Genomic DNA, 55,363 nt, shown 5'->3' with positions numbered 1-55,363 from the left:
GTCGCCGTGATCATCCCGCCGATCACGCCCGTACCGATTGCGTGCTGGCTCGCCGAACCCGCGCCGTTGCTGATCGCGAGCGGCATCACACCGAGAATGAACGCGAGCGACGTCATCAGGATCGGACGCAGCCGCAGGCGCGCCGCTTCCAGCGCGGCCTCGATCGGCCCCATCTTCTCCGTCTGCTGCAGTTCGCGCGCGAACTCGACGATCAGGATCGCGTTCTTCGCGGACAAGCCCACGGTCGTCAGCAGACCGACCTGGAAGAACACGTCGTTTTCCAGACCGCGCATCGTCGCCGCAAGCAGTGCGCCGATCACGCCGAGCGGCACCACCATGATCACCGAGAACGGGATCGACCAGCTTTCATACAGTGCCGCCAGACACAGGAACACGACGAGGATCGAGATCGCGTACAGGATCGGTGCCTGCGAGCCGGACTGGATTTCCTGGAACGACAGGCCGGTCCACGAGTAGCCGATACCGACCGGCAGCTTCTTCGCGAGCCCTTCCATCGCGGCCATCGCCTGACCGGTCGACTTGCCCGGTGCGGCCTGGCCCTGGATTTCCATCGCCGACACGCCGTTGTAGCGCTCGAGCTTCGGCGAACCGTACGTCCAGTGACCGGTCGCGAACGAGCTGAACGGCACCATCCCGCCCGACCCGTTGCGCACGTACCAGATGTTCAGGTCTTCCGGCGTCATCCGGAACGGTGCATCCGACTGCACGTACACCTTCTTGATCCGGCCGTCGGTATCCAGGAAGTTGTTCACGTACTTCGATGCCCATGCGATCGAGAACGTCTGGTCGATCGCATCCGCCGTCACGCCGAGCGCGTTCGCCTTCTCGCGGTCGATGTCGACCTTGTACTGCGGCGTATCGTTCAGGCCGTTCGGGCGCACGCCCTGCAGCGTCGGATCCTTCGAGGCCATCCCGAGCAGCTGGTTACGCGCGGCCATCAGTGCATCGTGGCCGAGCCCCGCGTTGTCGGTCAGTTCGAAGTCGAAGCCCGCAGCCGTACCGAGTTCAGGAATCGACGGCGGGTTGAACGGGATCACCACTGCGTCCTTGTAACCCGAGTAGCGCCCGAACATCCGGCCGATCAGCGCCTGCACCTTCTGGTTCGCATGCTGACGCTGCGAGTAGTCCTTCAGGCGAACGAACACGAGACCGGAGTTCTGGCCACGGCCCGCGAAGCTGAAGCCGTTGACCGTGAACGCCGATTCGACGATTTCCTTCTCGTCCTTCAGCAGGTAGTCGGAAATGTTCGCGAGCGTCTTCGCGGTCGTTTCCTGCGTCGAACCCGACGGCGTCTGCACGATCACGAACATCAGGCCCTGGTCTTCATCGGGCAGGAACGACTTCGGCAGGCGCACGAACAGCAGGCCAACCGCGACGATCACGACCAGATAGATGATCAGCCAGCGGCCCGAGCGCTTGATCACGTGGTGCACGCCGACGTGGTACTTGTCGCGGCTGTTGTTGAACGTGCGGTTGAACCAGCCGAAGAAGCCCTTCTTCTCTTCGTGATGCCCTTGCGGGATCGGCTTGAGGATCGTCGCGCACAGTGCCGGCGTCAGAATCAACGCGACGAGCACCGACAGCACCATCGCCGACACGATCGTCAGCGAGAACTGGCGATAAATTGCGCCGACCGAACCGCCCGAGAACGCCACCGGCACAAACACCGCCGACAGCACCAGCGCCACGCCGACCAGTGCGCCGGTGATCTGGCCCATCGCCTTGCGGGTCGCCTCCTTCGGTGACAGGCCCTCCTCCGCCATCACGCGCTCGACGTTCTCCACCACCACGATCGCATCGTCGACCAGCAGGCCGATCGCGAGCACGAGGCCGAACATCGACAGCGTGTTGATCGAGAAGCCCACCATCGACATGATCGCGAACGTGCCGAGCAGCACGACCGGCACCGCGATCGTCGGGATGATCGTCGCCCGCAGGTTCTGCAGGAACAGATACATCACGAGGAACACGAGCACGATACCTTCGAGCAGCGTCTTGACCACTTCCTCGATCGACAGCTTCACGAACGGCGTCGTGTCGTACGGGTACTTCACGACGAGGCCGTGCGGGAAGAACGGTGCCAGTTCGTCGATCTTCGCGCGCACGGCCTTCGCGGTCGCGAGCGCGTTCGCGTTGGTCGCGAGCTGGATACCGAGTGCCGCGGTCGGCTGACCGTTGTACTTCGTGTCGAAGTTGTAGTTTTCGCCGCCGAGGCCGATCTGCGCGACGTCCTTCAGGCGAACCTGCGAGCCGTCCTGGTTGACCTTCAGCAGGATGTTGCCGAACTGCTCGGGCGTCTGCAGCAGTGTCGATTCGGTGATCGTCGCCTGCAGCATCGTGCCCGGCTTCGCCGGCGTGCCGCCGATCTGGCCGCCCGCGATCTGCACGTTCTGCGCGGTGATCGCGGAGCTGACGTCGACCGGCGTGAGGCCGTAGTTCGTCAGGCGGTTCGGGTCGAGCCAGATCCGCATCGCGTACTGCGAGCCGAACAGCGTGACGGTACCGACGCCGTTCAGCCGGCTGATCGGATCCTTCACGTGCGACGCCACGAAGTTCGCGAGGTCGTACTTGTTCATGCTGCCGTCTTCGGAGTTGAAGGCGAGCACCAGCAGGAAGCTGCTGCTCGACTTCGTCACCGAGAGGCCGAGCTGCTGCACGACCTGCGGCAGGATCGGCGTCGCGAGCGACAGCTTGTTCTGCACCTGGACCTGCGCGATGTCGGCGTTGGTACCCGGCGCGAAGGTCAGCGTGATCGTCGCGTTGCCCGAGTCGTCACTGGTCGACGACATGTACAGGAAGTTGTCGAGACCGCTCATCTGCTGTTCGATCACCTGCGTCACCGTGTCTTCCACCGTCTTCGCGGAAGCGCCCGGATAGTTCGCGGTGATCTGGATCGATGGCGGTGCGATCGTCGGATACTGCGAGATCGGCAGCGTGAAGATCGCCGCAACCCCGGCCAGCATCAGGATGATGGCGATCACCCACGCGAAGATCGGGCGATCGATAAAAAACTTTGCCATGAAACAGGCTCCCTGTTATTGCGCGCTCGAAGCAGCGGCAGCACTCGCCGGCGCAGCGCCCGATGCGGCAGCACCGGAAGCGGCAGCGGCGCCGGAACCGGCGGCAGCCGGCGCGGCGGACGCGGCAGCCGCACCCGACGCGGCATCGGCCGCCGGTGCGAGCTGCGCGGGGACCGTCTTCACGGTCGCACCCGGGCGCACCTTGTCGGCGCCCTGCACGATCACGTGATCACCCGCTTGCAGACCGCCTTCGACCACCCAGTTCGGGCCCTGCATGCCCGTCGTCTTCAGCGGACGCGGCTCGACCTTGTTGCTGGCGTTCACCACCATCGCGATCGCCTGGCCCTTCTGGTCGTGCGTGACGCCGATCTGCGGCACCAGGAACGCGTTCTCGTTCACGCCTTCCTCGATCCGTGCACGCACGAACATCCCCGGCAGCAGCACCTTGCCCGGGTTCGGGAAGACCGCGCGGATCGTCACCGAGCCGGTGGTCTGGTCGACCGTCACGTCCGAGAACTGCAGCTTGCCCGGCTCCGAATAGGTCTTGCCGTCTTCCAGGATCAGCGACACCTTCGCCGCGCCCGGGCCGGACGTCTTCAGGCGCCCGCTCTGCACGTCCTGGCGCAGCTTCAGCCCTTCGAGGCTCGACTGCGTGAGGTCCACGTACACCGGGTCGAGCTGCTGCACCGTCGACATCAGCGTCGCCTGGCTCGCCTGCACGTACGCGCCCGGCGTCACCTGCGAGATGCCGACGCGGCCGGTGATCGGCGAAACGACATCGGTATAGCCGAGGTTGATCTGCGCGGTATCGACCGCCGCCTTGCCGGCCGCGACGTCCGCCGCGGCCTGGCCTTGCGTGGCCACCGCGTTGTCGTAGTCCTGCTTGCTGACCGCGTTCGCGGCCACCAGCACCTTGTAGCGTGCGACCAGCGCGTTCTGCGTGACGAGGTTCGCCTGCGCCTTCGCGAGCGTTGCCTTTGCACTGTTCAGCGCCGCGATGTAAGGCGCCGGGTCGATCTTGTAGAGGCGCTGACCGGCCTTGACGTCGGTGCCTTCGGTGAATTCACGGCGCAGCACGATGCCGTCGACCCGCGCGCGGACCTGCGCGACGAGGAACGCGCTGGTGCGGCCCGGCAGGTCGGTGAAGACCGGTACGGCTTGCGGCTGGACGGTGACGACGCCGACTTCCGGCGTTTGCGGCGGCGGTGCCGATTCTTTTTTCCCGCACGCGGCCAGGAAAACGGCGGCCGTCGCGACAGTGATTAAGCGGTATGGAACCCGTTCGACGCGCATGGAGCGACCTCTGTGTATAACCAATGGAATAAGTGCCGCACCCGACCGGAGCGAGCGCAACACGGATGCGCCTCACGGCGCAGATCGAACACCTGAATTACTGGACTGCTAGATACAGCAAGCGGCACGAAACCTCCGTGCCGACAGGATGCCCCGCAACTGCGGACTGGTACTTTGGCGGGAATCAGCAGAGTGGGATATTAACTGATTGCCACTTGGGTCATTCGATCGTAGGGTGGTATTGTATATACATTCATGAATGTATGTAAAAAGCCCGTTTGTGCGCGACCGGCTGTCCAGTCTTACAGATTGTTACCAGCCGCGAGCATAGCCAGTCTATATGACCGCGCCGGGGGTTGCAGACCCTATATTCACCTACGATCGATCCAATCAGGCCTGCACATGGTCAGACGTACCAAGGAGGAGGCGCTCGAGACGCGCAATCGCATTCTCGACGCCGCCGAGCACGTGTTCTTCGAGAAAGGCGTGTCGCACACGTCGCTCGCGGACATCGCGCAACATGCCGGCGTGACGCGCGGCGCAATCTACTGGCATTTCGCGAACAAGAGCGAACTGTTCGACGCAATGTTCGACCGCGTGTTTCTGCCGATCGACGAGTTGAAGCGGATGCCGCTCGACGCGCCGGGCGGCAATCCGCTCGACAAGATCCGCCAGATCCTGATCTGGTGCCTGCTCGGCGTGCAGCGCGACGCGCAGTTACGCCGCGTGTTCAGCATCCTGTTCATGAAGTGCGAATACGTCGCGGACCTGGAGCCGCTGCTGCAACGCAACCGCGCGGGGATGAGCGAGGCACTGCACGCGATCGACGCCGATCTCGCGGGGGCCGTGCGGCTCAAGCTGCTGCCCGAGCGGCTCGATACGTGGCGCGCGACGCTGATGCTGCACACGCTCGTCAGCGGTTTCGTGCGCGACATGCTGATGCTGCCCGACGAGATCGACGCCGAGCAGCATGCGGAAAAGCTCGTCGACGGCTGTTTCGACATGCTGCGCTACAGCCCGGCGATGCTGAAGGACGGCGAATGACCGCGCGACGCGCGTTCGCCCGCGGTTCGGATCTTCGTTTCATCGCGCGGGCCGCCAATCTCGCCGACGGCCTGCCCGCCGCCCCTTCTCCCCGCCCGGTTCAGGCCGCCTTCGCGCGTTGCGCGCGGGCCCGCCGGTTCGACGCGGCGACCGAATCGCGCTTCGGCATCGGCGCACCTGCCAGCCCCGCGATCCACGCCTCGGTGGACATCACGGCCGCGAAATTCGACTGGAACACCACCGCGTACGCGCGGTGAATCTCCTCGGCGCTCGCCGCGCCTGCTTCGTTCTCGTAAGGCAGCGTGCCCGTCGCGTCGTTCAGGTATTCGACATTCAGCCCCGCATGCGCCGCGTGATAGACCGTCGACGCATTGCAGTTGTGCGTCATGTAGCCGGCCACCGCGAGCGTGTCGATCCCGTGCGCATCGAGCCACGCCGCAAGGTCGGTCCCGGCAAACGAGCTTGCGCGCGTCTTCTCGATCAGGTGTGCATACGGCCGGCCGGCGACGACCGCGTGCAGCGCGACGCCGTCGGTGCCGGGCGCGAAGATCGGCGCGCCGGCCGGCGCGACGTGCTGGACGACGATCACGGGCACGCCGGCCGCATGCGCGGCATCGATCGCGCGGCCGATGTTCGCGAGCGACACGTCGAGCGGCGGATATTCGATCGGCAGGTTGCCCGTCACGTACTCGTTCTGGACGTCGATCACGATCAGCGCGCGGCGGGAAGCGGAATGGGAAACGGAATGCGGGACGGCGTTCGACATGGCGGGCTCCTGGTCCAGGGGCGCGGCCCCGCCCCGGAACGGGGTGGTCAGCGGCGCGATGCGATGCATTGTCGGGGCGCGACGCTCACGTGGACAGTGGCCCGATAGCCATTCTTCGATAGAATCGGGCCATCACCAATCCGGAGCCCGCCATGACCGCCGCCTCGTCCACCCGGCCCGCCTCGGCCGCTCCGACCGTCGTTGCCGTGATCGCGTACGACGGCATCAGCCCGTTCCACCTGTCGGTGCCGTCCGTCGTGTTCGGCAAGGAACGCGACGCGGCCGCGTCGCCCGCGTTCGAGTTCCGCGTCTGCTCGGCCGAGCGCGGCCCCCTGTCGACGACGGGCGGTTTCACGATCACCGCGCCCTACGGCCTCGACGGGCTCGACGACGCGGACATCGTCATCGTGCCGGCGTGGCGCGACCCGGACGAAGCGCCGCCCGACGTGCTGCTCGACGCCGTCCGTGCGGTCGCCGCGCGCGGCGCGCAGCTCGTCGGGCTGTGCCTCGGCGCGTACGTGCTCGCCGCGGCCGGCTTGCTCGACGGCCGCCCGGCCACCACGCACTGGGCATGGGCCGACGACTTCGCACAACGCTTCCCGCGCGTGAAGCTCGATCCGGACGTGCTGTACGTGGACGACGGCAACCTGATGACGTCGGCCGGCACGGCCGCGGGGCTCGACTGCTGCCTGCACGTCGTGCGGCGGCGCTTCGGCTCGGACGCCGCGAACCAGATCGCGCGCCGCCTCGTGATCCCGCCGCACCGTCAGGGCGGGCAGGCGCAATACGTGCCGCAGCCGGTCGCCGCGCACCCGCGCGATGCGCGGCTCGCGGGCCTGCTCGACTGGGTGCGCGCGCACCTCGACGCCGCGCACAGCGTCGATTCGCTCGCCGAACGCGTGCTGATGAGCCGGCGCACGTTCACGCGCCACTTCCGCCAGGCGACCGGCACGACCGTCACCGCGTGGCTGCAGGCCGAGCGGCTGGCGCGCGCGCAGCATCTGCTGGAAACCACCGGGCAGTCGATCGATGCGATCGCGCAGGCGGCCGGCTACGGGTCGAGCGTGTCGCTGCGCCAGCATTTCGCGGGCGCGCTCGGCACGTCGCCGTCGGCGTATCGAAGGGAATTTCGCGGCGCCGGAGCCGGAGCCGATGCCGCCCGGTAGGCGCGCGGCGGACAAGCCTTGCAGCGGAAACGACCGGCCGCTCAGCCGCCGTTGATCCAGCGCGCCGCGTAGAGCAGCAGCGCGACGAAGACGATCATCGCGGCCCACGCCCACACGGGCACCGTGCCCGAGCCGCGATGCGGGAGTGCACTGGCGGCACGCCCGGTCAGCGCGCCGCCGAGGTGCGGCGGCAGCGCCCGCTTCGTCGCGGCCACCAGCGACGCCGGCCGCAGGAACACGTGCTGGCGCCGCGGCGCGGCCGAGCGCGCGCGATTCGGTGCGAGGCCGTGCTTCGCCTGCACGACCGCGCAGAATTCACGGAAGAAATCGTCGGTCCATTCGCGCAGCGTATTTTCGATCTGCCGCCCCGGCAGCTCGGTGAGCGGGCCGCTTGCCGTCGCCCAGACCACGTACTCGATACGCGTGGCGTTCGCGTCGTCATCCGGCATCAGCACGAGTTCGACCTGGCCGCGCAGCGCGCCGAGCCCGTCGGCCCGCGCCTTGAAATTGAGCACGCGGCGCGGCTGACCTTCCGCATCGCCCTGCTCGGCGGCCGAATGCGCACGCACGTCGTAGCGGGCGCGCAGCGGGCCGAGCGGCACCGTGATCGTCAGCGCGAACTCGCCGTCCGCAAGCTTCACGAACGATTCGCAATGATCGAAACTCGCGCGCAGCAGCGCGAGATCCTCGAATGCCTCCCGCACGACGGGCGGCGCGAGCGGTATGCGCAATGTGTCGTTCAGTTCCATGACGCCTCCCCGATGAACACGCGCCGCATCAGGATGTCTCGACGAGACTGTCGATCCGTGCGGCGTCGAAGGCGACGTAGAGCGCGAGCGCCGACGCCGCCCCCTTCGGTTCCTCGTAACTCCATGCGGCGTTCTCGATCACGCCGTCTTCCGTCTGCAAGTCGAAGTGCACGGCCTCGCCCCTGAACGGGCAGACCGACGTGACACCGGATTTCACGAGCCGGCGCATGTTGACGTCGCGGCGCGGCAGGTAATGGGTGTCCGGCAGGCCCGTTTCGCGCACGGTCAGCGCGCCGTGCGAATCGGCGTACGTGATGCCGCGATGGATCACGCGCACGCGATGACGGTTCGGCACGATTTCGAGACGAGGGTCGGCTGCGTCGGACATCGTTTCTCCTTGGGACGACCCGGCCAGGCCGGGCTCAGGAAACGAAAAAGCCACGGCACGGGTGCCGTGGCTTTCATTATGGGCGAAACCGCAGCCGAATGCGCGACCCGGGCCGGCGCCGCGCGCGGCAGGCTACTGCGCGCTCCACTGGAACGCCGTCTTCGCGCCGCCCTTCGCGCCGACCGTGACGGCACGGGATTCCTCGTTGCCCTGGTACGACGCATGCACCGTATAGCGGCCCGGCGGCACCTTCACGAGCATGTACGGCCCGCGCGCGTCGGTCTTCAGCACCTCGTCGCCCTTGCCGTCGACGATCCGCACATGAACGTCGGCCAGGAACTCGCCGCCCTTGCCGGTGAAGCGCAGCGCCAGCGGCCATTTCGGCTCGTTGCGCTGGAACGCCGTCGATTCGTCCTGCCCGACGCCGCCGGACACGAAGGTGACGTCGCCCTGCTGGCCCGCGGCGGGCAAGCCGTCCGACTGCGCGTACGCGCCGGTCGCTCCGGCCGCGAGGCCGGCGGCCAGCGCCGCGGCGACGGCAAATCGGGACACGTTGCGTAGATATTGCATGGCTCTCTCCTTGGGGTCGGAACACATACAGGGCGCTGCGTCACGCATTCGAGCGGCGGCGGCGCCCGCCGCGGCCGGCCTGGCCGGCCGTCGGCCGTGGCCGGTCAGCTCAGGTCGACCGGCACGAAGATCTGGGCATTATCGCGCTGGATCAGCAGAGCAAGACTGTTGCCCGCGCCCTTGACCGCGTCGCGCAACTGCTCGGGGCTCGTGACCGGGCGGCCGTTGACCGCGAGGATCACATCGCCGGGCTGGATGCCCGCGTTGGCGGCCGGCCCGCCGGCCTGCTGCACGATCAGGCCGTGCGACAGGTTGTCGGCGCTGCGCTCCTGCGGCGACAGCGGACGCACCGCAACGCCCAGGCGCCCCTGCTCGACGGGCCCGCCGTCGTTCGACGCGAGCTTCGCATCGGCCATCGCGCCGAGCGTCACGCTGATCGACTTCTTCGACTTGTCGCGCCAGATCTGCAGGTCGGCCTTCGAACCCGGCTTCAGGTTCGCGATCTGCGCGGGCAGCGACGTCGAATCGGCAACCGGCGAGCCGTTGACCGACAGGATCACGTCACCCGGCTGCAGGCCGGCCTTCGCGGCCGGGCCGTTCGGATCGACCGAGCTGACGAGCGCGCCGTCCGGCTTCTGCAGTCCGAACGAGCTCGCGAGCGTCTGGTTCAGCCCCTGCACGGCGACGCCGAGGCGGCCGCGGCTCACGTGGCCCGTCTTCACGAGTTCGTCCTTCACCTTGATCGCCTCGTTGATCGGGATCGCGAACGACAGGCCCTGGAAGCCGCCCGTCTGCGAATAGATCATCGAGTTGATGCCGATCACCTCACCCTGCAGGTTGAACAGCGGGCCGCCCGAGTTGCCGGGGTTCACCGGCACGTCGGTCTGGATGAACGGCGTGTAGTTCTCGTCCGGCAGCGCGCGCGACTTCGCGCTGATGATGCCCGACGTGACCGTGTTGTCGAAGCCGTACGGCGAGCCGATCGCGACGACCCACTGGCCGACCTTGCTCTGCGCCGGGTCGCCGATCTTCACGGTCGGCAGGCCGCTCGCATCGATCTTCAGCACCGCGACGTCCGACTGCTTGTCCGAGCCGACGACCTTCGCCTTGTATTCGCGCTTGTCGGTCAGCTTGACCGTGACGACGTTCGCGCCGTCGATCACGTGCGCATTGGTGAGGATGTACCCGTCGGAGCTGATGACGAACCCGGAACCGAGGCTCGCGCTCGGCTGGTCGTCCGGTTGCGCGTCGCCGCCCATGCCCGGCACCTGGCCGTAGAAGTGCTTGAAGAACTGGTAGAACGGATCGCTCGGATCGATCGGCAGTTGCGGCTGCGGCACGCGCCGCGACACCTGCTTCACGACGTGCTTCGCGCTGATGTTCACCACCGCCGGGCCGTAAGTCTCGACGAGCCCGGAGAAATCGGGAATGCCGGTCTTGGCGGCCGCTTCGGCCGGCATCAGCGCGGCAGCCTGCGCGGGCGTGATGATTTGGGGATCGGCGCGGCGGGTGCCGGCAACATAACCGGCGGACAGGGCGGCCGCCACGGCGACCGCGACGGCGCCGCGCGCAAGGAATCGGGTGTTCATCGTAGGACCTCCTCTTTGTTAGGACGCAGCGTAACGACCCTGACTTAAAGGAGGCTTAATCAGCCTTAAGCGGGGCTTAAGCGGCCGCCGGCGCCCGCCCGGCGGCACGCGTCACGCGGATTCGGAAGGCTGCGGCGCCTCGGCCGGCATCTCGGCGTCGCGGAACACGACGCTGACGAGCAGGCCGCCCGCGGCCGCGTCGCCGAGCGACACCGTCGCCCCCTGCTGCGCCGCCACGCGCTTGACGATCGCGAGCCCGAGCCCGCTGCCCGACACATCGGTGCGCGCCCGCGCGGAGCTGTCGCGGTAGAAACGGTCGAACACGCGCTCGCGCTCGTCGGCCGGGATGCCGGGCCCGCTGTCGCCGATCTGCACGCACGCGCGGCCGGCCGCGTCGCGGGTGAGCGACACGTCGATGCGGCCGCCGTCCGGCGTGTATTTCACCGCGTTGTCGAGCAGGTTGCCGAACATCACGCGCAGCGCGCCGACGTCCGCGACGACGCTCGCCGCGTGCGTCTCCTCGAAGCCGAGATCGATGTCGCGCCGCTGCGCGAGCGGCGCAAGCGCAGCCACGCATTCGGCGAGCAGTGCCTGCAGGTCGACGGGTTCGCGCATCGTCGCGCCGTCGGGTTCGGCGCGTGCCAGCGCGAGCAGTTGCTCCGTGAGACGCGTCGCGCGCGACACGCCATCCTGGAGATCCGCGACCGCCTCGCGACGCGATGCATCGTCCTTCGCGCGGGCGACGAGTTGCGCCTGGATCTGCACGGCCGCGAGCGGCGTGCGCAGTTCGTGCGCGGCGTCGGCCACGAACGCCTTCTGCGTGTCGAGCGCGGCCGACAGCCGCGCGAGCAGCCCGTTCAGCGCCCGCACGAGCGGCTGCACCTCGAGCGGCAGGCGCGCATCGGGCAGCGGATCGAGCGCTTCCGGCCGGCGCGCCTCGACGGCGCGCGTCACGCGGCCGAGCGGCGCGAGCCCGCGCCCGACGATCACCCACACGGCCGCGCCGAGGAACGGCAGCAGCACGATCAGCGGCCACAGCGTGCGCAGCGCGACGTTCGCCGCGAGCCGGTTGCGCACCGACAGCGGCTGCGCGAGCTGCACGACGTTGTCGCCGACGATCGCCCCGTACACGCGCCATTCGCCGCGATCGGTGCGCTCGGTCGAGAAACCGAGTTCCGCGCGCGGCGCGATCGGCGCACGCGGATGCGAGAAGTACATCAGCACGCCGTTGCGGTTCCAGATCTGGATCACGATGCCTTCGTCGCCGTTGGTACGCGAGCCGAATACCTGCGAGAACGGTTCCGACGGCAGCGCCGCGGCGATTTCCTGCAACTGGTAGTCGAACAGTTCGTTCGCCTCGGCGAGCGCCTGCCGGTAGATCAGCCAGCCCGCGATGCCCACGCCCGCGACGACGATCGCGAGCAGCCAGATCAGCAATTGATGACGAATCGACCTCACGCGTCAGCTTTCCTTGACGACCATGTAGCCAAGCCCGCGCACGTTGCGGATCAGGTCGGAGCCGAGCTTCTTGCGCAGCGCGTGGATGTAGACCTCGACCGTGTTGCTGCCGATCTCCTCGCCCCAGCCGTACATCTTCTCCTCGAGCTGGCTCTTCGACAGCACCGCGCCGGGCCGCGCGAGCAGCGCCTCGAGCAGCGCGAACTCGCGCGCGGACAGCGCGACGGGCGCGCCGTCGAGCGTCACCTGGTGCGAGGCGGGATCGAGCGTCAGCGCGCCGTGGCGGATCAGCGATTCGCTGCGCCCCGCCTGGCGGCGGATCAGCGCGCGCATTCGCGCGCCGAGCTCGTCGAGGTCGAACGGCTTGACGAGGTAGTCGTCGGCGCCCGCGTCGAGGCCCTTCACGCGATCGGCCACCGCATCGCGCGCGGTGACGATCAGCACCGGCAGCGCCAGCCCGCGCGCGCGCAGCGTGCGCAGCACGTCGATGCCGTCGCGCTTCGGCAGCCCGAGATCGAGCAGCAGCAGGTCGTACGTCTCGCCGCCGAGCGCCGTCAGTGCGGCGTCGCCGTCCTGCACCCAGTCGACTGCAAAGCCGTCCGAGCGCAGCGCCTTGCGCACGCCTTCGGCAATCATTCGATCATCTTCGACAAGCAGAATCCGCATCGGGACAGGCATCCATGGGGCGAGTCAAACACGCCGACCATTGTAGCGCCGCGAACCCGGCGCGCGGCACCGTGCAATGCAACAGAAAGGCGGATTGCAAGGGGGCTGTCCGGACTTGTCTCTACAATGTGCGCTTTGGCGCCGCGCGCGCCCTGCCCGAACGTCGTGCTTTCCCCGTATTCGCTCATGCCGATTTCCGATCTTTCCAACCGGTTCGCCCCCCGCGCCCGCGTCTGCCTGCGGGCGGCCGCCATCGTCGCCACCTGCACGGCCCTCGCCTTCGCGCCTGCCGCGCAGGCCCGCAAGAAATCCCACAAGGAAGCGCGCAAGACCACGGTCGTGTCGCCGGCCGCGCGCGCGGCCGGCCTGCCGGCATCCGTGCTCGTCGCGCTGCAGCGCGCGAAGGTGCCGGCGTCGGCGATGAGCGTCGTCGTCGAGCGCGTCGGCGATCCGGAACCGCTGATCGCGTGGAATGCGAGCCGGCCGATGCTGCCCGCCTCGACGATGAAGCTCGTGACGACCTTCTCGGGCCTGTCGATCCTCGGCCCCGACTACCGCTGGCGCACGACCGCGTACACGGACGGCACGGTCGACCCCGACGGCACGCTGCAGGGCAACCTGTACATCAAGGGCACCGGCGATCCGAAGCTCGTACCCGAAGAGCTGATCGACCTCGTCGACAAGCTCCGCAAGGCCGGCGTCAAGCGCGTGGCCGGCGGCCTCGTGCTCGACAAGAGCTACTTCGCGGCGTCGACGCGCGATCTCCCTTCGTTCGACGACGATGCGAGCGCGCCGTACAACGTCGGCCCCGATCCGCTGCTGTACGCGTTCAAGGCCGTGTCGTTCACCGTCACGCCGGGCGACGACGGCAAGGTGGCCGTCGACGTGCTGCCGCCGCTCGCGGACCTGTCGATCGACAACCAGCTGGTCGAAGGCTCGGGCTCGTGCAGCGCGGCCGCCGCGGCCGCGCGGCCGACGCTGACGGCCGGCAGCGGGATCATGACCGCTTCGTTCGCCGGCGACTACCCGCTGCGTTGCGGCGCGCACACGACCAACCTCGCGATCCTCGATCACACGACGTTCTTCGCCCGCGGTTTCCTCGCGCTGTGGCAGCAGGACGGCGGCACGATCGCGGGGCCCGTGAGCGAAGGCAAGGTGCCGACCACCGCGCGGCCGCTCGCCGTGCATCACAGCCCGGTGCTCGGCAGCATCGTCTACGACATCAACAAGTTCAGCAACAACGTGATGGCGCGCAACCTGTTCCTGACGATCGGCGCGGTCGGCGGCAGGCCGCCCGCGACGCCCGAGCAGTCGAGCCGCGTGATCCAGGCGTTCCTGCAGAAGAACGGCATCGCGATGCCCGACCTCGCGCTCGAAAACGGCTCGGGCCTGTCGCGCGAAGAGCATGTGAGCGCGCTGTCGCTCGCCGCGCTGCTGCAGGCCGCGAACGCGAGCCCCGTCGCGCAGGCCTTCATCGATTCGCTGCCGATCGCGGGCATCGACGGCACGATGAAGAACCGCCTCACCAACGCCGGCGTGCTCGGCAACGCGCACATCAAGACCGGCACGCTGCGCGACGTGCGCGCGATCGCCGGCTACGTTGCCGGCGCCGACGGCCAGAGCTACATCGTCGTCAGTTTCATCAACAACGATCACGCGGAAGCCGCACGCGCCGCGCACGACACGCTGCTCGAATGGATCTACGCCGGCGCGCAATGACGATCCGCGCGCCGCGGCTTGGCGCGGCGCCGCCGGCCGCCGGCCGCCGGCCCGCGCCGGCTTGCACCGGCCACGGGGCCGCACCGCGCAGCGGGTCGCCCCCGACGGACAATCGGGGCGGCCCGCAAACGCCCCCGCGCACGGAATCCCGCCCTCCCCGGTTTGAAACGGCAGCCGCCGCCCGCGCGCGACACACCGCGCACCGATCGCCCCCACAAAACAGGGCCACACCGCCCGGCCCCGTGCCGCGCGGCTTCCGTAGAAACCCTGTCCTCAGAGGGAACCCTCTACGCTGCCCCCTCGCCTAGCGCGTGGCGATTGCGTAGGCTGTTGGCCTGACCGATATCTACAACGGGCCATACGCCCGGCCTCAAGGCTTGCAGGGGAAAGAAGGAGACACGCCCATGCGATTCGACGTCGAATTGCTTCTGCTCGCGCTGGCGCCCGTCTTCCTGCTCTGCATCGCGTGGGAGGCCTGGCACCTCGCCCGCACCCGTGCGCAGGACTCTGTCTATGCGTGGCGCGACACGCTGTGCAACGCGGCGCTCGCGCTGATGCACCAGGGCGCCGACAAGATCGCATGGCTGTTCGTGATCCCCGTCTACGCGTATTGCTACCGGCACTACCGCCTGTTCACGTGGCACGACGGCTGGCTGTCGTTCGCGGTGCTGTTCGTCGCGCAGGATTTCCTCTACTACGTGTTCCATCGTGCGAGCCATCGCGTGCGCTGGCTGTGGGCCGCGCACGTCGTGCATCACTCGTCCGAGCGGATGAATTTCTCGACCGCGTTCCGCCAGAGCCTGATGTACCCCGTCGCGGGCATGTGGGTGTTCTGGCTGCCGCTCGCGTTCGCCGGCTTTCCGCCGCAGCAGGTCGTCGGCATCGTGCTGATCAACCTCGCGTTCCAGTTCTTCGTGCACACGCAGGCGATCGGCAAGCTCGGCTGGCTCGAATACGTGCTGAACACGCCGTCGATCCACCGTGCGCACCATGCGCGCAATCCGCGCTACATCGACCGCAATTACGCAGGCGTCCTTGTGATCTGGGATCGCCTGTTCGGGAGTTATGTCGAGGAAACGCCCGACGATCCGCCGCGGTACGGGATCGTCGAGCGGCTCGGCTCGAACAACCCGCTCGTCGCGACGTTCCACGAGTGGATATCGATGGCCGGCGACGCATTGCGCGTCGACGGCTGGCGCAACAAGCTGCGCGCGATTTTCGGCCCGCCCGAATGGGCGAGCGCTTATCATGCGCAGATTGCCGAGGCCGCGAACCCCGATCCGCGCACCGTGCCGCTTGCGGCTGCGCGCGACCAATAAACCGTTTCAGCCAACGGCCGCCGCGCGGCCCGGAACCGAGCAGGCACGCGGCAGATGAGAAACACATCAGGCCATATCTACGAGGAGATCGAACGATGCAGACACAACAACACGCACCTTCCCGCACCCGGCAGCGCATGCTGCGCACCGCGCAGGTCGCGATCGCCGGCGCCGCGCTCGCGCTGCTCGCCGCATGCGGCGGCGGCGGTGACGACAACAACAACAGCGCGTCGAACACGCCGCCGTCGGGCGTGAAGATGCAGGTCGTGTCGTTCGGCGACAGCCTGTCCGACGCGGGCACCTACTCGCAGATCAAGCTCGGCTTCGGCGGCGGCCGCTTCACGACCAACCCGGGCCAGGTATGGACGCAGAACGTCGCGCAGTACTACGGCGACACGCTGCAGCCCGCGAACCAGGGCGGGTTCGGCATTCCGCTGCAGGCCACCGGCGGTCTCGGCTACGCACAGGGCGGCTCGCGCGTGACGCTGCAGCCGGGCATCGGTCACGCGGACGCGAGCGTGCCGAACGCCGACTACGCGCAGGCCACCACGACGCCGATCGCCGACCAGGTCAAGCAATACCTGTCGCAGCACGGCAGCTTCAACGCCGGCCAGATCGTGCTGGTCAACGGCGGCGCGAACGACATCTTCTACCAGGCACAGGTCGCGCAGGCGCAAGGCAACACGCCGGCCGCGCAACTCGCGGCGGCGCAGGCGATCGGCCTGGCCGCGCAGCAGCTCGGCGGCATCGTCCAGCAGATCGTCGCGGCTGGCGCGACGCACGTGTACGTGTCGAACGTGCCGGACATCGGCGGCACGCCGCTCGCGCTGCAGGGCGGCGCGCCGACGCAGGCCGCGTTCACGCAACTGTCGGGGCTGTTCAACAAGACGCTCGCCGGCACGCTGGCCGCGCTGAAGGTCGACACGACGAAGGTCGCGCTGCTCGACACGTTCACGTGGCAGGACGGCATCGCGGCGAACTACAAGGCGAACGGCTTCAGCGTGTCGAACACCGACACCGCCTGCAACCTGAAGGCGATGGTCCAGGCCGCCACGCAGTACGGCGTCGCGAACGCGACCGCATTCGGCTCGTCGCTGTTCTGCTCGCCGCAGACCTACACGGTCGCGAACGCGGACCAGACCTACATGTTCGCCGATACGGTCCACCCGACGACGCACCTGCACGCGCTGTTCGCGCAGTTCGTCGAACAGCAGATCGCGAAGTCGGGCGTCGGCAAGTAAGCCGCCGGCCACGCGCCCAAACAAAAACGCCCGACCGGTTCGCCGGTCGGGCGTTTTTTTCATTCCTGAATCAACCGTCGAACGTGTCAGTCGCGCGCTTCGAACGCGGCCGCCGCACGGCCGAGGCGATCGTTGACCGCGATCCATTCGACGGTCTCGGGCAGTTTCTCGACGAGGATGCGTGCGACCTGCGCGCGGTCGAGCGCGCGCAGCATCCCGTACAGGTCGCGTGCATACGCCTGCGGATCTTCCGGCGCCGCGACGAAATGCACGCCGTCGGCCTGCGCCCAGCGTCCCGCGCGCGACGCACGGGCGACGAGCGCGACACGCTCGCCATCGGCTTGCGCGGCCGCGAGCAGCGGCTCGAGCGCATCGAACGGCAGCAGCGCGAGCGGCGTGCGCGGCGCGTAATGCGCCTTCAGCGTGCCCGACGCGCGCGGCGCGGTCGCGTCGCTGCCGTCCGGCAGCTTCGGCGCGCGGCCGAGCACGTCGGCGATCTGCTGCGGCGTCACGTGGCCCGGGCGCAGCAGCGCCGGGAAACCGCGCGACAGGTCGAGAATCGTCGATTCGATGCCGACTTCGGACGCGCCGCCGTCGAGCACGTGCACGGTGTCGCCGAATTCGTCGCGTACGTGTTGCGCGGTGGTCGGGCTCACATGGCCGAACCGGTTCGCGGACGGCGCGGCCACGCCGCCATGCCCGCCGCGCCGCGCGCTGAACGCGGCCAGCAGCGCCTGTGCGACCGGATGCGACGGGCAGCGCAGCCCGACCGAATCCTGGCCGCCGCTCACGGCGTCCGGAATGCGCGCATGACGCTTCAGGATCAACGTCAGCGGGCCCGGCCAGAATGCATCGATCAACGCCTGCGCATCGGCCGGCAGATCGTCGGCCCAGTAACCGGGATCGCCACCCGGCGGCAGGTGCACGATCACCGGATGATTCGCCGGCCGCCCTTTCGCCGCGTAGATGCGCGCGACGGCCTCGGGATTCGCCGCGTCGGCGCCGAGCCCGTAGACGGTTTCGGTCGGAAAGGCGACGAGCTGGCCCGCGTCGAGCAACGCGGCGGCCGCGTCGATCTGCGCGGCCGTCACGGTGTTCGGGAGATCGATGGACATCGGCCGGCGCCTCAGTCGAGCGGCACGCGCAGCAGCTGCGCGCACGCGGTGGCCGCGGCGACGGCTTCGTCGCGCGTTTCGGCCGTGAAGTTCACGTGGCCCATCTTGCGGCCGACGCGCGCGTCCTCCTTGCCGTACAGGTGCAGGTGCGCGGCCGGCATCGCGGCGACCGTGTCCCACGGCGGCGTGACGGCATCAGCCGTCGCACCTGCCGGGAACCACACGTCGCCGAGGATGTTCAGCATCGCGGCCGGCGAATGCTGGCGCGGGTTGCCGAGCGGCATGCGCGTCATCGCGCGCACCTGCTGCTCGAACTGGCTCGTTGCGCACGCATCGACCGTGTAGTGGCCGGAGTTGTGCGGGCGCGGCGCCATCTCGTTCGCGACGAACGAACCGTCTTCCAGCACGAAGAATTCAACGCACAGCACGCCGACGTAGCCGAGCGTATCGGCGATCCGCACGGCGGCCTGCTGCGCCTCTTCGACGCGCGCGGCATCGGCGGCCGGCGCGGGCACGACCGTCAGCGCGAGGATGCCGTTGTGATGCACGTTCTGCGCGAGCGGGAACGCGGCCGAGCGGCCGTCCGCGCCGCGCGCGATCAGCGCCGACACTTCGTATTTCAGCGGCAGGCGCTTCTCGAGCACGCACGGCACGCCGTTCAGCGCCGCATGCGCATCGCGCGCTTCCTGCGCGGTACTCACGCGCACCTGGCCCTTGCCGTCGTAGCCGAGGCGCGCCGTCTTCAGGATGCCCGGCAGCACCGCGTCGAGCGCGGCATCGTCGAGCGCGGCGAGTGCCGCCGACGATTCGATCACGACGTGCGGCGCGACGGGCACGCCCGACGCCTCGATGAAGCGCTTCTCCGCGATCCGGTCCTGTGCGACCGCGACGCAGCGGCCGGCCGGCGCGACGAACGTCGTGCGCGCGAGGAAATCGAGGCTTGCGGCCGGCACGTTCTCGAACTCCGTCGACACCGCGTCGCACAGGTCGGCCAGTTCGGCGAGCGCGGCTTCGTCGTCATATGCGGCGCGCAGGTGGCGGTCGGCGACCGCGCCGGCGGGGCTCGTCGGATCGGGATCGAGCACGGCGACGCGATAGCCCATCGACTGGGCGGCAAAGCAGAACATGCGGCCGAGCTGGCCACCGCCGACCATGCCCAGCCACGCGCCGGGCAGGATCGGGGAAACGGAATCAGGAGTTGCGGTCATGTCAGTGGTCGGTCGCGGCGGAACGCGAAAATGCCCGCCGCAGTGGGAAAATCCGGCGCCGGCCGCGTCGTGCGGCCGCGCGCCATGCCGTCATTCCAGCGGCGGCAGCACCATCGCGTGCGCGGCTTCGTTCTGGCGCACGCGGAACGCGGCGAGCCGGTTCGCGTAGTCGGTCGACGTGCCGGACAGGATCGACACCGCGAACAGCGCGGCATTCGCGGCGCCGGCCTCGCCGATCGCGAACGTCGCGACGGGCACGCCCTTCGGCATCTGCACGATCGAGTGCAGCGAATCGACACCCTTCAGGTACTTGCTCGCGACCGGCACGCCGAGCACCGGCACCGTGGTCTTCGCGGCCAGCATGCCGGGCAGGTGCGCTGCGCCGCCGGCGCCCGCGATGATCGCGCGCAGCCCGCGCTCGCGCGCCTTCTCCGCATAGTCGAACATCTCGTCGGGCATCCGGTGCGCGGACACGACCTTCGCTTCGTAGGGCACGCCGAATTCCTGCAGGATGGCGACCGCGTGCTTCATCACGTCCCAGTCGGAACTCGAACCCATCAGCACGCCGACGAGCGGCGCGCTGTGCGTGTGGGCAGTCTGGATTTCGCTCATGTCGTATGTACCTCGATCAGGCGAGCGCCTGGCCGGTGATGCGCTCGAGCGCTTCCTGGTACTTCGCGGCCGTCTTCTCGACGACGTCGGCCGGCAGCGCCGGCGCCGGCGCCGTCTTGCCCCACGGCTGCGCCTCGAGCCAGTCGCGCACGAACTGCTTGTCGAACGACGGCGGGTTGGTGCCGACCTCGTACTGGTCGGCCGGCCAGAAGCGCGACGAATCGGCGGTCAGCACTTCGTCCATCAGGTACAGCTTGCCGTGGTTGTCGAGGCCGAATTCGAACTTCGTGTCGGCGATGATGATGCCGCGCGTCGCCGCGTAGTCGGCCGCTTCCTTGTACAGCTTGATCGAGATGTCGCGAATGGTGGCGGCCAGCTCGGTGCCGATGCGGCGCTCGGTTTCCTCGAACGTGATGTTCTCGTCGTGCTCGCCCATCTCGGCCTTTGCGGCCGGCGTGAAGATCGGCTCGGGCAGCTTCTGCGCGTTCTGCAGGCCTTCCGGCAGCTGCACGCCGCACACGGCGCCCGACGCCTGGTATTCCTTCCAGCCGCTGCCGGCCAGGTAGCCGCGCACGACCGCTTCGATCATGATCGGCTCGAGGCGCTTGACGACCACGCCGCGGCCCTTCACCTGCTCGACCTCGTCGGCCGCGACGACCGCTTCCGGCGCGTCGCCCGTCAGGTGGTTCGGCACGATGTGCGCGAGCTTGTCGAACCAGAAGTTCGCCATCTGGTTCAGCACGCGGCCCTTGTTCGGAATCGGCTCGCCCATCACCACGTCGAATGCCGACAGGCGGTCGGTCGTGACGATCAGGAGCTTGTCGTTGCCGACCGCGTAGTTATCGCGGACCTTGCCGCGACCGAGGAGCGGCAGCGAGCGGAGCGTGGATTCGTAAAGGGTAGACATCGTCTTTTCGCAGATAAGGAGCCAAACAAAAAGGGAAACGCCGTTCCCCGCGGCAGGCGGGAACGGCGGTCTTGCAATACGTCGGCGAACCGGCGGGCGACGGCGCCCGGCGGTTGCCGGCCGGCCCTTGTTCGGCCGGACGGAGCGGCTACCGGGGCCGGATCGGATCCGGCAACCGGGCGGCCAGCCCTTGCCCGGCGGCAGTACCGGGCGGGGGCAATCGTACTACAGTCTCAGCGCACGACCTGCGCGAGCGCGCCGGACTTGTACTGCTCGGCGATCTTGTCGAGCGACAGCGGCTTGATCTTGCCGGCCTGGCCTTCGCAGCCGAACGCGAGGTAGCGGTCGACGCAAACCTGCTTCGCCGCTTCGCGCGCGGGCTTCAGGTAGTCGCGCGGATCGAACTTGCCCGGGTTCTCGAACAGGTAGCGGCGGATCGCGCCGGTGATCGCGAGACGCAGGTCGGTGTCGATGTTGATCTTGCGCACGCCGTGCTTGATGCCTTCCTGGATTTCCTCGACCGGCACGCCGTAGGTTTCCTTCATGTCGCCGCCGAATTCGCGGATCTCGGCCAGCAGTTCCTGCGGCACCGACGACGAACCGTGCATCACGAGGTGGGTGTTCGGAATGCGCGCGTGGATTTCCTTGATGCGCTGGATCGACAGGATGTCGCCCGTCGGCTTCTTCGAGAACTTGTACGCGCCGTGCGACGTGCCGATCGCGATCGCGAGCGCATCGCACTGCGTGAGCTTCACGAAATCGGCGGCCTGCTCCGGATCGGTCAGCAGCTGCTCGCGGGTCATCGTGCCTTCCGCGCCGTGGCCGTCTTCCTTGTCGCCCTTCATCGTCTCGAGCGAGCCGAGCACGCCGAGTTCGGCTTCGACCGTCACGCCGATCGAGTGCGCCATCTCGACGACCTTGCGCGACACGTCGACGTTGTACTCGTACGACGCGACCGTCTTGCCGTCGGCTTCCAGCGAACCGTCCATCATCACGCTGGTGAAGCCGCTGCGGATCGCGGCCGTGCAGACTGCCGGCGACTGGCCGTGATCCTGGTGCATCACGACCGGGATGTGCGGGTACGATTCGACCGCCGCTTCGATCAGGTGGCGCAGGAACGGCTCGCCCGCATACTTACGCGCGCCGGCCGATGCCTGCATGATCACGGGCGCGCCGACCTGGTCCGCCGCCGCCATGATCGCCTGGACCTGCTCCAGGTTGTTCACGTTGAAGGCCGGCAGGCCGTAACCGTGCTCTGCCGCGTGGTCCAGCAATTGACGCATTGATACGAGAGGCATTGTGGAACTCCTTGGAATGAAAACCGGTGCGCCCTGACGCCGGCGCGGCGCTCGCTCCCGTTCGAACCGGGGTGGCGCGGCGCGGCTGAGCGTCGAATAGCCGCATTTTATCGCGAAGCGCCTCCGATTCCGACCGCCCGGTGGCGCCGACTCGCAATTTGTTACGTTCGCACGGCACAATGCGGGCAAAAAAGAGAAAAAAAGCCGCGTGGGGCTTCGGACCCCACGCGGCTTTCGCGTATAAAACGGTGCCGGATCGATTTTTCAGCCGATCCGGCCGGCCGGCGCACTGGCCGGCGCGATGCTCAGTCGGTGCTCAATAGTGCTCGCCGACCCGCACGATCTTCAGCGTGTTGGTGCCGCCCGCCTGCCCCATCGGCTCGCCGACGGTCAGCACGACCATGTCGCCGTGCTGCACGTAGCCTTGCTTGACGACGATCTCGAGCGCCGCCTGCAGCGCCGAGTCGCGGTCGCTGTTGAAGTCGACGTGCAGCGGCGTCACGTTGCGGTACAGCGCCATCGTGCGCTCGCTGCCGACCCGCGGCGTCAGCGCGAAGATCGGCACGTGCGTGTAGTGACGCGACATCCACAGCGCGGTCGCGCCCGATTCGGTCAGCGCGATGATCGCCTTCGCGCCGAGGTGGTAAGCGGTGAACAGCGCGCCCATCGCGATCGACTGGTCGATCCGCGTGAACGTGCGGTCGAGGAAATCCTTGTCGAGCTCGACCTCTTCGGACTTCTCCGCCTCGACGCACACGGCCGCCATCGTCTCGATCGTGACGACCGGATACTTGCCGGCAGCCGTCTCGGCCGACAGCATCACCGCGTCGGTGCCGTCGAGCACCGCGTTCGCGACGTCCGACACTTCCGCGCGGGTCGGCACGGGCGCATGGATCATCGACTCCATCATCTGCGTCGCGGTGATCACGAGCTTGTTCGACTCGCGCGCCATCCGGATCATGCGCTTCTGCAGCGCCGGCACGGCCGCGTTGCCCACTTCCACCGCGAGGTCGCCGCGCGCGACCATGATGCCGTCGGACGCGTCGAGAATGCTCTGCAGCGCCGGAATCGCTTCCGCGCGCTCGATCTTCGCGATCATCTTCGGCTTGATGCCGTACGGCGCGCCCGCGATGTTCGCGAGCTGGCGCGCCATTTCCATGTCGGTCGCGTTCTTCGGGAACGACACCGCCACCAGGTCCGCGCCAAGCGACATCGCGGTGCGGATGTCTTCCATGTCCTTCGCGGTCAGCGCGGGAGCCGACAGGCCGCCGCCCTGGCGATTGATGCCCTTGTTGTTCGACAGCTCGCCGCCCACCTTGACGATCGTGTGGATCTCGTCGCCGAGCACGCGCTCGACGGTCAGCACGATCAGGCCGTCGTTCAGCAGCAGCAGGTCGCCCGGCTTCAGGTCGCGCGGCAGTTCCTTGTAGTCGAGCCCGACGCGCTCGTCGTTGCCGAGCTCGCAACCGGCATCGAGGATGAAGGGCTGCCCCGGCGTCAGCGTCGTCTTGCCGTTCTCGAACTTGCCGACGCGGATCTTCGGGCCCTGGAGGTCGGCCATGATCGCGATCTCGCGGCCGACCTTGCGGGCGGCCTCGCGCACCATCTCGGCGCGCTGGCGGTGATCGTCGGCCGTGCCGTGCGAAAAATTGAGCCGCACGACGTCGAGGCCCGCCTGCATCATCTGCAGCAGAATCTCCGGCGAACTGGAAGCCGGGCCGATCGTGGCGACTATCTTGGTGGCGCGCTGCATGAAACTCCTCATCTGGATCAAGGTGGATGCGCTGGGTGAAACGCTGCGAGAGCCGGAAGCGGCGGGCCCAGCGGCGGCCGTTCCGGGGGGCGTGCCGGTGCTTGCGCCCGGCATCGCTTTGTTCTGAATCTCGTGGTGCTGCTCGGCCGCGTCGCCAGCGGCCGCCGGTGCGCGCGGGGCGGTGTTCGCCCGCGCGGGCGCGCGTTTGCGCTTGCCCGCGCCGGCCGTCTGCTCCGCTTTCGCGGAGCGCGCGGCCTTCATCACCCCTGCGCGCGCCGCCACGCTCAGGCCGCCCGCGTTTCGAGCACTTCCACCGCCGGCAGCTTCTTCCCCTCGAGGAACTCGAGGAAGGCGCCGCCGCCCGTCGAGATGTAGCTGACCTGGTCGTGGATGCCGTACTTCGCGATGGCCGCGAGCGTGTCGCCGCCGCCCGCGATCGAGAACGCGGACGATTTGGCGATCGCTTCCGCGAGCGTCTTGGTGCCGTTGCCGAACTGGTCGAACTCGAACACGCCGACCGGGCCGTTCCACACGATCGTGCCGGCCTTCTCGAGCTGGCTCGCGAGCGCCTTCGCCGTATCGGGGCCGATGTCGAGGATCATGTCGTCCGCTTCGATGTCGGCGACCTGCTTCACCGTGGCCACGGCCGTCGGCGAGAATTCCTTGGCCGTCACGACGTCGGTCGGGATCGGCACCGACGCGCCGCGCTCGCGCGCTTCGTCGATGATCGCCTTCGCCTCGGCGACGAGGTCGGCTTCCGCGAGCGACTTGCCGATCGACAGGCCGGCCGCGAGCATGAACGTGTTCGCGATGCCGCCGCCGACGATCAGCTGGTCGACCTTGCCGGCCAGCGACTTCAGGATGGTGAGCTTGGTCGACACCTTCGAGCCGGCGACGATCGCCACCAGCGGGCGGGCCGGGTTGCCGAGCGCCTTGCCGAGCGCGTCGAGTTCGGCGGCCAGCAGCGGGCCCGCGCACGCGACCGGCGCGTACTTCGCGATCCCGTGGGTGGTCGCTTCCGCGCGGTGCGCAGTGCCGAACGCGTCGTTCACGTACACGTCGCAGAGCTTCGCCATCTTCTGCGCGAGCTCGTCCGAATTCTTCTTCTCGCCCTTGTTCACGCGGCAGTTCTCGAGCAGCACGACCTGCCCCGGCGCGACGTTCACGCCGTTCTCGACCCAGTTCGAGACGAGCGGCACGTCACGGCCGAGCAGCTCGGCGAGGCGCTTCGCGACCGGCGCGAGCGAATCTTCCGGCTTGAATTCGCCTTCGGTCGGGCGGCCCAGGTGCGACGTGACCATCACGGCCGCGCCGGCGTCGAGCGCGGCCTGGATGGCCGGTACGGATGCGCGCACGCGCGTGTCCTCGGTGATGTTGCCCTGGTCGTCCTGCGGGACGTTCAGGTCGGCGCGGATGAATACCCGCTTGCCGGCGAGCTGGCCGGCGGCGATCAGGTCGGTAAGACGCTTGACTTGGCTCATGTTGAACAGATTGAAGTAGTGGATGGGGAAAGGGGGTTCACGCTGGACGTGCGCGGGCTGCCGCGAAAGGGCGCCGGATGCGGCCGTGGCTGGCGGTTCGCATGACGCGCACGGGAAAAAATCTCGAACGGGCATTCTAGCCGATCCACCTGGCAGACTGACCCGTGCGGCGGCGAATTCCGCCTATTTGGGATCGCGCGCGGGAACGGACACGTTGCCGCAACGCAGCAATGCACCTGCGCGAGCGGCCGGTGCCCGGCGGGCCTGAACGGCGGCTCATCAGAAGATCAGGCGCAGCGCGGTGAACACGAGCATCCCGACGACGATCGTGCCGAGCATGCTGCGGCGCCACAAAAACCAGCCGAGGCCGGCGAGCGACGCGTAAAACGGATGGTTGGACAGCGCGAACGACAGCCCGGCCGGCGTTTCGAGCACGTCGGGCAGCACGACGGCGACGAGCGCGGCGGCCGGCGCGTAGCGCAGCGCCCGCTGCGCGCGTTCGGGCAGCACGGTGCGCTCGCCGCCGATCAGGAACAGCGCACGCGTGACCGCCGTGACGATCGTCATCCCGATGATGACGATCCAGATCTCCGTCGCGCTCATTCGATCTCCTTCTCGTGCACGGTTTCGGTGCGGATGCGCCGCCAGTCGGCCCGTTCGACGAAGAAGTCGGCCGTGCAGCCGGCCGCGAGCGCGGCGAGCACCGCGAGCGGCAGCGCGAGCCGGTACGGCAGGTCGAACGCGACCAGCGACACGATGCCCGCGACCGCGACGGCCGCGAGCGTCGACCGGTTTGCGACCGCCGACACCATGATCGGGATCAGCGCGAGCGTGCCGGCCAGCTCCAGCCCCCAGCTCGCGGGGAAGAAGCTCGCGAGCAGGATGCCGGCGAGCGACGACACCTGCCACGACAGCCAGCTCGCGAGCGCCATCCCCCAGAAATACGCTTCCTTGCCGGGCACGCGACCGTAGGCGAAGCCCTGTTTCTGGAACAGCAGGTAGATCACGTCGCCGTTGAAATAGCCGATCGCCAGGCGCCGCCACAGCGGCAGGTAGGAGAAATGGGGCGCAAGCCCGGCGCTGAAGATCACGAAGCGCGTGTTGACCATCGCGGCCGTGAGCAGGATGGTCCAGATCGGCAGCTTCGCCGCGAGGAGCGGCAGCACCGCGAGCTGCGACGAGCCCGCGTAGACCAGCAGCGACATCGCGCTCGCCTGCGCGAGTGTCATGACCGACTTGCTCATCGCGATGCCGGTGACGAGCCCCCACGAGAGAATCGCCATCAGCGTCGGGGAATAGTCGCGCGCGCCCTGGATCAGCGCGAAGCGGTCGGTGGCGGACAATCGAGCGAGCATGGGAAGCGGGCCGCGGCGGGCGGTTCGTCGGGCCGCCGGCGCCTCCTGCCGGTACGACCCGTCGTTATTGGAATCGGTACCGGGCGATTATAGCGCCGGCCCCGCGCCGACCGACCGGATCGCCGGCAAATGACGCTAAAATAAGCGTCTTTCCGGCTCAACGCTGCATACAACCCGCTGTACAACTGCTTCCCAGGAGAATCCTATGTCAATGGCCGACCGCGACGGCAAGATCTGGATGGACGGCAAGCTGATCGACTGGCGCGACGCCAAGATCCACGTCCTGACCCATACGCTGCACTACGGCATGGGTGTCTTCGAGGGCGTGCGCGCGTACAAGTCGGCTGACGGCAGCACCGCGATCTTCCGCCTGTACGAGCACACGAAACGTCTGCTGAATTCGGCGAAGATCTTCCAGATGGACGTGCCGTTCGACCGGGAAACGCTCGAAGCCGCGCAGCTGGAAGTCGTGCGCGAGAACAAGCTCGAGTCGTGCTACCTGCGCCCGATCATCTGGGTCGGCTCGGAAAAGCTCGGCGTGGCCGCGAAGGGCAACACGATCCACGTCGCGATCGCCGCATGGCCGTGGGGCGCGTACCTCGGCGAGGAAGGCCTCGCGAAGGGCATCCGCGTGAAGACGTCGTCGTTCACGCGCCACCACGTGAACGTGTCGATGGTCCGCGCGAAGGCCTCTGGCTGGTACGTGAACTCGATCCTGGCGAACCAGGAAGCAACGGCCGACGGCTACGACGAGGCGCTGCTGCTCGACGTCGACGGCTACGTGTCGGAAGGCTCCGGCGAAAACTTCTTCCTCGTGAACAACGGCAAGCTGTACACGCCCGACCTGTCGTCGTGCCTCGACGGCATCACGCGCGACACGGTCATCACGCTCGCGAAGGACGCCGGCATCGAGGTGATCGAGAAGCGCATCACGCGCGACGAGGTCTACACGGCCGACGAGGCGTTCTTCACCGGCACGGCCGCCGAAGTCACGCCGATCCGCGAGCTCGACAACCGCACGATCGGCAGCGGCGCGCGCGGCCCGGTCACGGAAAAGCTCCAGTCGGCGTTTTTCGATATCGTGTCGGGCAAGAACGCGAAGTACGCGCACTGGCTGACGAAGGTCTGAGCGCGCCGCGCCACCGACCGCCCCACAAAAGAGTGATAAGAGAAAGTCTCATGAGTGAAATCAAGGAAATGCCGCTGGTCGAGCTGACGGCCAAGGATCTTCCCGCGTACTGCCCGAACCCGGCCATGGCGCGCTGGAGCGCGCACCCGCGCGTCTTCATCGACGTCTCGCACGGCGAAGCACGCTGCCCGTACTGCGGCACGCGCTACAAGCTGCGCGACGGCGAGGTCGTCAAGGGCCACTGAGCCCCGGCGGCCGGGCCTGCAGGCTTGCAGGCCCGCCGACCCAAGGCGGCGCAGCCGGGCTTCCGGCGCGCCGCCGTTCTCCATTCTGGCAACCCGAACGCGGCGCCTGGGCGCCGCGCTTCATCAAGACATCGGAAGTCGACCTGATGCGTCGAGCGCTGGTTATCGCACCGAACTGGATCGGTGACGCATTGATGGCGCAGCCGCTTTTTGCGCTGCTGAAAAAGCTCCATCCCCGCATCGCGATCGATGCCGTCGCACCCTCGTGGGTCGCGCCCGTGCTCGAGCGGATGCCCGAGATCCACGATGTCTACGCGACCGATCTCGCGCACGGCAAGCTGCAGCTGCTGCGCCGCTGGCAGCTCGCGAGCGACCTGCGCGACGTCGGCTACGACGCGGCGTACGTACTGCCGAATTCGCTGAAATCCGCGGTGATCCCGTGGCTCGCGAACATCCCGCTGCGGATCGGCTACACGGGCGAGCACCGCTACGGGCTGCTGAACGTGCGGCACGCGAACCCGACCAAGTCGGGCGAGCGGCCGCCGATGACGACCCACTACGCGGCGCTCGCGTACGCGCCGGGCGCGAAGCTGCCCGAGTCGATGAAGACGCTGCCCGCGCCGCGCCTCGACGCGGACCTGAACGAGACGGCGCGCGTGTCCGCGCGCTTCAACCTCGACACCCGCAAGCCGCTCGTCGTGTTCTGCCCCGGCGCGGAATACGGCCCGGCCAAGCGCTGGCCGCCCGAGCACTTCGCGTCGCTCGCCACCATCGTCCACCAGTCGTTCCCGTACACGCAGATCGTCGCGCTCGGCTCGCAGAAGGACGCCGCGGCCGCGCAGGCGATCGCCGACCACGCGCCGAACGTGCGCAACCTGTGCGGGCAGACGTCGCTGTCGGAGGCATGCGCGCTGATCGCGCGCGCGAACGCGGTGGTCACCAACGATTCGGGGCTGATGCACGTCGCCGCCGCGCTGCGCCGGCCGCTCGTCGCGCTGTACGGCTCGACGGATCCGCGCCACACCCCTCCGCTGTCGGACCTGGCGAAGGTACAATGGCTCCATCTCGAATGCAGTCCCTGCTTCGAACGCGAGTGCCCGCTCGGCCACCTGAAGTGCCTGCGCGAACTCGGTCCCGAGCAGGTATTCGGCGATTTGCGCGGCATGCTCGTCGGGCAGCGCTGACCCTGGCCGGCAGCGTCGCACGACGCGCCGGGCAATCCGATTCACCGGTGTACGGCGGCTCCATCCGGGCCGCCGTGCTGAATACGGCGCGCGACGCGCGCGAGAGATAACCCCGATGCCACGTTTTGCCCGCCTCTTCGAAGCCGCCGCCGATACGCTGAACGCTTACTACCAAGCCGTCGCCGATGCCAATCTCGACGCGCTGCTGGGTTTGTGGATCGACGAGGATTTCGCCAGCTGCGTATGGGCGGACGGCGAGCATCTGCACGGCCTCGACCAGATCCGCAGCGGGCTCGCCAACCGGCTCGCCACGCGCCCCGTGACGATCGAGCCGCTCGACATCCGTGTGTACGACAGCCTCGGCACGGTCGTCTATACGATCGCCGAAGCGCATCAGCAGGCCGACCTGACGGCCGAACCCGACATGGTTTTCGCCACGTACGTGATGATTCACGAGCGCGGCGAGTGGCGCATCGCGCATATTCACGCGAGCCCGATTCCCGAACAGGCGGCCGGACAATTCGCCGCGAAGATCCGTCACGGGCAGGGTCCGCTGCACTGACGAAGAACGAAGCAACGCATTAGCGGGGCGATCATGAGTACGGCTTCTCCGCCCACCTCGCCGCTGACCGGGGCCCCGGCCCCCAACGACGATTCATTGCGCTATCGCGCACCGCGCTGGCTGCCGAACAGCCATGCCCAGACCATCGTGCCCGCGCTGTTCGCACGGCGCCCGGCCGTCGCTTACCGACGAGAGCGATGGGAAACCCCCGACCACGATTTCATCGATCTCGACTGGGTCGCGCATCTCGACAGCGCGGCGCCGCCGCCCGATGCGCCGCTGTTCGTGCTGTTCCACGGCCTCGAAGGCAGCTCGGGCTCGCACTACGCGCTCGCGATGATGGCCGCCGCGCGCGCGAAGCGCTGGCACGCGGTCGTCCCGCACTTTCGCAGTTGCAGCGGCGAGATCAACCGCCAGCCGCGCTTCTACCATCTCGCCGACAGCGCCGAAGTCGACTGGATCCTGCGCCGGCTCGCCACGCAGCATCGCGGGCCGCTGGTTGCGGCCGGCGTGTCGCTCGGCGGCAACGTGCTGCTGCGCTGGCTCGGCGAGCATCGCAGCGACACGTCGATCCTGCGGGCGGCCGCCGCGATCTCGACGCCGATCGACGTGCACGCGGGCGGGCGCGCGCTGTCGCAAGGCTTCGCGATGGTCTACACGCGCAGCTTCCTGAAGACGCTCAAGCGCAAGGCGCTCGCGAAGCTCGACCAGTATCCGGGGTTGTTCGACCGTGAAGCGATGCTGCAGGCCGTGACGATGCGCGACTTCGACGAGGTCGTGACCGCCCCGCTGCACGGTTTCGCGGACGCGGACGACTACTGGACGAAGGCGACGACCCGGCCGCTGCTGCCCGCGATCGACGTGCCGACGCTGATCCTCAACGCCCGCAACGACCCGTTCCTGCCCGAGTCCGCGCTGCCGGGCCCGGCCGACGTATCGCCGGCCGTCGAGCTCGACCAGCCCGCGGACGGCGGACACGCGGGGTTCATGACCGGGCCGTTCCCCGGCCGTCTCGACTGGCTGTCGGCGCGGGTGTTCGGCTATTGCTCCAAATTCGTCGACCATGGATGACATCGTCAGGCAGGCCCTCGCCAAATGGCCGAACGTGCCGCACTGTACCGGCTGGCTGCTGCTCGACCGGCGCGGCGAATGGCGGCTGCGCGACGACGCGGCCCAGGCGGCCGGCGAGCTCGGCTCGCCGATCCGGCATGCGGCGCTGAACGCGTTCATCGGCCGCAACTACGAATGCGACGCGCAGGGCCAGTGGTTCTTCCAGAACGGACCTCAGCGCGTGTACGTCGAGCTTGCCTATACGCCGTGGGTCGTCCGCCTGGCCGAACGCGACGGGCAACTCGCGCTCACCGACCAGACCGGTACGCCGTTCGAACCGGACGAAGCATGGCTCGACGACGCGGGCGGCGTACTGTTTCGCTCGGCCGGCACGGCGCCGCGCCTCGCGGCGCTGCACGATCACGATCTCGGGCTGTTCGCCGATCACGCGGATTTCGATGCCGCACCGCCGGTACTGCGCTGGCGCGACGGCCGCACGCTGCCGCTCGGCAGCATCGTCTGCGCGGACGTGCCTGCACGGTTCGGCTACGTCGCCAGCCCGGCACGACAGGCCCGCGACGCGGCCGGCGGCGACGCCTGACCCGCAGCGGCTTCGCGCGCGCCCGGCGCGCGCCGGACGCTACCCGCGGCCGTTCTTCTCGTCGTCGCGCTCTTCCTTGTAGCGCGCCTCGAATTCCAGCAGCCGTGCACCGATCATCGACTGCTCGTAGAACGAGACATCCTTCGCGTCGCGCGCTTCCTTCAACTGACGAATCGCCGACGGCCACGCGCCGTCGAGCGCAAGCTTCTCCGCGAGCGCGCGGCGCCGCGCCAGCACGTCGCCCTTGCCGTCGCTCGCCTTCGCGAGATAGTCCCACCAGTCCGGCTGCTCGGGGTCGGCCTTCGCCTGCGCGCGCGCCTGCGCCTGCGCGTCGGCGAAACGGCGCGCCGCGATCAGTACCTGAAGATGCTCGACGATCGCCGCGTGCGACGCCGGCCAGCGCCGCTGCGCGAGCGCCGCGAGCCGCACCGCTTCGTCGGCGCGCCCCGCACGGCGCGCGATGTCGGCGGCCAGCACGTCGAGGCTCGGCGAACTCGTCGCCGGATCGTCCTCGCGCCGCTCGCGCGCGTCGAACGCCGTGCGTGCCGACGCGAGCGCCTTGCCGGCCGCGTCGTACTCGCCGAGCTGCGCGTTCGCGAGCGCGATGCCGTACCAGTTCGCCGCGACGTTCGGCGCCGTGCGATCGTCGATCTCGGACTGCATCCGGCGCGCTTCGGCCGCGATGTCGGTCGGCGCGCGGTTCTGCAGGACCCGCAATCGCGCGCGCACGAACCCGTATTCGGGCGACTGGCGCGGCTGCCGGTACGGGGCGCGGCGCGCGCGATCCTCCATGTCGGCGATCCGCTCGCCGGTCAGCGGGTGCGTGCGCGCATACGCGGGCACGCCCGCATCGCCCATCGACGCGCGATCGAGCCGCTCGAAGAAACCCGGCATCCCGTACGGGTCGTAGCCCGCGCCCGCGAGCAACTGGAAGCCGACGCGATCGGCCTCCCGCTCGGCCGAACGCGAGAAGCGCAGCTGGTTGTCCACCGCGTATGCCTGCCCGCCCATCGCGATCGCGCTGCCGAGGTCGCCGCTTCTCGCGAGCACGCCCGCCAGCACGCCGAGCAGCATCGTCGCGAGCGCCGTGTAGCCGGTCTTCTCGTTCGCGCCGATCATCCGCGCGATGTGCCGCTGCAGCACGTGCCCCATCTCGTGGCCGACCACCGACGCGAGTTCCGACTCCGTCTGCGTCGTGACGACGAGCCCGCTGTTGATCCCGATGAAGCCGCCCGGCATCGAGAACGCGTTGATCTGCGGATCGCGCACCGGGAACAGGTCGAAGTCCGGCGTGTAGCCGCCGATGAAGCGCGCGGCCGCCGCGGCCGCGAGCCGCGCCGCCATCGCATTCAGGTAGTCGCGCACGAGCCAGTCGTCGAGATAGTCGGGATCGCGCCGCACTTCGCGCATCACCCGCTCGCCGAGCCGGCGCTCGGCCTGCGGCGTCAGCGAACCGCCGGAGCCGTCGCCCAGGTCGGGCAGCTCGAGCGCGCGAAGCGGCGCGCGCAGGCTCGCGGCCGGTGCCGATGCGCCGCCCGCGTCGGAGAACCGGCTCTCCGCGCCGCCGTACGTACCGAATACGCCGGCCGCGATGCCGGACGGCACGGTGGAAATCGACCGGGCGCCGTCGGCCGCCGCTTCGAGCGGCGGTGCGGACGCACGCTGCGCATGGCCGCTCGGCGGCAACGCGAGCGCCACCGACAGCGACACGGCAAGCAACTGTTTGACACGCATGGCAGGATGAAAACGACGCCGTCCCGCGCGCCGGGCGCGCATCGCGGCGTTTGGTCTGAATATTCGGGTCATTGTACCGGCGCCGCGATGACTGTCCCGTGCCGCGGCGGTGCCATCTGCGCTCCGGCGACGCGAACGCCGCTGCTATGATAAGCGCCCGTTGAAGCGTTGCATCGGGTCGCGGAGCCGGTTTCGGATGCCGCGCGCTGCCCGATCGCGAAGCAGGATCGACGGACGTGCTCGTGCGAGCACGCCGTTCCACTGGAGCACGACATGTCAGGACTCACCCATTTCGACGCCGCCGGCCATGCGCACATGGTCGACGTCGGCGGCAAGCAGGAAACCCAACGCATCGCGATCGCGCGCGGCACGATCCGGATGCTGCCGGCCACGTTCGCACTGATCCGCGACGGCAAGGCCAAGAAGGGCGACGTGCTCGGTGTCGCGCGCATCGCGGCCATCCAGGGCGCCAAGCGCACGGCCGACCTCATCCCGCTGTGCCACCCGCTCGCGCTGACGCGCGTGGCCGTCGATTTCGAGCTCGACGACGCGCTGCCGGGCGTCCACTGCGTCGCGCAGGTCGAGACGTTCGGCCGGACCGGCGTCGAGATGGAAGCGCTGACCGCCGTGCAGGTCGGGTTGCTGACCGTCTACGACATGTGCAAGGCCGTCGATCGCGGGATGGTGATCACCGACGTGAGCGTGCGCGAGAAACGCGGCGGGAAGTCGGGGGACTGGAAGGCGGAAGACGTCGCGGGTTGACCGCCAGCGGTAACAGCCGCCATTCACGGGGCAGCGCCGGCCGTAGCGATGCTCCGTTCGAACGATAAAAACCAGAAGAACACCTTACTCATGAAGAATCCCACGCTGAAATGCGCCGCGCCGCTGCTGTGCGCGCTCTTCCTGCTGCCGGCCGTCGCATCGGCCGCCGGCGCCTGCCCCGCCGCCGACACCGCCGCGCGCGCGGCCATCGACGCGCAGCACCGCGTACAGCAGATCCGCAATCCGCCGAGCGACGGGCCCGGCGTCGAGATTTCGCCGCCGCTGCGCGACGCGCTGCGTGCGTACAAGCAGGCGCTCGCCGGCGCGATCGATGCGCGGCTCGCCTGCAGTGACGAACAGGTCGACCCGGCCGCGCTGAAACGCACGCTCGCAGCCGCGCTCGGCGTGCCGGCCCGGCCCGTCCAGCCGAAAGACGGCGAATCGGCGTTCGGCCGCAATCCGGACGTCGACGTCGAACGCGGCGGCACGTCCCGCCCGTTGCTCTTCGTGCGCGCCGGCTTCGACATCGCATGCGGCGACGACAACCTGCTGACCGCCTACGCATGGGAAAACGGCGGCTGGCAGCGCGTGCTGCGCTGGCAGGCCGACGACTACAAGGACATCGGCGGCGCGTACGGCGGCGGCTTCTGGTTCTCGGCGCTGCCCGGCGGGCAGGTTGCGGTCGTCCACGGGACGCCGTGGTGCGCGTCGCGCTGGAGCCGGTTCGCCGCGGACGTGGTCGCACCGGCCGACGGCCCGACCGCGCAACGCGTGCTGTTCCATGCCGAGAACAGCTACGTGCTCGACGAAAACCCGATCCGGTTCAAGGTGCGCCCCGACGGCTTCGAGGTGCGCGCGACGGTCGGCTCGATGGACAGCGAAGTGTTGACGCGGCCAGGTGTCTTCCGCTATCGCGTCGACGGCGGCACCGTGCAGCGCGTACAACCCGTCGCGCTCAACGGCCGCGATTTCGTCGACGAATGGCTGAACGTGAACGATGCGCAGGCGCGCGAATGGAGCGAACCCGCCGCCGCGGCTGCCGCGCTGAAGGGCCGGCAGGCGTTCGACAAGGCCCGCAAGGCGCCCGGTACCGGGTTCGAGTACGGCCCGGTGCGTGGCTGCTCGGACAGCAAGGACCGCTTTCAGGTCGAACTCGATCTGACGGGCAACACCGGGGAGACGGTTGCGCGGCACTATGCGCAGATTCGCCAGGAACGCAACGGGTTCACGCTGCTCGGGCTGAGCACGGCGGCCGAGCCGGCTTGCCGCGGCGCGAACCTGATGCCGCGGCACTGAACGTCGGGCACGCGCGGCGACTTTCGGCGGCCGTGTGCCACGAAGGAACTGGCAGGAAACAATGCCGGGCGGCAACCGGCACGCACGCCGCGCCGCCCGCGCATCACTTGCCGCGCTGCGGCTCGAACACGAACGGTTGGGTCAGCAGGAACGGATTCGCGGTCGCGCCCGTCTGTACGCAGGTTGCGTGCGTCATCGCGTCGACGGCCGCGCGATCGGCCGCCGCATTACGGCTGCTCGTCGTCACGGTGACGTTCTGCGCTTCGCCGGACGTCGTCATCAGCGCGCGCACGAGCACGGTCGCCGGACGCGTGAGCGGCTTCGCGGTATCCGGATAGACGGCGCGCGGAATGTGGCAGGTCAGCTTGCTTTCCTGCGAAGACGACAGCATCGCGCAGCCGGAAAACAGCATCGCGACGGCGGGCAGGATCAGGTAGGTCGAGCGAATAGCCATGGTCGAATATCGTTCTTCAGCACTGTTGCGGACGAACGCGCCGCGCGCCGGGGAACATCGCCCGGTCGCATCGCATGCGTCACACCGCGCCGCGGCCATCGGACCGGCGCCCCGTTACGGCCGCACGGCCGATCGATGCTCGGCCGCGATCCTGCGTGGCGGACTTCCCGGGTGGCCCGGTGTTGCCGGTGTTCGCGTCGCCCCTGCCCCACACGGGCCGGCACGCGAGCGCTTTCGCGCATTGTGCACGCGCCGCCCGGCGAGCGGCGGCGATTTGACAATGGTTGACGCGAATCGCCGCGCCTTCAGCCGGAATCCGCGCAATCCACGAGGTAATCGATACGCGGCCGGATTCGCCCGGTTCACGCCGGGCGGTTGCGTTCGGCACGCGCCGCTGCTCTCGCACGGCACGGCCCCTGCCGGCATTCCCCGTTCCGGCAGGGGCCGCGCGTATCAATCCGAATCGTCGTCGTCCTCGTCGTCGGCCGCGTCGGCCGGAACTTCGCCGTATTTCGCGACGACCGCCGCCTTGAACGTCTTCAGCGCCGGCTGCTGGTCGCACAGCTTGTACAGCGCCGCCAGCTGTTGCGGCCAGTCCTTCAGCTCCTTCGCGAACACGTGCAGGCGCGCGACGGTGTCGAGCGCGTCGGCTTCGCGGCCGGCCAGTGCCTGCAGCACCGCATAGCGGCGCAGCACCGTCTCGCCGGGCAGCAGCGCGATCGCGCGCTCGTGCGCGGCGAGCTTGGCCGGCAGGTCGTCCGCCGAAATCGGGAGCAGCGTGGCCGCGCCGTATTCGCCCCAGGCGCCGAACAGCAACGACGGCGCGTCGCGGTATTGCGCGGCCGGATCGCTGCCGTAATACAGCACCTCCGCGCGCTGGTAATCGCGCAGCACGGGCACCGCCGCCAGCACGCCGCCGACCGACAGCACCGTGAACAGCCCGAAGGCTGCGCGCCCCGGCAGGAAACGCAGCGGCTTCACGTCAAGCAGCCCGATCACGAACATCGCCGGCAACAGGAAGAACATGTACTGCTGCGGATACTCGACCAGCGCATGCATCAGCAGGATGCCGATCAGCGCGAAGCCGAACACGCGCATGCTCGACTGCGGCGCGCGCACCGCACGCACGAACCACGTCACGAGCGCGACGACGAGCACGCCCAGGCCGACGAGGCCGGACTTCGCGAGCAGGTCGATGAAGATGTCGTGCGAGTTGTTCGCGATCTCGACGCCGCCCAGCGAGCGCACGAGCGCGAACTGGTGTGACGGGAACTCGCCCCAGCCGACGCCGAGCAGCGGGTGCTCGCGGAACATCGCGAGCCCGTACTTCCACAGTGCGAGGCGCGGCGCGATCTGCCCCGCGTCACGCATCCGGTCGGCCGCGGATTCCGCGAGGTTCAGGTGATAGTGCACGTTGGCCCAGCGCACCGCGACGTTCACCGCGATGAACGCCACCGCGAGCACGACCGGGATCAGCCACGCGCGCGCATTGCCCGGTGCTCGGCGCGTTTCGAGCCACGCCATCCAGAAGCCCGCGACGACCATCACCGCGACCTGCAGCCACGGCCCGCGCGACACCGTCAGCGCAAGGCCGACCGACAGTACGAGCGACAGCGCGAGCCACGCCCATACCGCGAGCCGGCGCGTCTGTACGAGATACAGCGCGCCCGCAAGCGCGAACGCGATGTAGCTGGCCAGATGGTTCGCCTGCGCCATGTTGCCGTACGGGCGGCGATCGACCGCGACGTTGTACATCACGACGAACGGCGACAGCGCCGACTCGAGGTGGAACAACTGCACGATCTGGGTGCCGACCGCGAACACGCCGCCGACGAGCAGCGCGCCGGCCATCATCCGCGACACGGCCTCGGCCAGCCCGTCGCGCGCGAGCGTAAAACCTGCCTGCATCGCGACCAGCGCGGCGGCGAGATAGCCGACCGCGAGCCAGTTCATCGACGGCACCTTGAGCGGAATCAGCGCGACCTGCGCGATGAGCACCACCGCGAACCCGAGCGGCGCAACGAATGCGGCCGGCGCGGCGAACGGTTCGGCCGGGCGACCGGTGCGCGCGAGCAGCACGACGGACACTCCCACCAGCAGATACAGCACCAGCGCGGAAAACTCGGAATAGAAGGTCGGGATCGGATACGTGTGATTCGTGATCGCGTACGGCACGATCAGGGCGACAGCCAGCGCAACGAGCGGCAACGAACGGGAAAAAGTAGAAGGCATGAGCGAACCGGATGTCAGCAACCGGCGCACTATACAAAACTTTCCCCCCTCTGTGCGGGGCCTTCGCGCCGCGCCGCGGCGCAGGGCGGCCGCCCCGGCCGACCGAAGCGGCGGCCAGCATGCTGCCCGTGCCGCCCTGCTCCGCTGCCGGCACTACGCGCGGCACTCCGCCGGCGCATATTTCGCAGGCAGCGTCGCGGCATCGCCCGGCAACGGCCCGGCTCCCGGCGCCGGCAGCGACGACGCGTCCTTGCCGGCGGCGAAGCACTCCCACGCGATCGCGCCGGCCTGCATCGCGCCCTTTTTGAGCGGCACGCGTGCGGTGGGCGCGTCGGCCTTGTCGGGCGCGGACGGCACGAGCACCAGCGTATTGGCGCCCGCCGCCGCAACGCGCGTGGTGAAGGCGACCGTGATCTGGCCGGTCTCGCCGTCGATCGCGACGGATTCGACGTTACGGGTCGCGGCCGGCGGGCTGTAGCCGCCGTCGAGGCCCGCGCCGCTCGCGGCGTTATCGGCGACGGCGAGCCGCGCGGACGACGCGAGCGCGAGCCCCTCGCCGACACGCGAGCGCGCAAGGTAATCCTGGTACGCGGGAATCGCATAGGCGGCGATCACGCCGACGATCGCGAGCACGATCATCAGTTCGATCAGCGTGAAGCCGGCCGGCCGCCAGCGCGGCGACGACCGGTTTGCGCGCCGCAGGTCGGCGGCAACACGACGGAACAGGGAAACGGAAAAGGCTTCGAACATGGCAGGCTCCGGAAACGAAAAACGCCTGCCGTTAAAGGCAGGCGTCTCGATCGTAGCCAGCAGGCCGCGAATCCGGCAGTCGGCCGGATGGCCAGTGTCAGTGTGCGCGCGGTGCGCCGCTGCGCCGCCTGAGCGCGTAACCGATCGCCACGACGAACAGCGCGCCCGCGATGCTCGCCCCGTAGAGCACCGGCTGCGTGTCGAGCACCGGCCAGCGGTCGCCGACCGGGTCGTTCACGATCAAGCCGCCCGCGATCCAGCCGAGCAGCCCGGCGCCGAGCGCCACGACGATCGGGAAACGGTCGAGCAGCTTCAGCACCAGCGTGCTGCCCCACACGATGATCGGCACGCTGACGACGAGCCCGAAGATCACGAGCGGGATCCGGTGCGACGGGTCGGCCTGCTCGGCCGCGCCGGCGATCGCGATCACGTTGTCGAGGCTCATCACCGCGTCGGCGATCACGATCGTCTTCACGGCGTCCCACAGCCGGCTGGCCGGCTTGATGTCGTCGTGCGCATCGGCGGCCGGCGCCATCAGCTTGATGCCGATCCACAGCAGCAGCAACCCGCCGCCGAACTTCAGGAACGGCACGTCGAGCAGCGCAACCGCGAACGTGATCAGCGCGACGCGCAGCAGGATCGCACCCGCGGTGCCCCAGACGACACCGCGCAGCCGCTGGTTCGCGGGCAGGTTGCGACATGCGAGCGCGATGACGACGGCGTTGTCGCCGCCGAGCAGGATATCGATGATGACGATCTGGAGCACGGCGCCCCAGTGCAGCGACGTCAGGAATTCGAGCATGGGGTGATGTGCAGGACAGTGGCGGCCTGGCAGGCGGCCGGGTTCATCGCCGGCACATGCACGACGCATGCCCGGTGGGTGCTTACGAATTCATTGCGCGAGCATAACAAAAAACGCCGGCTAGGCCGGCGTTTTTTGCAGGACGAACCCAGGGGGAAATATTACAGCGCCTTCTTCAGCAGACGGCCCATTTCCGACGGGTTGCGCGTGACGGTGATGCCGCACGCTTCCATGATTTCCAGCTTCGCTTCGGCCGTATCCGCACCGCCCGAGATCAGCGCGCCGGCGTGGCCCATGCGCTTGCCCGGAGGCGCCGTGACGCCAGCGATGAAGCCGACGACCGGCTTCTTCATGTTGTCCTTGATCCACTCGGCGGCATTGGCTTCGTCCGGACCGCCGATTTCGCCGATCATCACGACTGCGTCCGTATCCGGATCGTCGTTGAACATCTTCATCACGTCGATGTGCTTCAGACCGTTGATCGGGTCGCCGCCGATACCGACTGCCGACGACTGGCCGAGGCCCAGTGCCGTCAGCTGCGCGACGGCTTCATACGTCAGCGTGCCCGAACGCGACACGACGCCGATGCGGCCCTTGCGGTGGATGTGACCCGGCATGATGCCGATCTTCAGTTCGTCCGGCGTGATCGTGCCCGGGCAGTTCGGCCCGAGCAGCAGCGTCTTGCGGCCTTCGCGACGCATGCGGTCCTTCACTTCGATCATGTCGCGCACGGGGATGCCTTCCGTGATGCATATCGCGAGATCGAGGTCGGCTTCGACCGCTTCCCAGATCGCAGCAGCTGCGCCTGCCGGCGGAACGTAGATGACCGACACGGTCGCGCCGGTTTCTGCCTTCGCTTCCTTGACGCTCGCGTAGATCGGAATGCCTTCGAAATCTTCGCCGGCCTTCTTCGGGTTCACGCCCGCGACGAATGCTTCGCGGCCGTTTGCGTATTCACGGCAGGCGCGCGTATGGAACTGACCGGTCTTGCCGGTAATGCCCTGCGTGATGACCTTCGTGTCCTTGTTGATCAGAATCGACATGTATTTTGACCTCTGTTCGATTGGCGTCGCGTGCAAGCCGCGCCGCCATACCTATTCATTGAGCGCGCTTACTTGCCTGCGGCAGCCGCGACAACCTTCTGCGCAGCCTCTTCCATGCTGTCGGCCGAGATGATCGGCAGGCCCGAATCGGCCAGCATCTTCTTGCCGAGGTCTTCGTTCGTGCCCTTCATGCGCACGACGAGCGGCACGTTCAGGTTCACGGCCTTCGAACCGGCGATCACGCCTTCCGCGATCACGTCGCAGCGCATGATGCCGCCGAAGATGTTCACGAGGATCGCCTTCAGGTCCGGGTTCTTCAGCATCAGCTTGAACGCTTCCGTGACCTTCTCGGTCGTCGCGCCACCGCCGACGTCCAGGAAGTTCGCCGGTTCGCCGCCGAACAGCTTGATGGTGTCCATCGTTGCCATCGCGAGGCCTGCGCCGTTCACGAGGCAGCCGATGTTGCCGTCGAGCGAGATGTACGCGAGGTCGAACTTCGACGCTTCGATTTCAGCCGGATCTTCTTCGTCCAGGTCGCGGTACGCGACGATTTCCGGGTGACGGAACAGCGCGTTCGAGTCGAAGTTGAACTTCGCGTCGAGTGCGATGACCTTGCCGTCGCCGGAGACGTTCAGCGGGTTGATTTCAGCCAGCGATGCATCGGTTTCCCAGAATGCCTTGTACAGGCCTTGCAGGATCGCGCGCGCTTGCGGGATCGAAGCAGCCGGCACGCCGATCTTCGCGGCGAGGTCGTCTGCCTGGGCGTCGAGCAGGCCCGTCGACGGCTCGACGATGACCTTGTGGATCAGTTCCGGGTGCTTTTCGGCGACTTCCTCGATGTCCATGCCGCCTTCGCTCGAACCCATCAGGACGATCTTTTGCGAGATGCGGTCGACGACGAGGCTGACATACAGTTCCTGCTTGATGTCCGCGCCTTCTTCGATCATCAGACGGTTGACCTTCTGGCCTTCCGGACCGGTCTGGTGCGTGACGAGCTGCATGCCGAGGATCTGGTTCGCGTATTCGCGGACCTGCTCGATCGACTTCGCCACCTTCACGCCGCCGCCCTTGCCACGGCCACCCGCGTGAATCTGAGCCTTCACGACCCATACCGGGCCGCCGAGCTCTTCTGCCACCTTGACGGCCTCGTCAACCGAGAACGCCGGCTTGCCGCGCGGTACCGCGACTCCGAATTTCCGCAGGATTTCCTTACCCTGGTACTCGTGAATCTTCATGCGTGATTCCCTTCAGTCTGAGAGTTGGATGAAAAGTCGCTTTAGACGCTTCTTCGAATGATTTCCGTTCATTCCTTCGTGCTGCCATCACCGGGCAAATCCGGCCGAAGCGGGCCATACCACCGCGGGTAATACTGCCGCACGACCTCGCCGTCGAACCGCAACGCCCGGCAGCGGCCGAGCTGGAAAGGCGGTTCGGCGTGCACGTCGCCCTGATCCGGCCCTTCGCCGCCCTCCTCGCGCACGTTCCACACGTCACCGGCGAACGCCTGGATCGCGGCCGTCGGCAGCACGGCGCACAGTTCGGTGAGATGGGAACAGCCTGCGACGCCGGCGAGCAGCCGGTTCGCGTTGCGGCGGAAATTGCGGAAGAGGTTGAGCCCGATGAGGGCCCGATAGGCGGGGGAAGCGGATTGACAGTGACCGGGATAGGGAACCCATTCCGAAGACGCTTCGGCGTCGACGACATTGAGGTCACGATCGATAGTCACGCGCAGCCAGAGTTCGTGGATCGGCAGGCCCTGGGGCCGGATGCCCGACGCAAGCGCGACATCGCGCGGCTTGTGGTCGGTCAGGCAGGCTTCGATGTCCCACAAGCCGTCGCCGCGCTCGTAAGCTTCCGCTCGGATTGCGCGTCGATGTCGCAACTGACGGGGCACGGGCTCGGATAGCGGCATGCTGGAGGTTGAGGCCGAAGAGGAAAACCCACGGATTTTAGCATATTGGGTATTTGAGACACTTTGACGCGACGGCGGGTATTCCCGCCTGTCCGGAAGCAGTTGCGTTGCAGCAAAATCGCGCGCCACGCGCGCGATCGGCACGGTCAGTCGTCGATCGGGAAATCGTCGCCGACCTTCAGCAACTTCACGATGGTCGCGCTCGAGAAGCCCCGTGCGGCGAGAAAGCGCGCCTGCTTCGCCCGCTCGGCCGGTGTTTGCGGCAGTGCACCGAATTTCTTGCGCCAGACCGCCTGCGCACGTGCCCATTCGGTCTCGCGAAGCTGCGCGTTCACCTCTTCGACGAGCGTGTCGCCGACCGCATGGCGCTTCAGCTCGCTGACGATGCGTGCAACGCCGACACGCGACGCGCGGCGATGCACGAGACTCTCGGCAAAACGCGCATCGGACAGCCAGCCTTCCTGTTCCAGCGCATCGAGCACGGGTTCGACGGATTCGTCTTCGCCGACGTAGGGCGCGAGCTTGCGCGCGAGTTCCGCGCGGCTGTATTCACGCCTGGACAGATAGCCGAGCGCACGCCCCTTCAAGGACCGCGGCGGCTTCGACGACTTGCGTTCGCCGGTGGTGGGCGCATCACCGGAAGACGTGCCGGCAGAAGCGCCCGACGCTCGACGCGTGCGGCGCGGATGCTGGCTGCTGCGCGTGTAGACATCTTCCCTGGCCGGCGCCGACGCATCGGCTGTGCGATCGCCAGGGAAACTGACACCGGACACGCGACGACGAGAGCGGTCGTGCGCGTCGAACGATTCATCGTCGTCGAACGGATCGTCCGGTGCGGCAATCTCAAACGAAACGAGGGCATCGTCGGATGCCCTCGTCGCGGTGCGGTTCGCGGCATGGCTGCCCGCGATCCGCCGATCGGCGCTCGAGGATCCGGCTCGCCGGCCGGGACGACCCGCCGCTTCGGGCGCGTCGCTCTCCTCCGGCTCGCCAGCCTGACCTCGGCGCCCGACCATCACTCTTCTTCGTCCACCGCCTCGGCTTCGTTGCCTGCACCATCGGGCATTGCGACGACGCCGAGCGATTCGCGGATGCGGTTCTCGATCTCGCGCGCGATTTCCGGATTCTCGCGCAGGAATTCACGCGCGTTGTCCTTGCCCTGGCCGATCTTCTCGCCGTTGTAGCTGTACCAGGCGCCGGCCTTGTCGACGATCTTCGCCTGCACGCCGAGATCGATGATCTCGCCCTGACGCGAAATGCCTTCGCCGTACAGGATGTCGAAGATCGCTTCGCGGAACGGCGGCGACACCTTGTTCTTGACGACCTTCACGCGGGTTTCGTTGCCGATCACCTCGTCGTTCTTCTTGATCGAGCCGATCCGGCGGATGTCGAGACGCACCGACGCATAGAACTTCAGCGCGTTACCGCCCGTCGTGGTTTCCGGGTTGCCGAACATCACGCCGATCTTCATACGAATCTGGTTGATGAAGATCACGAGGCAGTTCGTGCGCTTGATCGTGCCGGTCAGCTTGCGCAGCGCCTGCGACATCAGGCGGGCCTGCAGGCCCGGCAGCGAATCGCCCATCTCGCCTTCGATTTCGGCCTTCGGCACGAGCGCCGCGACCGAGTCGATGACGATCATGTCGATGGAGCCCGAGCGCACCAGCGCATCGGTGATTTCCAGCGCCTGCTCGCCGGTGTCCGGCTGCGAAATCAGCAGCTCCGGCACATTCACGCCGAGCTTCGACGCGTACTGGACGTCGAGCGCGTGCTCGGCGTCGATGAACGCTGCGGTGCCGCCCAGCTTCTGCAGTTCGGCGATGACCTGCAGCGTGAGCGTGGTTTTACCGGACGATTCCGGGCCGTAGATCTCGACCACCCGGCCGCGCGGCAGGCCGCCGACGCCAAGCGCGATATCGAGGCCCAGCGAACCCGTGGAGACGACCTGGATATCTTCCGCCGCCTCGCCGTCGCCCATGCGCATGATCGAGCCCTTGCCGAACTGCTTCTCGATCTGGGCAAGCGCGGCGGCCAGCGCCTTGCTCTTCTCGGCGGTCATCCCGGAGCCCTTCTTGCTATCTTCCATGAATCGTCCTTTGCTATGATGAGCAGCGTCTGTCAGAGGCGCGCCCGCTTTCAAGCGCCGCCCACGAATGCAGACACTGTATAAAAAAACAGTGTTTTGTGCAAGCCCGCAATGCAGGCTGCGTTGTACACGAATAACTTCGGAGACAGCCGGCCGGCGCGAACGCCCCGCCGGCCATCGGTCAGCACCATGCGAATTCTCATCGCGGAAGACGACAGCATACTCGCGGACGGCCTCACCCGGTCACTCCGCCAATCGGGCTATGCGGTCGACCACGTGAAGAGCGGCGTCGATGCCGATACGGCACTGTCGATGCAGACGTTCGACCTGCTGATCCTCGACCTCGGGCTCCCGAAAATGTCCGGGCTCGACGTGCTCAAGCGCCTGCGCGCCCGCAATTCCAACCTCCCCGTGCTGATCCTGACGGCCGCCGACAGCGTCGACGAGCGCGTGAAGGGGCTCGACCTCGGCGCCGACGACTACATGGCGAAGCCGTTCGCGCTCAACGAGCTCGAGGCGCGCGTGCGCGCGCTGACCCGGCGCGGTGCGGGCGGCGGCCCGACCGTCGTGCGCCACGGCTCGCTCGCGTTCGACCAGGTCGGCCGTATCGCGTACGCGAACGATCGCGTGCTCGACCTCTCCGCGCGCGAGCTCGGCCTGCTCGAGGTGCTGCTGCAGCGGATCGGCCGGCTCGTGTCGAAGGAGCAGCTCGTCGACCATCTGTGCGAATGGGGCGAGGAAGTCAGCAACAACGCGATCGAAGTCTACGTGCACCGGCTGCGCAAGAAGATCGAACCCAGCGGCGTACGGATCTCGACCGTGCGCGGCCTCGGCTACTGCCTCGAGAAGGCCGCGCCGGCCACGCCCGCCGACTCGGCCGCGCCCCAGCCCGCGGTGGCCGGCACGCCGCTGCGCTGACCCCGGGCGTCGCCGCGATGGCCACGCCGGCCCCTACCCGCCACCCGACCGGCGCGCCGTCGTCGGCCGCCGACGAGGCGCGCGACGCGCGCTACGAGAACCCGTTCGCGCCGCCCGACGAAACCGATGCGCCCGAGGCGCCGCGCCCGCGCTCGCTGTTCGGCGAGATCCTCGACTGGATGCTCGCGCCGCTGCTGCTGCTGTGGCCGATGAGCATCGCCGTCACCTACCTCGTCGCGAAGACGATCGCGAACGGTCCGTTCGATCGCGCGCTCGAGACCAACGCGTACGTGCTCGCGCGGCAGATCCATCCGGTAAACGGCGTCGCCGAGCTGACGCTGCCGCAGCAGACGCGCGACTTCCTGCGCGCGGACAACGTCGACAGCGTCTATTTCCAGGTGCTCGGCACCCGCGGCGAACTGGTCGCGGGCGAAGCCGACATGCCGCTGCCGCGCGACGAGGACCGCCCGCCGCCGGGCGTCGTCATGTTCCGCGACGACCTGCTGCGCGGCAACGACGTGCGCGTCGCGTATACGACGGTCGCGCTGCCGCAATCGGACAGCGCACAGCCCGTGCTCGTGCAGGTCGGCGAAACGCTGGACAAGCGCAACGCGCTCGCGAACGACATCATCAAGGGCGTGATCCTGCCGCAGTTCGTGATCCTGCCGCTCGCGATCCTGCTGGTCTGGTTCGGGCTGTCGCGCGGGCTCGCGCCGCTCAACGCGCTGCAGGCGCACATCCGCGCGCGGCGGCCGGACGACCTGTCGCCGGTCGAGGCGCAGCGCGCGCCGCCCGAGATCGAGCCGCTCGTCACGTCGTTCAACGACCTGCTCGCCCGTCTCGAACAGAACATGGCGCTGCAAAAGCGCTTCATCGCCGACGCCGCCCACCAGATGAAGACGCCGCTCGCGGGCCTGCGCACGCAGGCCGAGTTCGCGCTGCGCCACCCCGTGCCGCCCGACGTGCAGCGCTCGCTCGAACAGATCGCGACGAGCTCCGAGCAGGCCGCGCGGCTCGTCACGCAACTGCTCGCGCTCGCGCGCGCCGAGAACCGTGCGAGCGGGCTGACGTTCGAGCCGGTCGAGATCGCCTCGCTCGCGCGGCGCGCGGTGCGCGACTGGGTGCAGGCCGCGCTCGCGAAACGCATGGATCTCGGCTACGAAGGCCCGCCGGACGACACGCCGCTCGACGTCGACGGCAACCCGGTGATGCTGCGCGAGATGCTCGGCAACCTGATCGACAACGCGATCCGCTACACGCCGGAAGGCGGCCGCATCACGGTGCGCGTGCGCGCCGAGCCCGCCGCGCGGTTCGTGCATCTCGAAGTCGAGGACACCGGGCCGGGCATCCCGGCCGCCGAACGCGAGCGCGTCGTCGAGCGCTTCTACCGGATCCTCGGCCGCGAAGGCGACGGCAGCGGCCTCGGGCTCGCGATCGTGCGCGAGATCGCCACGCAGCACGGCGGCACGCTGACGCTCGACGATCACGTCTACCAGCACGCCCCGCGCCTCGCCGGCACGCTCGTGCGCGTCAGCCTGCCGCTGACCGAAGCCGCCCCGGATTAACCCTGACGCGCGCCGCCGCAGGCTGCCCGGATTACGCCGAAATCGACGATTTCGGAGACGTTACGAGCACGATAGACACTAAAAGCCGAAACTTAGACGAAAGTTGACGCACATCTGCTTTGCAGACGCGAGTCAGTCCGCCGTAAGTTTCCCTACCAATAATCGTCAACAGGCCGGCCTCACCCAAGGCGGCCGCACACCTACAAAGGGACTTGGAGACGACTCATGGCAACGTTAGGCGGGCAAATTTCGCACTCGCCGATGACGGGTGAAGAGAAGAAGGTGATCTTCGCGTCGTCGCTCGGCACCGTGTTCGAGTGGTACGACTTTTACCTGGCCGGCTCGCTCGCGGCCTACATCAGCAAGAGCTTCTTCTCCGGCGTCAACCCGACCGCCGCCTTCATCTTCACGCTGCTCGGCTTCGCGGCCGGCTTCGCGGTGCGGCCGTTCGGCGCGATCGTGTTCGGCCGCCTCGGCGACCTCGTCGGCCGCAAGCACACGTTCCTCGTGACGATCGTGATCATGGGCATCTCGACCTTCGTGGTCGGCTTCCTGCCCGGCTACGCGTCGATCGGCATCGCCGCGCCCGTGATCTTCATCGCGATGCGGCTGTTGCAGGGTCTCGCGCTCGGCGGCGAGTACGGCGGCGCGGCGACCTACGTCGCCGAGCACGCGCCGGCCAACCGTCGAGGCTTCTACACCGCGTGGATCCAGACGACCGCCACGCTCGGCCTGTTCCTGTCGCTGCTCGTGATCCTCGGCGTGCGCACCTTCATCGGCGAGGAAGCGTTCGGCAGCTGGGGCTGGCGCGTGCCGTTCGTCGCGTCGATCCTGCTGCTCGCGGTGTCGGTGTGGATCCGGATGCAGTTGAACGAATCGCCGGTGTTCCTGCGCATCAAGGCGGAAGGCAAGACGTCGAAGGCGCCGCTGACCGAAGCGTTCGGCCAGTGGAAGAACCTGAAGATCGTGATCCTCGCGCTCGTCGGCCTGACCGCCGGCCAGGCCGTCGTGTGGTACACGGGCCAGTTCTACGCGCTGTTCTTCCTCACGCAGACGCTGAAGGTGGACGGGGCGAGCGCGAACATCCTGATCGCGATCGCGCTGCTGATCGGCACGCCGTTCTTCCTGTTCTTCGGTTCGCTGTCGGACAAGATCGGCCGCAAGCCGATCATCCTCGCGGGCTGCCTGATCGCGGCACTGACCTACTTCCCGCTGTTCAAGGCGCTCACGCACTACGCGAACCCGCAGCTCGAGATCGCCACGCAGAAGTCACCGATCACGGTCATCGCCGATCCGGCCGCCTGTTCGTTCCAGTTCAACCCGGTGGGTACGTCGAAGTTCACGAACTCGTGCGACATCGCGAAGAGCGCGCTCGCGAAAGCCGGCCTGAACTACGAGAACGTCGCGGCACCGGCCGGCGCGACGGCGCAGATCAAGGTGGGCGACACGGTGATCCCGGCCTACGAAGGCAAGGCGGCCGACGCGAAGGCGCAGGGCGCGGCGTTCGACAAGACGCTCGGGTCGACGCTGAAGGCGGCCGGCTACCCGGCCAAGGCGGACCCGGCGCAGCTCAACTGGCCGATGACGATCGTGATCCTGACGATCCTCGTGATCTACGTGACGATGGTCTACGGCCCGATCGCCGCGATGCTGGTCGAGATGTTCCCGACGCGGATCCGCTACACGTCGATGTCGCTGCCCTACCACATCGGCAACGGCTGGTTCGGCGGCTTCCTGCCGGCCACCGCGTTCGCGATCGTCGCGGCGAAGGGCGACATCTACTCGGGCCTCTGGTATCCGATCGTGATCGCGCTGGCCACGTTCGTGATCGGCCTGCTGTTCGTCAAGGAGACGAAGGACTCGAACATCTACGCGCAGGATTGAGGGTGGAGGGCGGCACGGGCCGCCGGCAACTTTTTTCGCGGAAGATGAAAAAAGGTGTTGACAGCCCGAGCATCGATCTACATAATTCAACTCTTCGGCGAATTAGCTCAGTCGGTTAGAGCGACGGAATCATAATCCGCAGGTCCGGGGTTCGAGTCCCTGATTCGCCACCAAATGCGAGAGCCGCTGTTTCGAAAGAAGCAGCGGCTTTTTCATTTTTCCGATGTCACGGCAAGTGGCACGGATGATCGAAATTCCCCGCCCGCGACGCGATCGCCACGGCACCTGGTATCTCCGGGTCGCCCTCAGTCCCTTCAAGCTGCGCTCAGCACCCGGCGACCTAAACAACATCAATCTCAACGAACGCATCATCAACGCCTGTACGCGGTGATACCGAACGGCGCAAAAATCGATACCCCGCGCAATGCCGCCCGGCACACCGCAGTACGCACACGACACCGCACTTAGAATCGGTACGTCCAAATTCCCGCTGCATCCAGGCATAACGTCAATGAGAAGACGCCTCGCATGCTTCCTGTCGATTCTGATCGGCATCGCAACCCCGCTCGCCTGCCAGGCCGACCCGCTGCCAGACACCACTGTCGACGGCCTGCATTGGAGATTCGAGCAACTGCACGACACCGGGCACGACGACGATTACGAAGTAGCCGCCCGTCGAGGCGAACAGGTGCTGATCTGGGACAACGGCAAGAACCGGCAAGCTTATGCGGAAGCCGTGTTCCTGCTGGTCTCCGCTCCCTATGACCAGGTGCAGCCGCTCGTGGAGCGCGTGCTGCAACGGACGAGCCCGGTCAAGGCCAGTGCCAATAGCTGGCAGTTGCAGAATTTGCCGGACCCCTGGAGCCATGTCCTGTTGTCGCGCCGGCCAGACCTGCGCGCAGCCATCGCCGACCATGCGACCCTGCCGAAACTGCAGCAGGCGCTGCAACAAGGCGCAATCACCCGGCAGGAACTGGACTGGCGCATGGATCAGGCTCGGGCCCGCGTCGACCGGCTGTCCCGCGGCTCCGGCCTGCCCGCGCTGCAACCCACCTACGCGTTCTGGGAAGCCCGCCAGGATCATAGCGACGGCATCACCGGCCAGTACCGGAGCGCGCTGTTCGTCAGGGTGCAGGACACAAGCGCCCTATTCGGGCATCCGGCGACGGTCGTTCAGTTCGGTCGCATCGACTCCCGGCCCAACCCCGACTACAGCCTGTGGAAAGCATTGACACTCCAGGACCTGGACATGTTCAGCGGCAACCGGACGCAATCCAGCAGGACCGGCATCTCCGTCGTCCCGGCCGACGTGTTCACGGCATTGACCGACGCGTTGTCCGCACTGCCGGCCACGCTGGAAATCGCCACGTCGCCCGCTGCATGGCAGTTGCCCTCGGCACCGTCGATGCCGCCCCCCGCCATCAAGCCGGTGGCGCCGGACCCGAGCGCCCCGGTAATCAAGCCGTCGATCATCCGCTGGGACAAGTTCGTGACCGACCCGTCGCAACGCACGTTGCTGTACCCGCACGACATCCTCGGCCTGCCGGATGGCAGCCTGCTGTTCAGCGCCCAGGTGGCCGACAACCGCGGCTGGAACGAGTACGTGTGGCGGCTGCGCGCGGCCAACGGCGCGTTGCAGGCGGACGAAATCTGGCACGGCAAGGAGGGGCCGCGACAGATGATGATCAACGGCGACGGCAGCGCCGTCTGGTTCGACGGCCAGCCCGACGCCAAGAGCAAGCCAAGCCTGTACCGATACGACATCGCGAGCAGCAAGGTCGATCGTCATGAAGTCGTCTGGCCGAGCGAGACCGATTGGCGAGACCATCAGATGAGCGATATGTCCTGGATTCTCGATGACGATCTGCCGGCCAATTTCTGGCATGACCTCCGGCATGGCGAGAAGGACGCGAATCCGGTCGGCTCCGCGTTCCTGACCGTGCAGCGCCCGGCGTCACCGCCGCCGGGCAACGACGATCCATGGCCGTTCGTCACGACGCTTTCGTCGGTACGCCAGTCGCTGATGGACGAGATCAGCAACGGCAGCAATGCGCTGATCTGGCCGGTACGCTGGCGGCCTTCCGGGAGCTACTGGACGGAGGATTCGCAAGGGCTCGCCGAGTTGGACGCCCGCACCGGCCGCACGCTGCGTACGATCGTGTTGCCCCAGCGCTTCGGCGCGCCGGATTCCGTCAGCGCCGCCGGCATCGCTCATTGGGCGCCCAAGCCGCTCGGCTCGCCGCAGGGTCAATGGATCGCGACAGGCTTCGAGCTGTTGCTCGACGACGACGGCAGCATGCCACCTCCCGTGAAGGCCCCGGGTCCGAAACGGGCGCGCTTCGTCGGCATGCATGTGGTGGATCTCAAGAACGGGCACGTAACGTCGGCCCTGCTGGGCGCTGCCGACACCTTCAAGGCCGCCGCCCGTTCGGCAAACGGTCGCTTCCTTGCGATGGGTACGACCTGCAAAGCGGGCGGCTGGCAACATCGCGTGGCACTCTGGGATGTCGCACAGGGCCGCACGCCCGTGCAGCTTGACGCATCGTCGCTACCCAAAAACAGCGAGATCCAGGCGCTGGCCTTTTCGTGGGACGGTTCTGCGCTGTGGGCAATCGGCACGCGCGAACTGATGCTGTGGAAATTGCCCGCCGCACTGCGCGATCGCGCGGGGCAAGGCGCTGTTCCGGATCAATCCCGCAACTGAAACCGCGGCATCGACACGCGGCTTTTCCGGGACGCCAACACCGCGGTGACCGGCGGCACGGCCACCCCGGCCGCACCCCGGCGCCTCACGCCGCCACCGCCCCTCGCTGCAGCTTCGCCGCCTGCGCCCCCACCCGCCCGCGCCAGTTCTCCCCGCCTTCCAGCGACGGCGTCGCCTCGAACACCTCCGCGACCCAGTCGGCGAACACGCGCACCTTCTGCGACAGGTGCCGGTTGTGCGGATACACGATCGAAATCGGCTTCGGCTTCGGATTGCAGTCAGGCAGCACCTCGACCAGCGAGCCGTCGAGCAGGTTCGGCAGCACCATGAACAGCGTCGGCTGGATCATCCCGAACCCTTCGAGCCCGCACGTCACGTAGGCATCCGAATCGTTGACCGTGACGCTGCCGTTCATCCGCACCTCGAACGGCTTGCCGTCGATCATGAACACCCACGGAATCGCACGCGCGCCGTGGCTCGCACGGAAATTCACCGCGTGATGGTCGGCGAGATCGGCAATCTCGTGCGGCTCGCCGTGACGCGCGAGGTAGTCGGGCGACGCGCAGGTCACGCGCTTCAGCATCCCGATCCGCCGCGCGACCATCGACGAATCCTCGAGCGGCCCGACCCGGATCATGCAGTCGATGCCCTCCTCGACCGGATCCACGTAGCGGTCGGAGAGCCCCAGTTCGAGCGTGATGTCGGGGTAGCGCTGCCGGAAAATCGACAGCGACGGCAGCACGATGCGCCGCCCGAGCGAACTCGGCATGTGGACACGCAGCACGCCGCTCGGCTTGCGGTTGCCCGTCTGGAAACTCGCGTCGGCCTCCGCGATCTCCGAGATGATCTTCGTGCAATGCTCGTAGTACGCCGCGCCTTCCGGCGTGAGCGACAGCCTGCGTGTCGTCCGGTGCATCAGGCGCACGCCCAGCAGCGCCTCGAGGTTCTGAATGATGGTCGTCACCGACGCGCGCGGCATCGCGAGCGTGTCGGCCGCGCGTGTGAAGCTGTTCGCGTCGACCACACGGGTAAAAACTTCCATTGCCTGGATTCGGTCCATGCTGCTCCCCCTTCGAATCGCCAACGGAACAGAATAGAGCGCGCGACGGGCACGGCACAAGCCCCCGTCCATTGTTCTCTGATCCTGAATAGTTCCTGCGTTTCGGACTGGAAAGCGATCGATTTCCGTTCAGTTTCACTCGGCGATCGTTCCGGCCCCGAGCGCAGCCGCACGCCGTGCGTTATCGCACGAAGCGCTCGCGATAGCCTTGCGGCGACACGCCCAGCACCCGCACGAAACAGCGTCGCAGCGTCTCCTCGGAGCCGAAGCCGCAACGCGCGGCGATCCGCTTGACGGGCCATGCCGTTTCGCCGAGCAGGCGCTGCGCGGCCTCGACGCGGAGCTGCTCGACCGCGCGCGCGGGGGTGCGGCCGGTGCCCGCGCGGTAGTGGCGCACGAAGCTGCGCTCGCTCATGCTTGCGCGCTCGGCCAGCGCGGGCACCGACAGGTCGGCCGTCAGGTGCTCGGCCATCCACGCATGCAGTTCGCCGAACCGGTCGTCGGTGCGCTGCATCGACAGCATCGTGCTGAACTGCGCCTGTCCGCCCGGGCGCTTCAGGAACACGACGAGTTCGCGCGCGACGTCGAGCGCGGTCGCCCGCCCCAGGTCCTCCTCGACCAGCGCGAGCGCGAGATCGATGCCGGCCGTCACGCCGGCCGAGGTCCACAGCGCGCCTTCGCGGATGAAGATCGGATCGGATTCGACGCGCACGTTCGGATAGCGCGCCGCGAACTCGTCGCAGCGCGCCCAGTGCGTGACCGCACGGCGCCCGTCGAGCAGGCCGGCCTCGGCGAGCAGGAATGCGCCGGTGCAGACGGACGCGACGCGCCGCGTGCGCGCCGCCTGCTGCCGCACCCAGCGCACCAGCCGCGCATCCCGGGATGCCGCATGCACGCCCTTGCCGCCGGCGACGATCAGCGTATCGGGATGGCGTGCGGCCGAGCGCAGCGACTCGGCCATCACGACGAGACCCGACGACGTCTCGACGGGCCCGGCCTCGGCCGCGACGACACGCGGCGCGTAGGGCGCCGGCTGGCCGCGCTCCTGCGCGAGCTCGTTGACGGACGCAAACACCTGCAGCGGCCCCGATACGTCGAGCAGCTGGGCACGAGGGAACGCGAGAACCAGGATCGAACGCGGGGCGGCAGGCATGGCGATTGGCTGAAAACGTGGGTGATATGGCAATTTCGCCAAACACTACGCGCCTAGAATCGATCTGTCCATCCCGCGCCGGCAACGGTGCGCCCCCCCTTCCAACCGGAGTCTTCGCATGACCCTGCATATCGGCTTTCTCGTGTTCCCGGGCGTCCAGCAACTCGATCTCACCGGCCCGCACGACGTGCTCGCGTCGCTGCCCGACGCGGCCGTCCACCTGGTCTGGAAGTCGCGCGACACCGTCGCGTCGAGCAGCGGGCTCGCGCTCGCGCCGACCTGCACGTTCGACGATTGCCCGCCGCTCGACGTGATCTGCATTCCGGGCGGCATCGGGATCAACGAACTGCTGCTCGATGCCGAAACGATCGCCTTCGTGCAGCAGCGCGCGGCCACCGCGCGCTACGTGACGTCGGTCTGCACGGGCGCGCTGCTGCTCGGCGTGGCCGGCCTGCTGCGCGGGCGGCGCGCGACGACGCACTGGGCGTTCCACACGCTGCTCGAACCGCTCGGCGCGGTGCCGGTGCGCGAGCGCGTGGTGCGCGACGGCAACCTGATCACGGGCGGCGGCGTCACGGCCGGCATCGACTTCGCGTTGACGATCGCCGCGGAACTGGCCGGCGACGAGGAAGCGCAGGCGATCCAGCTGCAACTCGAGTACGCGCCCGCGCCGCCGTTCGACGCCGGTTCGCCGGACACCGCGCCGGCAGCCGTCGTGAAGCGCGTCACCGAACGTTCGGCGGCCGGTTTCGCGAAGCGCAAGGCGACGATCGAACAGGCGCTGCGCGCGATGTCGCGCTGAATGCGGATACGTAGAAATTGCCTCGACGACTGAAAGACGACGCGCACTCGCGCCGGAGAACATATCGATGAACATCGTCCGCAGCGCCGCGTTCACCGCGGACCGTGCGTGGGGCGCGCTCGACATCGCGAACCTGGGGGGCATCACGGTTCGCCTGCACTGGACCGACCAGCCGTATCGATGGCACGTGAACGACGGCGAGGAAGTGTTCGCGGTGCTCGACGGTCGCGTCGAGATGCGTTATCGGGAAGCAGGCGTCGAGCACGCGACGGTGCTCGAAACGGGTGACGTGTTCCACGCGACGGCCGGCACCGAGCACGTCGCGCATCCGCTCGGCGAAGCACGCATCCTCGTGATCGAAACCGAAGGCAGCGTCTGACGGCCGTTGGCCGTGCGCCGAGGCCGCGCGGATGCCGCGCGCATCCGCGCGGCGGGTTTCATCCGGTGATCGTCCCGGTGGCCTGCGACGCGATCAGCTTCGGCTGCGGCGTGCACTGGCACTGGCACAGGTCGTGTTCGAGCGCGACGACCTTGCCCATCACGGTCATCGTCCGCTCGCCGCCGTCGGACACGATCACGCCGGGCGACTTGCAGGCGGCGCAGAACACCGACGCGCCGAGATAGGCGAGTTCGCGTCCGTCGAACGACGAATTGGCGATCCCGTCGAGCACGACACCGCCGTGGTCGGTCGTGTCGC

Annotated in this window: 52 protein-coding genes and 1 tRNA gene (2 of these 53 only partly in view); 21 read left to right on the top strand and 32 right to left on the bottom strand. The window is 68.0% G+C overall.

Annotated elements, in window-relative coordinates; genetic code table 11:
- A protein-coding gene (gene bpeB / locus ABIC51_RS24015) for an efflux RND transporter permease BpeB (RefSeq protein WP_027789241.1) crosses the window boundary here: on the bottom strand, positions 1–3,041 show its 5' portion. 160 nt of this gene lie to the left of the window's left edge; 3,041 of the gene's 3,201 nt are visible here — the first part of the coding sequence; its start codon is at positions 3,039–3,041; its stop codon lies beyond the left edge, outside the window.
- A 15-nt stretch (positions 3,042–3,056) separates the two neighbouring features.
- Entirely contained in the window at positions 3,057–4,334 is a 1,278-nt protein-coding gene (locus ABIC51_RS24010; RefSeq protein ID WP_027789240.1) for an efflux RND transporter periplasmic adaptor subunit, read from the bottom strand.
- 402 nt (positions 4,335–4,736) lie between these two features.
- On the opposite strand from ABIC51_RS24010, the gene ABIC51_RS24005 reads away from it, so the two are divergent.
- A complete protein-coding gene (locus ABIC51_RS24005) occupies positions 4,737–5,378 on the top strand; it encodes a TetR family transcriptional regulator (protein WP_027789239.1) in 642 nt (213 codons plus the stop codon).
- Positions 5,379–5,478: 100 nt separating this feature from the next.
- On the opposite strand, the gene ABIC51_RS24000 is transcribed toward ABIC51_RS24005, so the two are convergent.
- Positions 5,479–6,144 carry a cysteine hydrolase family protein gene (locus ABIC51_RS24000; RefSeq protein ID WP_175898202.1) on the bottom strand — a complete coding sequence of 222 codons (666 nt, stop codon included), beginning with the start codon at positions 6,142–6,144 and terminating at the stop codon, positions 5,479–5,481.
- A gap of 152 nt (positions 6,145–6,296) precedes the next feature.
- Here ABIC51_RS24000 and ABIC51_RS23995 point away from each other — a divergent pair, with 152 nt between their 5' ends.
- On the top strand, positions 6,297–7,310 hold the full coding sequence (locus ABIC51_RS23995) for a helix-turn-helix domain-containing protein (protein ID WP_027789237.1): 1,014 nt from the start codon (positions 6,297–6,299) through the stop codon (positions 7,308–7,310).
- Positions 7,311–7,351: 41 nt separating this feature from the next.
- Here ABIC51_RS23995 and ABIC51_RS23990 read toward each other — a convergent pair whose 3' ends face one another.
- From ABIC51_RS23990 to ABIC51_RS23960, 7 genes are all read right to left on the bottom strand, one after another.
- Entirely contained in the window at positions 7,352–8,059 is a 708-nt protein-coding gene (locus tag ABIC51_RS23990; RefSeq protein WP_146253706.1) for an SRPBCC family protein, read from the bottom strand.
- A 28-nt stretch (positions 8,060–8,087) separates the two neighbouring features.
- A complete protein-coding gene (locus ABIC51_RS23985; RefSeq protein ID WP_027789235.1) occupies positions 8,088–8,447 on the bottom strand; it encodes a DUF427 domain-containing protein in 360 nt (119 codons plus the stop codon).
- A 132-nt stretch (positions 8,448–8,579) separates the two neighbouring features.
- Positions 8,580–9,017 carry a carboxypeptidase-like regulatory domain-containing protein gene (locus ABIC51_RS23980; RefSeq protein WP_027789234.1) on the bottom strand — a complete coding sequence of 146 codons (438 nt, stop codon included), beginning with the start codon at positions 9,015–9,017 and terminating at the stop codon, positions 8,580–8,582.
- A 104-nt stretch (positions 9,018–9,121) separates the two neighbouring features.
- Positions 9,122–10,606 carry a DegQ family serine endoprotease gene (locus tag ABIC51_RS23975; protein WP_011353057.1) on the bottom strand — a complete coding sequence of 495 codons (1,485 nt, stop codon included), beginning with the start codon at positions 10,604–10,606 and terminating at the stop codon, positions 9,122–9,124.
- A gap of 111 nt (positions 10,607–10,717) precedes the next feature.
- The gene (locus ABIC51_RS23970) at positions 10,718–12,064 is read right to left on the bottom strand and encodes an ATP-binding protein (RefSeq protein ID WP_059523396.1); all 1,347 of its coding nucleotides are present in this window, start codon (positions 12,062–12,064) and stop codon (positions 10,718–10,720) included.
- A 3-nt stretch (positions 12,065–12,067) separates the two neighbouring features.
- The gene (locus ABIC51_RS23965) at positions 12,068–12,730 is read right to left on the bottom strand and encodes a response regulator (protein WP_021164091.1); all 663 of its coding nucleotides are present in this window, start codon (positions 12,728–12,730) and stop codon (positions 12,068–12,070) included.
- On the bottom strand, positions 12,697–12,918 hold the full coding sequence (locus ABIC51_RS23960; protein WP_162175317.1) for a hypothetical protein: 222 nt from the start codon (positions 12,916–12,918) through the stop codon (positions 12,697–12,699). The genes ABIC51_RS23965 and ABIC51_RS23960 overlap by 34 nt, the downstream gene beginning before the upstream one ends.
- Here ABIC51_RS23960 and dacB point away from each other — a divergent pair.
- The 3 genes from dacB to ABIC51_RS23945 all read left to right on the top strand — a co-directional run bounded on the left by dacB (position 12,917) and on the right by ABIC51_RS23945 (position 17,009).
- Positions 12,917–14,449, top strand: coding sequence for a D-alanyl-D-alanine carboxypeptidase/D-alanyl-D-alanine endopeptidase (dacB, locus tag ABIC51_RS23955; protein WP_175852476.1), 1,533 nt, complete (start codon positions 12,917–12,919; stop codon positions 14,447–14,449). The genes ABIC51_RS23960 and dacB overlap by 2 nt on opposite strands.
- A 404-nt stretch (positions 14,450–14,853) precedes the next feature.
- On the top strand, positions 14,854–15,768 hold the full coding sequence (locus tag ABIC51_RS23950; RefSeq protein ID WP_060083072.1) for a sterol desaturase family protein: 915 nt from the start codon (positions 14,854–14,856) through the stop codon (positions 15,766–15,768).
- 95 nt (positions 15,769–15,863) lie between these two features.
- Entirely contained in the window at positions 15,864–17,009 is a 1,146-nt protein-coding gene (locus ABIC51_RS23945; protein ID WP_027789230.1) for an SGNH/GDSL hydrolase family protein, read from the top strand.
- 86 nt (positions 17,010–17,095) lie between these two features.
- Here ABIC51_RS23945 and ABIC51_RS23940 read toward each other — a convergent pair whose 3' ends face one another.
- The 6 genes from ABIC51_RS23940 to pyk all read right to left on the bottom strand — a co-directional run bounded on the left by ABIC51_RS23940 (position 17,096) and on the right by pyk (position 23,914).
- Positions 17,096–18,124: an L-threonylcarbamoyladenylate synthase gene (locus ABIC51_RS23940; RefSeq protein ID WP_027789229.1), complete on the bottom strand. Its 1,029-nt coding sequence runs from the start codon at positions 18,122–18,124 to the stop codon at positions 17,096–17,098.
- Positions 18,125–18,135: 11 nt separating this feature from the next.
- Positions 18,136–19,332, bottom strand: coding sequence for a 5-(carboxyamino)imidazole ribonucleotide synthase (locus ABIC51_RS23935; RefSeq protein WP_060083073.1), 1,197 nt, complete (start codon positions 19,330–19,332; stop codon positions 18,136–18,138).
- Positions 19,333–19,422: 90 nt separating this feature from the next.
- Positions 19,423–19,944 (bottom strand): 5-(carboxyamino)imidazole ribonucleotide mutase, encoded by a 522-nt coding sequence (purE, locus tag ABIC51_RS23930; protein WP_021164114.1) that lies wholly within the window; start codon positions 19,942–19,944, stop codon positions 19,423–19,425.
- 16 nt (positions 19,945–19,960) lie between these two features.
- Positions 19,961–20,851, bottom strand: a complete 891-nt coding sequence (locus ABIC51_RS23925) for a phosphoribosylaminoimidazolesuccinocarboxamide synthase (protein WP_021164115.1) — start codon at positions 20,849–20,851, stop codon at positions 19,961–19,963.
- Between the two features lie 233 nt (positions 20,852–21,084).
- Complete coding sequence (gene fba, locus ABIC51_RS23920) at positions 21,085–22,149, bottom strand: class II fructose-bisphosphate aldolase (RefSeq protein WP_027789227.1); 1,065 nt, start codon at positions 22,147–22,149, stop codon at positions 21,085–21,087.
- A 316-nt stretch (positions 22,150–22,465) separates the two neighbouring features.
- On the bottom strand, positions 22,466–23,914 hold the full coding sequence (gene pyk, locus ABIC51_RS23915) for a pyruvate kinase (RefSeq protein WP_500966437.1): 1,449 nt from the start codon (positions 23,912–23,914) through the stop codon (positions 22,466–22,468).
- On the opposite strand from pyk, the gene ABIC51_RS23910 reads away from it, so the two are divergent.
- Positions 23,901–24,029: a hypothetical protein gene (locus ABIC51_RS23910; RefSeq protein WP_021164118.1), complete on the top strand. Its 129-nt coding sequence runs from the start codon at positions 23,901–23,903 to the stop codon at positions 24,027–24,029. The genes pyk and ABIC51_RS23910 overlap by 14 nt on opposite strands.
- A gap of 157 nt (positions 24,030–24,186) precedes the next feature.
- On the opposite strand, the gene ABIC51_RS23905 is transcribed toward ABIC51_RS23910, so the two are convergent.
- The 3 genes from ABIC51_RS23905 to ABIC51_RS23895 all read right to left on the bottom strand — a co-directional run bounded on the left by ABIC51_RS23905 (position 24,187) and on the right by ABIC51_RS23895 (position 26,738).
- Entirely contained in the window at positions 24,187–25,383 is a 1,197-nt protein-coding gene (locus tag ABIC51_RS23905) for a phosphoglycerate kinase (RefSeq protein WP_027789226.1), read from the bottom strand.
- Positions 25,384–25,662: 279 nt separating this feature from the next.
- Positions 25,663–25,986 (bottom strand): AzlD domain-containing protein, encoded by a 324-nt coding sequence (locus ABIC51_RS23900; RefSeq protein ID WP_027789225.1) that lies wholly within the window; start codon positions 25,984–25,986, stop codon positions 25,663–25,665.
- Entirely contained in the window at positions 25,983–26,738 is a 756-nt protein-coding gene (locus tag ABIC51_RS23895; RefSeq protein WP_027789224.1) for an AzlC family ABC transporter permease, read from the bottom strand. The genes ABIC51_RS23900 and ABIC51_RS23895 overlap by 4 nt, the downstream gene beginning before the upstream one ends.
- A gap of 205 nt (positions 26,739–26,943) precedes the next feature.
- Between ABIC51_RS23895 and ABIC51_RS23890 the strand changes: the two genes are divergently transcribed.
- The 6 genes from ABIC51_RS23890 to ABIC51_RS23865 all read left to right on the top strand — a co-directional run bounded on the left by ABIC51_RS23890 (position 26,944) and on the right by ABIC51_RS23865 (position 31,509).
- Positions 26,944–27,867: a branched-chain amino acid transaminase gene (locus ABIC51_RS23890; protein WP_011353071.1), complete on the top strand. Its 924-nt coding sequence runs from the start codon at positions 26,944–26,946 to the stop codon at positions 27,865–27,867.
- Between the two features lie 50 nt (positions 27,868–27,917).
- The gene (locus ABIC51_RS23885) at positions 27,918–28,112 is read left to right on the top strand and encodes a zinc-finger domain-containing protein (protein ID WP_006749970.1); all 195 of its coding nucleotides are present in this window, start codon (positions 27,918–27,920) and stop codon (positions 28,110–28,112) included.
- Positions 28,113–28,258: 146 nt separating this feature from the next.
- Positions 28,259–29,296: a lipopolysaccharide heptosyltransferase II gene (gene waaF, locus ABIC51_RS23880; protein ID WP_027785312.1), complete on the top strand. Its 1,038-nt coding sequence runs from the start codon at positions 28,259–28,261 to the stop codon at positions 29,294–29,296.
- A 115-nt stretch (positions 29,297–29,411) separates the two neighbouring features.
- Positions 29,412–29,858, top strand: a complete 447-nt coding sequence (locus tag ABIC51_RS23875) for a nuclear transport factor 2 family protein (RefSeq protein WP_006749968.1) — start codon at positions 29,412–29,414, stop codon at positions 29,856–29,858.
- 33 nt (positions 29,859–29,891) lie between these two features.
- Positions 29,892–30,929: a hydrolase gene (locus tag ABIC51_RS23870; protein ID WP_027789223.1), complete on the top strand. Its 1,038-nt coding sequence runs from the start codon at positions 29,892–29,894 to the stop codon at positions 30,927–30,929.
- Positions 30,922–31,509: a DUF2946 family protein gene (locus ABIC51_RS23865; RefSeq protein WP_175852475.1), complete on the top strand. Its 588-nt coding sequence runs from the start codon at positions 30,922–30,924 to the stop codon at positions 31,507–31,509. Before ABIC51_RS23870 ends, ABIC51_RS23865 begins: the two co-directional genes overlap by 8 nt.
- Before the next feature lie 39 nt (positions 31,510–31,548).
- Here the strand turns inward: ABIC51_RS23865 and ABIC51_RS23860 are convergent, their stop codons facing one another.
- Complete coding sequence (locus ABIC51_RS23860) at positions 31,549–33,243, bottom strand: M48 family metalloprotease (RefSeq protein ID WP_175852474.1); 1,695 nt, start codon at positions 33,241–33,243, stop codon at positions 31,549–31,551.
- Positions 33,244–33,516: 273 nt separating this feature from the next.
- On the opposite strand from ABIC51_RS23860, the gene moaC reads away from it, so the two are divergent.
- Positions 33,517–34,005: a cyclic pyranopterin monophosphate synthase MoaC gene (gene moaC / locus ABIC51_RS23855; RefSeq protein WP_027789220.1), complete on the top strand. Its 489-nt coding sequence runs from the start codon at positions 33,517–33,519 to the stop codon at positions 34,003–34,005.
- A 90-nt stretch (positions 34,006–34,095) separates the two neighbouring features.
- The gene (locus tag ABIC51_RS23850) at positions 34,096–35,301 is read left to right on the top strand and encodes a hypothetical protein (protein ID WP_175852506.1); all 1,206 of its coding nucleotides are present in this window, start codon (positions 34,096–34,098) and stop codon (positions 35,299–35,301) included.
- A 103-nt stretch (positions 35,302–35,404) separates the two neighbouring features.
- Here ABIC51_RS23850 and ABIC51_RS23845 read toward each other — a convergent pair whose 3' ends face one another.
- The 9 genes from ABIC51_RS23845 to recA all read right to left on the bottom strand — a co-directional run bounded on the left by ABIC51_RS23845 (position 35,405) and on the right by recA (position 44,580).
- Complete coding sequence (locus ABIC51_RS23845) at positions 35,405–35,755, bottom strand: TonB family protein (RefSeq protein ID WP_060083077.1); 351 nt, start codon at positions 35,753–35,755, stop codon at positions 35,405–35,407.
- Positions 35,756–36,208: 453 nt separating this feature from the next.
- A complete protein-coding gene (locus ABIC51_RS23840) occupies positions 36,209–37,987 on the bottom strand; it encodes a PglL family O-oligosaccharyltransferase (protein WP_027789217.1) in 1,779 nt (592 codons plus the stop codon).
- A 153-nt stretch (positions 37,988–38,140) separates the two neighbouring features.
- Entirely contained in the window at positions 38,141–38,737 is a 597-nt protein-coding gene (locus ABIC51_RS23835) for a pilin (RefSeq protein ID WP_027789216.1), read from the bottom strand.
- Positions 38,738–38,834: 97 nt separating this feature from the next.
- Complete coding sequence (locus tag ABIC51_RS23830) at positions 38,835–39,539, bottom strand: TerC family protein (protein WP_027789215.1); 705 nt, start codon at positions 39,537–39,539, stop codon at positions 38,835–38,837.
- 161 nt (positions 39,540–39,700) lie between these two features.
- Positions 39,701–40,582, bottom strand: coding sequence for a succinate--CoA ligase subunit alpha (gene sucD / locus ABIC51_RS23825; RefSeq protein ID WP_006477916.1), 882 nt, complete (start codon positions 40,580–40,582; stop codon positions 39,701–39,703).
- A gap of 68 nt (positions 40,583–40,650) precedes the next feature.
- Positions 40,651–41,817, bottom strand: coding sequence for an ADP-forming succinate--CoA ligase subunit beta (gene sucC / locus ABIC51_RS23820; RefSeq protein WP_006755512.1), 1,167 nt, complete (start codon positions 41,815–41,817; stop codon positions 40,651–40,653).
- A 68-nt stretch (positions 41,818–41,885) separates the two neighbouring features.
- Positions 41,886–42,494 (bottom strand): DUF2889 domain-containing protein, encoded by a 609-nt coding sequence (locus ABIC51_RS23815; protein ID WP_060083079.1) that lies wholly within the window; start codon positions 42,492–42,494, stop codon positions 41,886–41,888.
- 146 nt (positions 42,495–42,640) lie between these two features.
- On the bottom strand, positions 42,641–43,510 hold the full coding sequence (gene recX, locus ABIC51_RS23810; protein ID WP_091923660.1) for a recombination regulator RecX: 870 nt from the start codon (positions 43,508–43,510) through the stop codon (positions 42,641–42,643).
- Positions 43,510–44,580, bottom strand: coding sequence for a recombinase RecA (gene recA, locus ABIC51_RS23805; RefSeq protein ID WP_021160193.1), 1,071 nt, complete (start codon positions 44,578–44,580; stop codon positions 43,510–43,512). The genes recX and recA overlap by 1 nt, the downstream gene beginning before the upstream one ends.
- A 189-nt stretch (positions 44,581–44,769) precedes the next feature.
- Between recA and ABIC51_RS23800 the strand changes: the two genes are divergently transcribed.
- From ABIC51_RS23800 to ABIC51_RS23780, 5 genes are all read left to right on the top strand, one after another.
- Positions 44,770–45,498, top strand: a complete 729-nt coding sequence (locus ABIC51_RS23800) for a response regulator transcription factor (protein WP_059649778.1) — start codon at positions 44,770–44,772, stop codon at positions 45,496–45,498.
- Between the two features lie 17 nt (positions 45,499–45,515).
- Positions 45,516–47,063 (top strand): sensor histidine kinase, encoded by a 1,548-nt coding sequence (locus ABIC51_RS23795; protein ID WP_060174912.1) that lies wholly within the window; start codon positions 45,516–45,518, stop codon positions 47,061–47,063.
- A gap of 225 nt (positions 47,064–47,288) precedes the next feature.
- A complete protein-coding gene (locus ABIC51_RS23790; RefSeq protein ID WP_059699958.1) occupies positions 47,289–48,947 on the top strand; it encodes an MFS transporter in 1,659 nt (552 codons plus the stop codon).
- Between the two features lie 96 nt (positions 48,948–49,043).
- Positions 49,044–49,120, top strand: a tRNA-Met gene (locus ABIC51_RS23785).
- Between the two features lie 338 nt (positions 49,121–49,458).
- Positions 49,459–51,651 (top strand): WD40 repeat domain-containing protein, encoded by a 2,193-nt coding sequence (locus ABIC51_RS23780; RefSeq protein ID WP_354006652.1) that lies wholly within the window; start codon positions 49,459–49,461, stop codon positions 51,649–51,651.
- A gap of 85 nt (positions 51,652–51,736) precedes the next feature.
- Here the strand turns inward: ABIC51_RS23780 and ABIC51_RS23775 are convergent, their stop codons facing one another.
- On the bottom strand, positions 51,737–52,711 hold the full coding sequence (locus tag ABIC51_RS23775; protein ID WP_027789208.1) for a LysR family transcriptional regulator: 975 nt from the start codon (positions 52,709–52,711) through the stop codon (positions 51,737–51,739).
- 181 nt (positions 52,712–52,892) lie between these two features.
- Positions 52,893–53,864, bottom strand: a complete 972-nt coding sequence (locus ABIC51_RS23770) for a GlxA family transcriptional regulator (RefSeq protein ID WP_060174909.1) — start codon at positions 53,862–53,864, stop codon at positions 52,893–52,895.
- Between the two features lie 118 nt (positions 53,865–53,982).
- Here ABIC51_RS23770 and ABIC51_RS23765 point away from each other — a divergent pair, with 118 nt between their 5' ends.
- Positions 53,983–54,666 (top strand): DJ-1/PfpI family protein, encoded by a 684-nt coding sequence (locus ABIC51_RS23765; RefSeq protein ID WP_021160187.1) that lies wholly within the window; start codon positions 53,983–53,985, stop codon positions 54,664–54,666.
- Positions 54,667–54,733: 67 nt separating this feature from the next.
- On the top strand, positions 54,734–55,045 hold the full coding sequence (locus ABIC51_RS23760; protein ID WP_059523457.1) for a cupin domain-containing protein: 312 nt from the start codon (positions 54,734–54,736) through the stop codon (positions 55,043–55,045).
- 58 nt (positions 55,046–55,103) lie between these two features.
- Here the strand turns inward: ABIC51_RS23760 and ABIC51_RS23755 are convergent, their stop codons facing one another.
- Positions 55,104–55,363, bottom strand: partial view of a PAAR domain-containing protein gene (locus tag ABIC51_RS23755; RefSeq protein WP_027789204.1) — the 3' portion only. The gene runs 25 nt beyond the window's last position; the window shows 260 of its 285 coding nt (coding positions 26–285); its start codon lies off the right edge, out of view; it ends in the stop codon at positions 55,104–55,106.

It is taken from the genome of Burkholderia sp. 572, from assembly GCF_040545135.1.
Taxonomy (GTDB): Bacteria; Pseudomonadota; Gammaproteobacteria; order Burkholderiales; family Burkholderiaceae; genus Burkholderia; species Burkholderia cepacia.
Note: the sequence above shows the minus strand (reverse complement) of the source record. Positions and strands in the feature narration are given on the sequence as shown.

Excerpts from the sequence above, each read along its gene's own strand:
- ABIC51_RS24010 (WP_027789240.1), bottom strand. The coding sequence starts at position 4,334 with ATGCGCGTCGAACGGGTTCCATACCGCTTAATCACTGTCGCGACGGCC.
- ABIC51_RS24005 (WP_027789239.1), top strand. The coding sequence starts at position 4,737 with ATGGTCAGACGTACCAAGGAGGAGGCGCTCGAGACGCGCAATCGCATT.
- ABIC51_RS24000 (WP_175898202.1), bottom strand. The coding sequence starts at position 6,144 with ATGTCGAACGCCGTCCCGCATTCCGTTTCCCATTCCGCTTCCCGCCGC.
- ABIC51_RS23995 (WP_027789237.1), top strand. The coding sequence starts at position 6,297 with ATGACCGCCGCCTCGTCCACCCGGCCCGCCTCGGCCGCTCCGACCGTC.
- ABIC51_RS23990 (WP_146253706.1), bottom strand. The coding sequence starts at position 8,059 with ATGGAACTGAACGACACATTGCGCATACCGCTCGCGCCGCCCGTCGTG.
- ABIC51_RS23985 (WP_027789235.1), bottom strand. The coding sequence starts at position 8,447 with ATGTCCGACGCAGCCGACCCTCGTCTCGAAATCGTGCCGAACCGTCAT.
- ABIC51_RS23980 (WP_027789234.1), bottom strand. The coding sequence starts at position 9,017 with ATGCAATATCTACGCAACGTGTCCCGATTTGCCGTCGCCGCGGCGCTG.
- ABIC51_RS23975 (WP_011353057.1), bottom strand. The coding sequence starts at position 10,606 with ATGAACACCCGATTCCTTGCGCGCGGCGCCGTCGCGGTCGCCGTGGCG.
- ABIC51_RS23965 (WP_021164091.1), bottom strand. The coding sequence starts at position 12,730 with ATGCGGATTCTGCTTGTCGAAGATGATCGAATGATTGCCGAAGGCGTG.
- dacB (WP_175852476.1), top strand. The coding sequence starts at position 12,917 with ATGCCGATTTCCGATCTTTCCAACCGGTTCGCCCCCCGCGCCCGCGTC.
- ABIC51_RS23960 (WP_162175317.1), bottom strand. The coding sequence starts at position 12,918 with ATGAGCGAATACGGGGAAAGCACGACGTTCGGGCAGGGCGCGCGCGGC.
- ABIC51_RS23950 (WP_060083072.1), top strand. The coding sequence starts at position 14,854 with ATGCGATTCGACGTCGAATTGCTTCTGCTCGCGCTGGCGCCCGTCTTC.
- ABIC51_RS23945 (WP_027789230.1), top strand. The coding sequence starts at position 15,864 with ATGCAGACACAACAACACGCACCTTCCCGCACCCGGCAGCGCATGCTG.
- ABIC51_RS23940 (WP_027789229.1), bottom strand. The coding sequence starts at position 18,124 with ATGTCCATCGATCTCCCGAACACCGTGACGGCCGCGCAGATCGACGCG.
- ABIC51_RS23935 (WP_060083073.1), bottom strand. The coding sequence starts at position 19,332 with ATGACCGCAACTCCTGATTCCGTTTCCCCGATCCTGCCCGGCGCGTGG.
- purE (WP_021164114.1), bottom strand. The coding sequence starts at position 19,944 with ATGAGCGAAATCCAGACTGCCCACACGCACAGCGCGCCGCTCGTCGGC.
- ABIC51_RS23925 (WP_021164115.1), bottom strand. The coding sequence starts at position 20,851 with ATGTCTACCCTTTACGAATCCACGCTCCGCTCGCTGCCGCTCCTCGGT.
- fba (WP_027789227.1), bottom strand. The coding sequence starts at position 22,149 with ATGCCTCTCGTATCAATGCGTCAATTGCTGGACCACGCGGCAGAGCAC.
- ABIC51_RS23910 (WP_021164118.1), top strand. The coding sequence starts at position 23,901 with ATGAAACTCCTCATCTGGATCAAGGTGGATGCGCTGGGTGAAACGCTG.
- pyk (WP_500966437.1), bottom strand. The coding sequence starts at position 23,914 with ATGAGGAGTTTCATGCAGCGCGCCACCAAGATAGTCGCCACGATCGGC.
- ABIC51_RS23905 (WP_027789226.1), bottom strand. The coding sequence starts at position 25,383 with ATGAGCCAAGTCAAGCGTCTTACCGACCTGATCGCCGCCGGCCAGCTC.
- ABIC51_RS23900 (WP_027789225.1), bottom strand. The coding sequence starts at position 25,986 with ATGAGCGCGACGGAGATCTGGATCGTCATCATCGGGATGACGATCGTC.
- ABIC51_RS23895 (WP_027789224.1), bottom strand. The coding sequence starts at position 26,738 with ATGCTCGCTCGATTGTCCGCCACCGACCGCTTCGCGCTGATCCAGGGC.
- ABIC51_RS23890 (WP_011353071.1), top strand. The coding sequence starts at position 26,944 with ATGTCAATGGCCGACCGCGACGGCAAGATCTGGATGGACGGCAAGCTG.
- ABIC51_RS23885 (WP_006749970.1), top strand. The coding sequence starts at position 27,918 with ATGAGTGAAATCAAGGAAATGCCGCTGGTCGAGCTGACGGCCAAGGAT.
- waaF (WP_027785312.1), top strand. The coding sequence starts at position 28,259 with ATGCGTCGAGCGCTGGTTATCGCACCGAACTGGATCGGTGACGCATTG.
- ABIC51_RS23875 (WP_006749968.1), top strand. The coding sequence starts at position 29,412 with ATGCCACGTTTTGCCCGCCTCTTCGAAGCCGCCGCCGATACGCTGAAC.
- ABIC51_RS23870 (WP_027789223.1), top strand. The coding sequence starts at position 29,892 with ATGAGTACGGCTTCTCCGCCCACCTCGCCGCTGACCGGGGCCCCGGCC.
- ABIC51_RS23865 (WP_175852475.1), top strand. The coding sequence starts at position 30,922 with ATGGATGACATCGTCAGGCAGGCCCTCGCCAAATGGCCGAACGTGCCG.
- ABIC51_RS23860 (WP_175852474.1), bottom strand. The coding sequence starts at position 33,243 with ATGCGTGTCAAACAGTTGCTTGCCGTGTCGCTGTCGGTGGCGCTCGCG.
- moaC (WP_027789220.1), top strand. The coding sequence starts at position 33,517 with ATGTCAGGACTCACCCATTTCGACGCCGCCGGCCATGCGCACATGGTC.
- ABIC51_RS23850 (WP_175852506.1), top strand. The coding sequence starts at position 34,096 with ATGAAGAATCCCACGCTGAAATGCGCCGCGCCGCTGCTGTGCGCGCTC.
- ABIC51_RS23845 (WP_060083077.1), bottom strand. The coding sequence starts at position 35,755 with ATGGCTATTCGCTCGACCTACCTGATCCTGCCCGCCGTCGCGATGCTG.
- ABIC51_RS23840 (WP_027789217.1), bottom strand. The coding sequence starts at position 37,987 with ATGCCTTCTACTTTTTCCCGTTCGTTGCCGCTCGTTGCGCTGGCTGTC.
- ABIC51_RS23835 (WP_027789216.1), bottom strand. The coding sequence starts at position 38,737 with ATGTTCGAAGCCTTTTCCGTTTCCCTGTTCCGTCGTGTTGCCGCCGAC.
- ABIC51_RS23830 (WP_027789215.1), bottom strand. The coding sequence starts at position 39,539 with ATGCTCGAATTCCTGACGTCGCTGCACTGGGGCGCCGTGCTCCAGATC.
- sucD (WP_006477916.1), bottom strand. The coding sequence starts at position 40,582 with ATGTCGATTCTGATCAACAAGGACACGAAGGTCATCACGCAGGGCATT.
- sucC (WP_006755512.1), bottom strand. The coding sequence starts at position 41,817 with ATGAAGATTCACGAGTACCAGGGTAAGGAAATCCTGCGGAAATTCGGA.
- ABIC51_RS23815 (WP_060083079.1), bottom strand. The coding sequence starts at position 42,494 with ATGCCGCTATCCGAGCCCGTGCCCCGTCAGTTGCGACATCGACGCGCA.
- recX (WP_091923660.1), bottom strand. The coding sequence starts at position 43,510 with ATGGTCGGGCGCCGAGGTCAGGCTGGCGAGCCGGAGGAGAGCGACGCG.
- recA (WP_021160193.1), bottom strand. The coding sequence starts at position 44,580 with ATGGAAGATAGCAAGAAGGGCTCCGGGATGACCGCCGAGAAGAGCAAG.
- ABIC51_RS23800 (WP_059649778.1), top strand. The coding sequence starts at position 44,770 with ATGCGAATTCTCATCGCGGAAGACGACAGCATACTCGCGGACGGCCTC.
- ABIC51_RS23795 (WP_060174912.1), top strand. The coding sequence starts at position 45,516 with ATGGCCACGCCGGCCCCTACCCGCCACCCGACCGGCGCGCCGTCGTCG.
- ABIC51_RS23790 (WP_059699958.1), top strand. The coding sequence starts at position 47,289 with ATGGCAACGTTAGGCGGGCAAATTTCGCACTCGCCGATGACGGGTGAA.
- ABIC51_RS23780 (WP_354006652.1), top strand. The coding sequence starts at position 49,459 with ATGAGAAGACGCCTCGCATGCTTCCTGTCGATTCTGATCGGCATCGCA.
- ABIC51_RS23775 (WP_027789208.1), bottom strand. The coding sequence starts at position 52,711 with ATGGACCGAATCCAGGCAATGGAAGTTTTTACCCGTGTGGTCGACGCG.
- ABIC51_RS23770 (WP_060174909.1), bottom strand. The coding sequence starts at position 53,864 with ATGCCTGCCGCCCCGCGTTCGATCCTGGTTCTCGCGTTCCCTCGTGCC.
- ABIC51_RS23765 (WP_021160187.1), top strand. The coding sequence starts at position 53,983 with ATGACCCTGCATATCGGCTTTCTCGTGTTCCCGGGCGTCCAGCAACTC.
- ABIC51_RS23760 (WP_059523457.1), top strand. The coding sequence starts at position 54,734 with ATGAACATCGTCCGCAGCGCCGCGTTCACCGCGGACCGTGCGTGGGGC.